The sequence below is a fragment of the Alloyangia pacifica genome (genome assembly GCF_003111685.1).
Taxonomy (GTDB): domain Bacteria; phylum Pseudomonadota; class Alphaproteobacteria; order Rhodobacterales; family Rhodobacteraceae; genus Salipiger; species Salipiger pacificus_A.
In genome coordinates, this window is record NZ_CP022189.1 from 365,242 (window position 1) to 420,687 (window position 55,446).

Sequence of the window (55,446 nt, forward strand, 5' to 3'; positions counted from 1 at the left end):
CGAAGATCTGGGCGCGGTGGCCGAGTTGCGTGGCGGCGTAGGCAACTGCGGCCCCGTGGTTGCCACCGGAGGCCGCCACAACCCCGGCGCCCGGCACCGGCAGGCTGAGCAGCGTGTTGAAGGCGCCGCGCGCCTTGAAGCTGCCGGTGTGCTGCATCTGCTCGAGCTTAAGGTCGATCGGCTGATCCCACAGCACCGCGCTGCGCATCACCGGGGTGCGCTGCACATGGGCGCTGCTGCGGTCTGCGGCGGCGGCGATCTCGGCTTTCCAGTCCATTTTCCGTTTTCCCCTGATGCTCTTGGCGCTGCGCACGCTATATTCAGAGTCTGAGCAGAACAAGGACGGCCGACATGAACGACGAACGCCATTCCATTTTCCGCGACGCGGGACGTGACCGCCGGACTGCCGAGCAGATCCCGGATACGCCGCAGACGCGCGCCCCGTCCTACCGACTCGCCTTTGCCGACGAGGCCTTCCTGTGCCGCGAGGAGCTGCGCCCGGTCCGGCTGCAGCTCGAGTTGCTGAAGCCGCAGCTCGAGCTCGACGAGCGGCAGATCGAAAGCACCATCGTGCTGTTCGGCGGGGCGCGGATTCCCGCGCCGGAACACAAGGAAGGCGCGCGGACGCAGACCTTGGCGGACCTGTCGCGCTTCTACGAGGAAGCGCGGCTCTTCGCGCAGGTGATGACTCGCAAGTCGCTGGCCACCGGCAACCGGGAATTCGTCATCACCACCGGCGGCGGGCCGGGCGTGATGGAGGCGGGGAACCGCGGCGCCGAAGAGGTGGGGGGCGTTTCCATCGGGCTCAACATTGTGCTGCCGCACGAACAGGCGCCGAATGCATATGTGACGCCGAACCTGTGTTTCAACTTCCACTATTTCGCGATCCGCAAGATGCATTTCCTGATGCGCGCGCGCGCCATCTGCGTCTTCCCGGGCGGCTTCGGCACGCTCGACGAGATGTTCGAAGCGCTGACCCTGATCCAGACCGGACGCATGGAGCGGGTGCCCTTCCTGCTCTTCGGCCGCGAGTTCTGGGAGACGATCATCAACTGGGAGGCGCTGCAGGAGGCGGGAACGATCAGCCCCGAGGATCTCGATCTCTTCCGTTTCGTCGAAAGCGCGGAAGAAGCGGCGCATCTCATCGAGGAATGGGATCCGGCCCCGGCGCGCAGCGACATCCCCGGCCGGTAAGGCGAGAGCCTCCAGAAGACACGAAGAAGGGGCGCGTGATCCGCGCCCCTTTTTGATGTCTGCCGTTTCGTGCGTCCCGTCGCAAACGCTGCCGGGGCTGCGGTCAGAGCGATTGTTTCTCTTCCGCCTTGGCCGGCACCTCCTCGCTGCGCTCGACCCAGCGCGCGATGATTTCACGGGCGAATGCCTCGTCGCGCTCGCCGATGGCCTGGCGGAGGTCCTTCATGGCAGTCGCGATCTCGAATTCCGACAGGTAGCTCTCCTGCGCGCGCAGGATCTTGTGGTGCGGCGTGGTCAGCATGTCGGTCGAGATCAGCAGTTCTTCATGCAGCTTCTCGCCCGGGCGCAGGCCGGTTACCTTGATCTCGATATCGCCGTCGGGGGTCTCGTCGTCGCGCACCGTGTAGCCGGCGCCCTCGATCATCTGGCGGGCCAGCTTGTGGATCGGCACCGGCTCGCCCATGTCGAGCACGAAGACGTCGCCGCCGCGCGAGAAGGAGCCGGCCAGCAACACCAAGCGCGCGGCTTCCGAAATGGTCATGAAGTAGCGGGTTACCCGGGTGTCGGTGAGAGTGACCGGGCCGCCGCGGGCGATCTGCTCCTCGAAGAGCGGGATCACCGAGCCGGAAGAGCCCAGCACGTTGCCGAAGCGGACCATCGAGAAGCGGGTGTCGCTGCTGCGGGTGGCGAGATCCTGCACCAGCAGTTCGGCGAGGCGCTTCGAGGCGCCCATGACGTTGGTCGGGCGCACGGCCTTGTCAGAGGAAACGAGGATGAAGCGCTCGACCCCGGCCTCGCGGGCGGCCTCCGCGATGACCTTGGTGCCCAGCACGTTGTTGCGCATGCCGGCGATGACGTTGTTCTCGACCAGAGGCAGGTGCTTGTAGGCGGCGGCGTGCAGCACCACGTCGATGCGGTATTGCTCGAGCACGCGGGCGACGAGCGTCTCGTCAAGCACCGAGCCGAGCACGGGGGTGATCTTGAGCCCGTGGCCAGAGAGGTCGCGCAGCTCCTTGTCGATGTTGTAGAGCGCCAGTTCCGAGTGATCGAGCGCGACAATGCACTCGGGCTTGCAGCCGAGCAGCTGACGGCAGAGCTCGGAGCCGATGGAGCCGCCGGCGCCGGTGATCAGAATGCGGCGCCCGGAGTAGGCGTGGCTGACGCCCGGCAGCTCGCTCTCGAGCCGGCCGCGACCAAGCAGGTCATCGAGCGACACCGGCGAGACGCGTTTGCGCAGTTCGCCATCGCCAACCAACTCGGCGAAGGAGGGCAGGGCGTGGACCTCGCAGCCGATGGCGCGAAGCCGGTGGGCGATCCGCGCCAGCTCGGGCGGGCGGATCGAGGGCATGGCGAGCACCACGCGGTCGATGTTGCGGGTCTCGATCAGGTGTTTGACCGTCGAGGGCGCATGCACGCGCAGCCCCGAGACCACCAGCGATTGCAACGTCGGATTGTCGTCGACGAAGCAAACCGGCTCGATGGCTTCGTCCTGGCGCAGCGCCGCGACCAGCTGCTGGCCGGTCTTGCCGGCGCCGTAGATCAGAACCCGCATCCGCGGCTTGGTGCGGCGGTAGGCGACGATGGTGACGTGGCGCAGCGCGATCCGCCAGAAGGCGCTGAGGACCATGAGCAGGATGCCGAAGTTGAAATAGACCGGAATCGCAAGCCCAGGCGAGAGCAGCGCGTCGATGACCAGCGCCGCCACCGCGGTCAGCACCGAGAAGAGCGCGGTGCGGGTGATCGCGCGGGTCTCGAAGGCGTTGAGCTTGATCCGCGGCAATTGCAGGTGCCAGGAGATTGCGCCGCCCGCCAGCATGATCAGGATGACCAGCGGGGTCAGCTGCGCGGCGCTTGGCAGGCCGGCGCGCACCATCGCGTGGAGCATCAGCGCAAGACCGAGCGCCGCGGCGACCATGAAGATATCGAGGCTTAGGAAGATGACCTGCTTCTGGGGGCGAGACAGCGAGATGGCGGAACGGTAGAAGCGCAGCCTTGTCTTGCTGGGGCGAGATCTCGTCTTGGCGGCACCGGTGCGGCTTTTGGAGTTCTGCTGCCTCTTAGTCGTTCGCCGCATTGTTGCTTCTGCCCAAATAGTCTTCAAATACGTTCGTGATCTACGCACTTGCCTAAACATTGGACAAGGGCGGAGATGCAGCTTGCGCACGGAAGAGCGGATTTCTTCCCTAGAATGCGATTTCAATGCCACGAAAATCGGCGGCGGAGAAGGAAAACCCCCGGCATTCCGGGGTTTTGTGGCAAAGTTTGCCGGAAGCGTGGTTATTTCGCAGCATGGGCCCGCCGGTCGCCGCGGCGCAGTGGAAAACAGCCCTTCCCGATATAGGTGGCATGCGATATGACGCGCGCCAGCCTGCATCGCGGGATCCACTCGCGCGCAGCAACCAGGAAGGAGAGCCAGAACCATGGGCTACAAGGTCGTTGTTGCCGGCGCCACGGGGAACGTGGGCCGTGAAATGCTGAACATCCTCGCCGAGCGCGAGTTCCCGGTCGATGAGATCGCCGTGCTTGCATCGCGAAAATCTCTGGGAACCGAGGTGAGCTTCGGCGACAAGACACTCAAGACCCAGGATCTTGCCACCTTCGACTTCACCGGCTGGGACATTGCACTCTTTGCCGTGGGCTCGGGTCCGACCAAGGAGTTCGCCCCCAAGGCGGCGGCCGCGGGCTGCGTGGTGATCGACAACAGCTCGCTTTACCGCTACGACCCGGACGTTCCGCTGATCGTGCCGGAAGTGAACGCCGACGCGGTGCATGGCTATTCGAAAAAGAACATCATCGCGAACCCCAACTGCTCGACCGCGCAGATGGTCGTGGCGCTGAAGCCGCTGCACGACCGCGCCAAGATCAAGCGCGTCGTCGTGTCGACCTACCAGTCGGTTTCGGGCTCGGGCAAGGAAGGCATGGACGAGCTTTGGGAGCAGACCAAGTCGGTCTACAACCCGGTCTCCGAGGTGCCGCCCAAGAAGTACCCCAAGGAAATCGCCTTCAACGTCATTCCGCACATCGACGTCTTCATGGAAGACGGCTCGACCAAGGAAGAGTGGAAGATGGTCGCCGAGACCAAGAAGATCATCGACCCGTCCATCAAGCTGACCGCGACCTGCGTGCGCGTGCCGGTTTTCGTCGGTCACTCGGAAGCGATCAACATCGAGTTCGAGGACTTCCTCGACGAGGACGAGGCGCGTGACATCCTGCGCGAGGCGCCGGGCATCATGGTGATCGATAAGCGCGAAGACGGAGGCTACATCACGCCGAAGGAATGCGTGGGAGATTTCGCCACCTTCATCAGCCGGATCCGCCAGGACAGCACGATCGAGAACGGCCTGAACCTCTGGTGCGTTTCGGACAACCTGCGCAAGGGCGCGGCACTCAATGCCGTTCAGATTGCAGAGGTGCTTGGGCAAAAAGTGCTCAAGAAGGGCTGAGGCTCTCTCAAATCACTAACAAATCGTTAACGCCCGTCCCCGAAAGGGGGCGGGTTTTTTTCGTGTTTATAAGCATTTCGCAGAAATTCGGATCGCACCCCATCCATTGGGATAGGTGGGCCTCGCCCACTGGGAGCAGCACCTACTCCGCCGTCAGGATGGGCGGGCAATGCAGCCGCTGGTAGAAAAGGTGCACCAACAGCGACGGTTTCCGCCGCACCCGCCAGAAGGCGCAGCCAGTCAAAGGAGTGCCGATATGACCATCGATCTCGCAGACGTCGCCCGTGGCCGCCGCATCGTTGCCGTTGCTGCCCGCGACATGTCGCTGCTGAGCCGGCGGAGCCGTCCTATTCCCACCCTGATGGCGCGCCTGCTGCGCGGCTTCCGCCTGCCGGCCTGAAGGGACCAAGGGATTTTTACGAGTGCCGCCTCGGCGACCTGAGGTCGCCACGTAACAAGGCGAGTTATCCCCCGGGGGTGGGGAGTTTCGAGCCCCCATCGACCCTCGTGTCGCGTTGAGTTTCGCCGGCGGCGTTGTTTTGAGTGCCGGCATGGACGCGGGGGTCTCCGAGTGTTTCGGAGTGTGTGTTGTACCAGTAATGGCGGGGCGCGTGGTCGGGTGGTCGCGGGCCCCGCTGGTTCTTTGACGCTCGGCTGACGACCGCCGATCCATTCGCCGAACGATGCCCGTCACAGTCCCCTCGTCACATGCCGTCGCCAATCGTGATCCGGTCGGGGGATGATCCGTGGTACACTCGACGTCTTTTCAGTATGGACGAGATTTGAGCAATGGATAGTTTTGATCGTTCCGGCGCCTTGCCAGCGCCACGTTTCGGCGATTATTCGCCAGTCCTGCCCCCCTCCGACCCCGAGAAACCGCGCGCGCCCGACACATTGCCGGGCGATCTCGATTCCGAGACCGCGGCGCTTCTTCGCATGGTTGTGCTGCCGCAGATCGAAGCCGCCTCCAGTTGGGGCGATCTGGTGATGCGGTTGCGGGAGAAGGGATTCGGTCTCGGCTTTCGCGCCGGGCGGATGATTCTCAACCGGCTCGACAGCGGCGCGGAGATTTGCACGGGGCGCAGCCTCGGCGCGCCCCTGCGGGGTCTGGCGGCGCGGCTCGGGCGCCCGGCGCTTCGGCTCAGCCGCGACGGGCTGAGCGCAAGGCTTCAGGGCTGAGCCGCGGGGCCACTCAGACGACGACGTAGTCGCCGGCTTTCGGGTCGTAACATTCCAGCGATCCGCTGCCGATGTCGTGCCAAAGGCCATGGATCGTCAGGTGCTGCGATTCGACCGCCTCTCGCACGAAGGGGAAGGTCATCAGGTTCTCCAGCGAGACCAGCACCGATTCCTTTTCGAGCGCGCGGGCCATGTCCTCAGGCTTGCGCTCGACCACCCGCTCGTAGCCGGGGCGCAGGATGTCCATCCAGCGGCCCACGAAGCTCGACTTCTCCTCGAGCTGGGGCGCATCGCCCGAGCACATGTCGAGGCAGCCCTTCACGCCGCCGCAGCTCGAGTGGCCCATGACGATGACATGGGCGACCTTGAGCGCGGTGACCGCGTATTCGACCGCCGCCGAGGTGCCGTGCTGTTGACCGTCGGGCTTGTAGGGCGGCACGAGGTTGGCAATGTTGCGGTGAATGAAGAACTCGCCGGTATCCGCCCCGAAAATCGAGGTGACATGCACCCGGCTGTCGCAGCACGAGATGATCATGGCGCGCGGGTGCTGGCCCTCGGAGGCGAGGCGTCGGTACCACGAGGAATTTTCTGCATAGCTGGTTGCCTTCCAGCCCTGGAACCTCTGCACCAGGTAGGCGGGTAGCGGTTTGGCGTTGTGCATCTCGATCCTCCAAGCAACTTGAAGCCTTTGACGGGATACGCGGGATTGTCGCGGAATTCGAGAGAAGAAACGCCATCATCTAACCTTTTGGGAACCGGGGTCCGCTATGACAGCGCTGCCGTGGGGGCGCAGAGATGAGGAGAGGGCGGTGACCAAATCGCTGACGTCCGGCCCGACAGGCGCCAGGGCGGTGTCCCAGATCGCTGTGCTCGCACCCTTCGAGAAGGCCGGACTCGACCCGCAGCCGCTCGAGGAGATCTTCGCCCGGCTCGGCCCCTCCGAGGCGGAAAATGCGCTCTGCCGCGCGATGGAGGAGCTGGCCTACCGTCTTGGTGAGCTTGATCGGGTGCATGCGCAGGGCCGCTGGCACGATGCCTCCCGCCATGCGCGCGAGCTTGGCGGCATCGCGAGATGTCTCGGGATGCAGTCGGTCGCGCGGATTTCCGAGGACGTGCTGACCTGTCTTGGCGATGGCGACGCCGTGGCGCTTGCAGCCACCGTGGCGCGGCTCGGCCGGGTCGGGGAGCGCTCGCTCTACGCCATCTGGGATATGGAGGACCAGGGGGGCTGACATCCGGCGTGCGCCGTCCAGCCCCGGAGCGGCCGCTGTCTCCTCACGCAAGCGTCACCGCCGAACGTCCCGGCGGCCCGCCCCCTTGCGGGTGCCGCTGGCTCCGATAGGCTCGGCGCAAACCGACCAAGGGGACCTTCATGAACCTGACTTTCGCACCCGCCGACGCCGGCGCCCTGCCGTTGCATGTGATCGAGGCCGAGGCGCTGGAGAGCTGGCTGGCAGACCAGCCCGCGCGCGTGCGCACCTGGGTGGAGGCCAGCGGCTTCGCGGGCGAGATCGGCAATGCACTGATGATTCCCGGCGAAAGCGGCGCTCCCGAGGCAGCGCTGCTCGGCTACGGAACCGCCGCGCGCCGCCGCCGTACCCGCTTTGTGCTGGCCGCAGGCGTCACCCGGCTTGCCTGCGGCACTTATCGTGTCGCCTCGGGCCTGCCGGCCGCTGCCGCCGAGGAAGAGGCGCTCGGTTGGCTGCTCGCGGGCTATCGCTTCACGCGCTACGCCGGAGAGGCGCCCGAGATGCCGCGCCTCGTCGCCCCCGAGCGGGTCGATGCGGCAAAACTCGAGGTTCTCGCAGCCGCCGAGGCGCTGACCCGCGACCTGGTGAACACCCCCGCCTCCGACATGGGGCCGGAGCAGCTCGAGGCTGCGGCGCGCAGCCTCGCCGCTGAGTTCAAGGCCGAGATTGAGGTGACCACCGGCGCGGCGCTGCTCGAGAAGAATTTCCCGATGATCCACGCCGTCGGCCGCGCCAGCCCGCGTGCACCGCGGCTGATCGACATGCGCTGGGGCACGTCCGGCCCGAGGCTGACGCTGGTCGGCAAGGGCGTCTGCTTCGACACCGGGGGTCTCAACCTCAAACCCGGCAGCTCCATGGGGCTGATGAAGAAAGACATGGGCGGCGCGGCCAACGTGCTGGGTCTTGCCCGGATGATCATGGCTCTGGGGCTGCAGTTGCAGCTGCGGGTGCTGATCCCGGCGGTGGAGAATTCGGTCAGCGGGGATGCCTTCCGTCCGCAGGACATCCTCACCTCGCGCAAGGGGCTGACGGTCGAGATCAACAACACCGATGCCGAGGGCCGGCTCGTGCTGGCCGACGCGCTGGCGCTGGCGGACGAGGAAAAGCCCGACTTCATCCTGTCGATGGCGACGCTCACCGGCGCCGCCCGGGTTGCGGTCGGCCCCGATCTCGCGCCCTTCTACACCGATGACGAAGGCTTTGCGGCCGCGCTCACCAAGGCCAGCGGCCCGGCTGCGGACCCGGTCTGGCGCCTGCCCTTCTGGGAGCCCTACGAGGACAAGATCGAGCCCGGCATCGCCGATCTCGACAACGCCCCGGCGGGCGGCATGGCGGGCTCGATCACCGCGGCGCTCTTCCTGCGCCGCTTCGTGACCGACACGCCATACGCGCATTTTGACATCTACGCCTGGAATCCCTCTCCCGCCCCGGCGCGGCCCAAGGGGGGGCTGGGGCAGGGGCCGCGCGCCATCCTCGGTGCGCTGCCGCAGGTGCTGGGCCTGTGAAGGACAGCATGCAGATGGACCGCCGCCTGACTCCCGCCAACGGCCGTGTCGCCGCCGCACACCTGCAGGGGCAGGTCGAGGCGCAGTATTTCAGCGCAGGCGAGCCTGCGTCGGTCAGCGCCGCCGTCGCCGACCTGCTCAAATCCCCGGGCGGCGCGCGCGACCGGCAGCTGACCTATGGGGCTGTCGTTACCGTCTACGAGCGCCACGAGGGCTGGGCCTTCGTGCAGGCGCAGGCCGATGGCTTCGTGGGCTACGTCTCGGAGGAGGCGCTTGGCCCGCGCACCGCGCCCACGCACCGCGTCGCCACCCGCGCCACCCACGCCTATGCCGAGGCCAACCTAAAGACGCCCGACCGTGCCTTCCTGACCCTCGGCGCGCGGCTTTGCGTCACCGGTCAATCGGGCAGCTTCCTCGAGACCGACGCAGGGTTCGTCCCCGCCGGCCACCTGCTGCCGCTGGATCGCCCGGAGCCCGACCCGGTCGCCGTCTCGGAACGACTGCTCGGCACGCCGTACCTCTGGGGCGGCAACTCGGCGATGGGCATCGACTGCTCGGGGCTGGTGCAGGCCGGCCTGCACGCCTGCGGTATCGACTGCCCTGGCGACAGCGACCTGCAAGAGCGGGCGCTTGGCGAGACCCTCGCGCCCGGCACCGCCCCGAAGCGCGGCGATCTGCTGTTCTGGAAAGGGCACGTTGCCTGGGTTGCCGATCCGCAGACCCTGCTGCACGCAAACGCCTATCACATGGCCGTCGCCCATGAGCCCATCGCCAGCGCGCTGACGCGCATCGTGACGCAGGGCGACGGCGAAGTCACCCGCCACGCCCGCCTGACCCCGACCGGAGCCTGACATGACCAGCGATCCCTTCTTCCACCCCGTCTCGGGCATGGACCTGCCGCGCTACGCGGGTATCCCCACCTTCATGCGCCTGCCGCTGGTGCAACCGGACCACGCACGTTTCAACGAGGTCGAGATCGGCCTCGTCGGCGTGCCCTGGGACAGCGGAACCACCAACCGCCCCGGCCCGCGCCACGGCCCGCGCCAGCTGCGTGACGCCTCGACGATGATCCGCGCCGAGCACGGGCATTTCGGTATCCGCCCCTTCGAGGTTGCGGCTTGCGCCGATCTCGGCGACGTCGGCCCGAACCCTGTCGACGTCCAGGACAGCATGGCGCGCATCACTGCCTTTTACGATAAGATCGTGGCCGCGGGCATCAGACCGCTCACAGGCGGCGGCGATCATCTCTGCTCGCTGCCTGTCCTGCGCGCTCTCGGCAAGGCAAAGCCGCTCGGCATGGTGCATTTCGACAGCCACACCGACCTCTGGGACAGCTATTTCGGCGGCTTCAAGTACACCCATGGCACGCCTTTCCGCCGCGCGGTGGAAGAGGGGCTGCTCGACCCCAAGCGCATCGTGCAGATCGGCATCCGCGGCCCGATGTACGACCACGAGGACCGCGACTTCGCCAAGGCGGAGGGCATCCGCATCATTCCGATCGAGGAGTTCCACGCCCGCGGCGTGGCCGACGTGATGGCCGAGGCGCGCGAGATCGTCGGCACCCTGCCCACCTATGTCAGCTACGACATCGATTTCGTCGATCCGACCTTCGCCCCCGGCACCGGCACGCCCGAGATCGGCGGGCCGAACTCCTATCAGGCACTGCAGGTCGTGCGCGAGCTGATGGGCTTGAACATCGTGGGTGCGGACCTCGTCGAGGTCTCGCCGCCCTTCGACGCCTCGGGCGGCACCGCTTTCCTCGGGGTGACGATCATGTTCGAGCTGCTCTGCGCCATGGTCGGCAAGGGAAGCTGAGGCATCCGGTCCGCGCGGTCACACCGCGCGGATCATTCCACCGCGCGGATTAGCTTGCGCTCGAGCACCCGCAGCACGGTCTTCAGATCGTGCCCGCGCTTGAGGACCTGCCCCTCCAAGGTGATCACCGCGTATTCGCCCTGCCGCTGGCGCAGCTTGGGGCGTTTCTCGATGCGGTAGAGCGGATGTTCGGCGGTACGTCGGAAGACGGAAAACACCGCCACGTCCCTGAGCGAGGAGATGCCATAGTCGCGCCATTCCCCGGCCGCCACCATGCGGCCATAGAGCGAGAGGATCACGTTCAGCTCGGTCCGGTGAAAGGCAACCACATCGCTGCCCTGTCCCGGAAAGGGTGTCAGGCTGTTCATCTCTCAAAGCTGCGCCCGATGTGGTCACAAATCAAGACCCCGCGCGTCTCTTGTGCGCATAAGCCTTTCTTTTGGACCCGATTATTCCGCGCGGCGCAAGTTGTCTTGTGTCAGCCCGCCGGCTGTCGCGGCGCGTTTCAGGTTCCCGAGAGCATCCGCGAGATGGACAGCGCGTAGCGGTCGGTCATGCCGGAGACGAAATCCGCCAGCCCGTGCAACGCCGCCTCGGGTCCATCGATGGCGCGCAGATCGAGAGAGAGCGCTCGGGCGATCTGCGCCGGATGGCCCTTGAGCGCGGTCTCATCCCATCCCGCCGCAGCCAGCGCTTCGAAGACAGGCAGCACCCCGTCCAGCACATTGCGGATCACCTGGCGGCCCGAGATCTCCAGTTCGGTCTTGCGCCCGGAGGTGAAGATCCTTTCCTGCGCGAGCGTGCCGATCTGCGCGAAGCTCGTGCCGCACTCCGAGACCTCCACCAGAGCGCCGGAAAAGCTGCCGTCCATGATCGCCGCGTAGTTTGCGCGGAAAGCGGCGACGCAGGCCTCGATCGCTCGGCCGATGGCCAGCGCGCGCAGCAGCGCGATCTCCTCGCCCCGGGTGTAGCCGGTGGTGTCGCGATTGGGCCGTCCGGCCAGTTCGGTGAGCGCGTCGCGTACCACGTCGAAGGGCAGGTCGCCCGAGGTGAAGGCGTCTTCGAGATCGACGATGTTGTAGCAGATGTCATCCGCCGCCTCGACGACGAAGACCAGCGGGTGGCGGCGCCACCAGCGGCCCGCGGCGCTTTGCTCCATTGGCAGGCCGCAGCCCTGAGCCACCTCGGCAAAGAGCGGCTCCTCGCCAGCGAAGACGCCGAATTTCTTCAGACCCACGTAGCCCTTGCGCACCGCCTCGGGCAGGTCCGCGCGAGTGGCGGCCGTGGCCGGATACTTCATGAAGGCGCCCAGCACGGCCTTTGACAGGCGCATGCCGCCGGCATTGCGGTACATCTCCAGCCGGGAGACGATGCGAAAGCCCTGCGCGTTGCCCTCGAAGGCGGTGAACTCCGGGCGGAGCGCGGGGTCGAGCGCGCCGCAGAGCCCACGTCCCGCGTCGAAGCGCTCGGCGAACCAGGTGCCGATCGAGTCCTCGCCGGAATGGCCAAAGGGCGGATTCCCGATGTCATGCGCCGCGCAGGCGGCGTGCACCACGTTTGCAAGGCTGTGATCCTCATGCGGGGCGATCTCGCCCTGTTCGATCAGCCACTGCCCGATGTGCATCGCAAGCGAGCGCCCAACGCTGCCAACCTCGACCGAATGGATCAGCCGGTGGTGGATGTGGTCGTTTTCGTAGAGCGGGTGAACCTGGGTCTTGTTGGCCAGACGGCGGAAGGGGGCCGAAAAGACGATGCGGTCATGGTCCTGCACGAAGATCGACCGGTTGCGCCCCTCGATGTAGCTCGGATCGCGCAGCCGTTCGGCGCAAAGAAGCTCGGTCCACAACATCGCTTGTTCCCCGCTTTGGTCCGCTGCACACCTAGCCGAGCCGGCGCAGAGGGGAAAGACGCGCGTTCTTCTCGTCAGAGATATGCGCGCGGAGGCTGCGCAGCTGGTGGGAGTCGAGCCCCAGAACAGAGGGCACTCATCGCTGCGCGGACACGAAAGTTTCCGATCCGCTCCACGCCGCGCAAGCAATCACCAAAAAGCGACGCAATGGGTTCATTTCACGTCTTGCTCGAATCCGCGCGCTCCCATAGATGCAGCAGCGGGACACCCTTCCCCAACGAAGGGCGACTATCTGTAAGGTTAGAGATAAATGGCTAGACCCCAACCGTCCGCGCGGCCGGCAAACCCGCGCTTTTCTTCCGGCCCCTGTGCCAAGATCCCCCATTTCTCGCTGGACATGCTGTCCGATGCTCCGCTCGGTCGTTCGCACCGCGCCAAGGTCGGCAAGGACAAGCTGAAGGCTGCCATCGAAGGCACCCGCGAGATCCTGAACATTCCCGCCGACTACAAGATCGGCATCGTCCCCGCCTCGGACACCGGTGCGGTTGAAATGGCGATGTGGTCGATGCTCGGCGCCCGCAAGGCCGAGATGCTGGCCTGGGAATCCTTCGGCGCGGGCTGGGTCACCGATGTGGTGAAACAGCTGAAGATCGACGCCGAGGTGAAGACCGCCGACTACGGCCAGATCGTCGACCTCGCGACGGTGAACTTCGACAATGACGTCGTCTTCACCTGGAACGGCACCACCTCGGGCGTGCGCGTTCCCAGCGGCGACGCGATCCCCGCAGACCGCGCCGGCCTGACCATCTGCGACGCGACCTCGGCCGCCTTCGCGCAGGACTTGCCCTGGGACAAGCTCGACGTCACCACCTTCTCCTGGCAGAAGGTGATGGGCGGCGAAGCGGCGCACGGTATCCTCGTGCTGAGCCCCCGCGCCGTCGAGCGGCTGGAAAACTACACCCCCGCCTGGCCGCTGCCGAAGATCTTCCGCCTCACAAAGGGCGGCAAGCTGATCGAGGGCATCTTCGTCGGCGAGACGATCAACACCCCGTCGATGCTGGCGGTCGAGGATTACCTCGTCGCGCTCGAGTGGGCGCGCAAGGTCGGTGGCCTCAAGGGGCTGCAGGAGCGGGCGGACACCAACGCAAAGGTTCTCTGGGACTTCTGCGATCGTCACGACTGGATCGCCAACCTCGCCGAGGATGATGCCACCCGGTCCAATACCTCGGTGTGCCTGAAGTTCGCCGACGACCGGATCAAGGATGGCGCGGCCTTTGCCAAGGCGGTGGCTAAGAAGCTCGAGACCTACCACGTCGCCTACGACATCGGTGCCTATCGCGACGCCCCGGCGGGCCTGCGCATCTGGTGCGGTGCCACCGTGGAAAGCGCCGACATCGAGGCGCTGACGCTGTGGCTCGAATGGGCCTTCGAGACCGAGATCGAGGCACAGGCCGAGACGGCCTGATCCCCAAGATTTGACGAAATCGCGGGACCGCGCGGGCGGTCCCGTCTCTCCTCGCATCCAGATTTTCCCCCGAAAGGACCGCTGTCATGGCTCCCAAGGTTCTCATCTCCGACAAGCTTTCCGACGCTGCCGTTCAGATCTTCCGCGATCGCGGTATCGAGGTCGATTTCCGCCCCGAGCTGGGCAAGGACAAGGAGGCGCTCGCCGCCGTGATTGGCGACTACGATGGTCTCGCCATCCGCTCGGCCACCAAGGTCACCCCCTCGATCCTCGAGAATGCCACTCGACTGAAGGTCGTCGGCCGCGCGGGCATCGGCACCGACAATATCGACAAGGAAGCCGCGTCGAAGAAGGGTGTCATCGTGATGAACACCCCCTTTGGCAACATGATCACCACTGCCGAGCACGCCATCGCGATGATGTTCGCCGTCGCCCGCCAGCTGCCCGAGGCCTCCGCCTCGACCCACGCAGGCAAGTGGGAAAAGTCGAAGTTCATGGGCGTCGAGCTGACCGGCAAGACCCTCGGCGTGATCGGTGCCGGCAACATCGGCGGCATCGTCTGCGACCGGGCCCGCGGCCTGAAGATGAAGGTCGTGGCCTATGATCCCTTCCTGGGCCACGAGAAGGCCGACAAGATGGGTGTGGAGAAGGTCGAGCTCGACGAACTGCTGGCACGCGCCGACTTCATCACGCTGCACGTGCCGCTGACCGACCAGACCCGCAACATCCTTGGCCGCGAGAACCTCGCGAAGACCAAGAAGGGCGTGCGGATCATCAACTGCGCCCGCGGTGGCCTTGTCGACGAGGAGGCACTGGCCGAGCTGCTGAAGTCGGGCCACGTCGCCGGCGCCGCCTTCGACGTCTTCGCCCAGGAGCCCGCCACCGAGAACCCGCTGTTCAATCTGCCCAACGTGGTCTGCACACCGCACCTTGGCGCCTCGACCACCGAAGCTCAGGAGAACGTCGCGCTGCAGGTGGCCGAACAGATGGCCGACTACCTGCTGACGGGTGCCGTGACCAACGCGCTGAACATGCCCTCGGTGACGGCCGAGGAAGCCAAGGTCATGGGGCCGTGGATCAAGCTTGCTGGCCACCTCGGCAATTTCATCGGCCAGATGACCGACGAGGCGATTACCGCGATCAACATCCTCTATGATGGCTCTGTTGCCGAGATGAACCTGCCGGCGCTGAACTGCTCGCTGATCGCAGGCATCATGAAGACCATCTCGCCCGAGGTGAACATGGTCTCGGCCCCGGTGATCGCGAAGGAGCGCGGCATCCAGATCTCGACCACCAACCAGGAACAGTCGGGCGCCTTCGACGGCTACATCAAGGTGACCGTGGTCACCGAGAAGCGCGAGCGTTCGGTCGCGGGCACCGTGTTCTCGGATGGCAAACCGCGCTTCATCCAGATCAAGGGCATCAACATCGAGGCCGAGGTGGGAGAGCACATGCTCTACACCACCAACAAGGACGTGCCGGGCATCATCGGCAAGCTGGGCTCGATGCTGGGCGACCACAAGGTCAACCTCGCGAACTTCACTCTCGGCCGCGCCGCGGCGGGGGGCGAGGCGATCGCCATTGCCTACCTCGACGAGGCGATCGACGAGGGCGTGGTGTCCGCGCTGCGCGATACCGGCCTCTTCCAGCAGGTGAAACCGTTGGAATTCGAAGTCGCCTGATAAGAAGGCCAAAGGCCGAAGGTACGACAGGGACAGAGAAGACAGGGGCGCCTCGCGGGGCGCCCCTTTTTCGTGAGGTCGCGCCCCTGCGCAGGTTTAGCGGTGCGCCCGCCCTTGCCTCCCCCGGCGCCGGGGTCCAAGTAGACCCTACGGAAAGGACCTCTCATCATGCCCATATTCGTCATCGGTGACATTCATGGCCATATCGACCGGCTACATGAAGCGCTCGAGTACATCGCAAACGACGCCCACGCCGGCGCGCCCATCGTCTTCCTGGGCGATTACGTCGACCGCGGACCCGACTCCCGCGCGGTGATCGAGTTGCTGATGCAGGGGCAGGCCGAGGGCCGGCCCTGGACCTGCCTGATGGGCAACCACGACCGCTTCCTGCTCCGCTACCTGGGCAATCCGCGCTACATGGACCCCAACGTTTCGCGTCCGCTGCTCTGGACCGATCCGCCGCTGGGCGGGGCGCGCACGCTGGCCTCTTACGGAGTGGATGTGAGCGAGGGGCGCGACCTTAACGACATCCATGCCGATGCGCTGGAGGCGGTCCCACAGGCCCACCGCGACTGGATCGCGAACCTGCCGCGTCTGCATGAGACCGAAGAGCACATCTTCGTCCACGCCGGGCTGCGACCGGGGGTGCTGCTGAACTACCAGAAGGAGGATGATCTGGTGTGGATCCGCGCGCCCTTCCTCGACTGGCAGGGCGATTGGGGGCGGCTGGTGGTGCATGGCCACACGGCGCTCGACGCGCCGCAGCTCTATTCGAACCGTCTCAACATGGATGGCGGAGCAGGCTACGGGCGTCCGCTCCGACCGGGTCTGCTACTGGGCCCCGAGGCCTTTGTGCTCGGCCCCGGAGGACGCGTCCGGCTTTAGGACACACCAGGCCTCGTATTGCGACAGGAACACCTGCCCGGAGAGTTCGTGCAGGAAGTGAGAGCGCTTGAGTCGGTCCATCACCGGGCCCTTCACCTCGGTCAGGTGCAGGGTGATACCCTGTTCCGACAGGCGCCGGTTGATCTCTTCCAGCGTCTCCAGCGCGCTCATGTCGACCTCGTTCACCGCCGGGAACATCAGCACCACGTGGCGCAGGTTCTGGCACTCGGCGACGCGGCTCAGCACGTATTCCTCGAGAAAGCGCGCGTTGACGAAATAGAGGCTCTCGTCCACCCGCAGGGTCAGCACGCCCGGCAGGGTCTCGACCTCGTGGCGCAGCACGTTGCGGAAGTGATGTGTGCCCGGCACCAGACCGACCTCGGCCACATGCGGCTTGGACGTCTTGTAGAGATGCAGCAGGATCGACAGCAGCACACCCGCCGAGACGCCGACCTCGACGCCGACAAGCAGGGTCAGCACGATGGTGGCTGAAACGGCGGTGAAGTCGACCTTGGAGTAGGTCCAGGTCTTCTTGAGGATCGAGAAATCGACGAGGCTCAGCACCGCGACGATGATCGTAGCGGCCAGCGTGGCCTTGGGCAGGAAGAACAACAGCGGCGTCAGGAGCAGCGTCGCAAGGCCGATCCCCACGGCGGTATAGGCGCCCGCGGCGGGGGTCTCGGCGCCCGCGTCGAAGTTCACCACCGAGCGCGAGAAGCCCCCCGTGACCGGGAAGCCGCCCGAGAGCGCCGAGCCGATGTTCGAGGCGCCGAGGCCAACCAGTTCCTGGTCCGGATCGATCCGCTGGCGGCGCTTTGCGGCGAGGGTCTGGGCGACCGAGACCGACTCCACGAAGCCGATGATCGAGATCAGGATCGCTGGCATCAGCAGCGTCTTCCACATGCCCAGGTCAAAGGAGGGCACCGAGAAGGGCGGCAGGCCCGTCGGCACATCTCCTACGACCTTCACACCCATCTCGTTCAGGCCGAGACCCCAGGTGAGCAGCGTGGTCACAGCAACCGCGGCGACGGGTCCGGCCTTTGCGAGGATATCGGCCATCCGCGGACCGAACCCCATCTTCCGGAGCATCGGCTTCAGCCCTTTGCGGACCCAGAACAGGAAGGCCGTGGCGGCGACCCCGATTGCCAGTGTGATGCCGTTGGTCTCGGGCAGGTGGGCAATCAGCGCGCCGACAAGATCGACCAGCGTGTGGCCCTCGGCGCTGATGCCGAAGATATGCTTGAGCTGCGAGGCGGCGATCAGCACGCCCGAGGCGGTGATGAAACCGGCGATCACCGGGTGGCTGAGGAAGTTGGCCAAAAAGCCGAGGCGCAGCACACCAATGGCCACCAGAAAGACGCCGGAGATGAAGGCCAGGGTGACCGCGGCGAGCGCGATCTGCGCGGGATCGCTGAGCCCGAGCTGCCCGATCGCCGCGGCGGTCATCAGCGACACCACGGCCACGGGGCCCACGGCCAGCGCCCGGCTGGTGCCGAAGATCGCATAGGCCACCAGCGGCAGGATCGAGGCATAAAGCCCCATCTCGGCGGGCAGCCCGGCAAGCAGGGCATAGGCCAGCGACTGCGGGATCAGCATGATTGTCACGATGACCGCGGCCACGAGGTCCGAGGTCGCAGTGTCTCGATCGTAGGTTCGCGCCCAGTCGAGGATCGGCAGGTAGCGGGTCAGGCGGGGAAGTCGCATGGGCAAGGTCCTGAATTGCGCGTTCCCCAAGAGGAGTCGGGGATGTGATACCTATATATTCAATAAAGGGAATTTGTGAAGGGCGAAACTCATGTTCCGCGGCAATTCCATCGCGAAGAACATTGTCCGCGTAAAGGTTTAATTTCCAGAAGAATATCTTGCCTAGACCCTCACGATCTGGGAACTGCCCAGCCACGTTCTCCCGCCCAGCGAGACCGTCCAGGTCACCAGCGGCAGAGGCTTCTCCTAACCAGCTTAGCCGGGCGCGCCGACTTGGGCCCGTCATTCGGCAATGTCGTTGGTGTCTTGCGAATGTCGGCGAGGTGTCTTTCCAAGCGGATCGGCAAGAAGCACAGACGTCCAAGATACCCGTGGTTGTGGCTCGGCGCAGGCTGCCCGATCACGGTGTATCAGGGGAGATCCTCGGGTCCGGAACCCGCAAAGAAAAACGCCGCCCCGAGGGACGGCGTTTTCCGAAATCCGGAAGGGATGGGATCAGAAGCCCAGGCCTTCGTATTTCTTCTTGAACTTCGACACGCGGCCGCCGGCGTCCAGCAGACGCGACGAGCCACCGGTCCAGGCCGGGTGCACGGTCGGGTCGATGTCGAGAGACATCTGGTCGCCTTCCTTGCCCCAGGTCGAACGGGTCTGGTAGATGGTGCCGTCGGTCATCTTGACGTCGATGACGTGATAGTCGGGGTGGATGCCCTTTTTCATAACGGCTCTCCTTATGCGTCGGCGCCGGCGAGCGGCTTGTAGTTGGTCTGCTCTGCGATACGGGCGGATTTGCCGCGACGCGAACGCAGGTAGTACAGCTTGGCGCGACGGACCTTGCCGCGGCGCACCACCTCGATCGAGTCGATGTTGGTGGCATAGAGCGGGAAGACGCGCTCGACGCCCTCACCGAAGGAAATCTTGCGGACGGTGAACGAGCCGGCGATGCCCTTGCCGTTCTTACGGCTGATGCAGACGCCTTCGTAGTTCTGCACGCGGGTACGCGTACCTTCGGTCACCTTGTAGCCGACGCGCACGGTGTCGCCGGGCTTGAAGTCAGGGATGGTTTTCCCCAGGGCGGCAATTTGCTCCGCCTCGAGCTGTGCGATCAGATCCATCTGACGCTCTCCTATCTGCTCACGGTTTTTCCCGTGAAGGTGTCGCGTTCTCAGAGCTCCGTGTCTTCGACCGGGTCCGCCTTGGCGCCCGCGGGAGGTAACAACATCTTTGTCTTCTGGGTGGCCAGAGGCCGCGTCCGGACCGCTCGGGCCGCGCCGAAGAAACGCGAGAGGCGGGAACGGACGAGTCCACGAGTCGCCGAGCGGCGTCGTGGATTGGCGCCATATAGGCGCGGAAGGGCGCTGGATCAAGGGAAAACTGCGGGTTTGGGCCCGCGTGAGCGCGGGCAGGGGCGAGGCGCGCTGCCCCTCGCGATCCACGGGATATTTGGGTCTAGAAGAGGGGCCGCGCGGTCAGGATTTGTCCTGTGCGGCGCGCGCCTCGTGCGCCTGCCAGAGATCGGGGCGGCGGGCGCGGGTGATCTCTTCGGATTGCGCGCGGCGCCAGGCCTCGATCGCGGCGTGGTTGCCCGACAGCAGCACGTCGGGGATGCGGTGACCCTGCCAGTCGGCCGGTCGGGTGTATTGCGGATGCTCAAGCAGCCCGTTGGAGAAACTCTCTTCCTCGGTCGAGGAGGCATTGCCGAGCACGCCGGGGATCAGCCGGATGGTCGCGTCAAGCAGCATCTGCGCGGCGATCTCGCCGCCGGTGAGGACGAAGTCGCCGAGCGAGACCTCGATGATCTGGTAATGGTCGATCACCCGCTGGTCGAGACCCTCGAAACGGCCACAGATCAGCGTGACGCCGGGCTCCTGCGCCAAGCGCTGCGCCATCTGCTGGTCGAAGCGGCGGCCGCGCGGGCTGAGGTAGATTAGCGGCGCGCGGGCGGGCATGCGGGCGCGGGCGTGTTCGATGGCCCGGCCCATCACGTCGGGGCGCAGCACCATGCCAGCGCCACCGCCGGCGGGGGTGTCGTCGACGTTACGGTGCCTGCCCTCGCCGAACTCGCGCAGCGCGACGGTGCTGAGCTGCCACAGCCCATCCTGCAAGGCGCGGCCGGTAAGCGAATGGCCCAGCACGCCGGGGAAAGCATCGGGCAGCAGGGTGATCACCTGCGCCTGAAAGGCGCGGGCGAGCTCCGGGGCCTCGGTCATCAGCTCGCGCGGCGTCAGGCTGGGTCGGATGGTCTTGCGGCCCGAGGCGCGCTGCGGTGTGTCGGTCATGTCGGGTATCCTTCGCGCCCCTCTGGATCGCGCCCCCGTCTAGCGGCGGAGCGTCCGCGGCTCAAGCCATGGAGTTCGGACCGGGACGGATAGCAGGGGCGGGCCGATGGAATCAGCCGCCGGCCGAGAGGGGCGTGTGCGCGGTGGTGGCCGCGGCATGCTGCACCGCAATCCGGCGCAGCCGGTCGTGCAGGTCGAGCACCATGTCCGGCAGCCGGAAGCACCGGGCGAGGCCCCCGGCGCGCTCGGGCGTCGCCCGCAGGAGCGTGACCAGCAGCCACAACTCGGTAACCCCGCGAGGGGTGAGCTCGGCGGCGCTGCGGGCGCGGTGGCAGGCGAGCCCGCGTTCGAGAATGCGCCGGAGCGCGTATTCGGGGCTTTCCGGTTGCGTGCCAAGGGGCGCCGGGCTGCTCAGCAGACGGGCCAGCTCGGCGCGCATCTGCCGCACGGGCGGGAGCGGCAGGGGTGGGCGGCGCAGCGCGCGGCGGGTCAGCAGGACGGGCCGCGCAGCGCGGAACCGGCGCAGCGAGGCGCGCCCCGCAAGCGCCGCCAACAGGCCAAGCAGCCAAAGCGCGGCGAAAAGAAAAAGCCGCTCATGACCCAGGGCCGGCGCAACGGCTGCAACACTCAGGCTGGCGATAAGACAAAGGAGGAGAAACGGCGCATACCGCGCCCGCAGGCCAAGACGGACCACTGAAAACACAACACCAAACCTCGGGACGAAACATTGGGTTAAGAACACTGGCGTAAGCCTAGCATAGCCCCTTGGGATTCTGGACAGAATTCACCAAAGACCCGGAATCATCACCTTTTGGGGAACAATCGGTGAGTTTCGGCCTCCTCGTTTCCGGGGCGCGGGACTTCTCGGTGTCCGGTCGCAGCCCGGTGCAGGGTTATTCCAGCAACCCCTCGGGTGGGTCTGCGATGATCCGGCCAGAGGCAAGGTCGACGGTCGGCACCACCGCGCGGGTGAAGGGCAGCAGGACCGTGGAGGAAGCGCCGGGCACGATCAGCTCGAGCAGGTCCGAGGCGCCGTGGTTGAGCACCGCCTTCACCTTGCCGATCTCGGCGCCGCCGGTGTCGAGAACGGTCAGCCCAATCAGGTCGGTATAGTAATATTCGTCGTCGGGGAGGTCAGGCAGCCGGTCGCGGGGTGCAAAAAGCTGCAGCCCCTTCAGGGCGTCAGCCTCTTCCTTGGTACGCACGTCCGAGAGTCGCGCGGCAAAGCCGCCCTTCAGCGGGCGGGTGATCTGCAGATCGAAGCTGCGGCTGCCGTCCTCGGAGGTGAGCGGGGCATAATCGGCAATCGCCTCGGGGTCGGCGGTGTAGCTCTTTAGCCGCACCTCGCCATGCACGCCGAAGGCGCCGCCCAGAACGCCGACACAGATCATCTCGTCCACTTCGATGCGCCTCCCGTCATTGCGCTTGTCCGGCCCGATGCGCGGGGCGCCGGGGCCGGTGAGGGCGGGGATAGCGCGACCTGGCCCGCTTGTGCAATCTCCGAAAGGCTCAGAACCGCAGGTTGAAGACCCGGGTCACCCCAATGCGGAAGCGCCACTGGTCATTGTCGCCGGTGTCGACGATCGGGCTGTCGGCGGCGTCGCCCTGCAGGTTGTCCCAGTTCAGCGCGCTTTCGACACCCCAGAGGTCGTTGATCTTATACCGCGCGCCGACCTGGATGCCAGCGCTGATCAGCCCTCCCTCAGGATCGTAGGCCGGTAGATCGGCGGTGGCCTCGTCGGGGTCGACGCCTGAGTAAGTGTCGATGAACGCGTCGTTGGCCCAGATGAAGCGCGGGCCGACAGTCAGCCGCCAGCGGTCGTCGGGGCGGGCGACATAGTCGAGCCCGACCGAGCCGACGTAGCCCTCGTGACCGCCGAATCCGCGGCGGATGTCGGCAAATGCCTCGTAGTTCGGTCCGGCAAAGCCGATGCCGAAGCCGAGTTCATAGCTCGGATCGATGTCGTGCAGGCTCTCGAGGTCCGGGTCATTGCTTGCGTCGCGTTCGCCGAGGTAGCGGAACGAGCCGTGAAAGTCCCAGCCGTAATCTTCGGCCCAGGGGTCGGTGTCGCCGACCTCGGGCAGGCCGCGCAGGCGCAGGTGGCGGAAGCGGAAGCCGATGTCGGGACCGACGTCGTATTCGTCCGAGCCGAAGAACTTCGGCTGGGTGGCCACGCCGGCGCGCAGGGTGAAGGTGAAGCTGTTGCCCGGGGACTGGGTCGAGGTGACCGGCTGGGTCACCGGGGCGCCGTCGCCGATCGTCTCGGGTGTCACGAAGTCCTGCGCCAGCGCCGGGCCTGCGAGCAACAGGGTCACGAGCGTCAGCGCGGCGGTCTTGGCAGCAAGGGGGCGGAGCAGCGGCATGGCAGATATCCCGGTGTTCGCAAGGCAGTACCGGACTGATGGTAGGCCGCTGATGCAAGTTATCCAAGCGTCAACCAAAAAGGGTGCGCAGGATTTCTCCTGCGCACCCCTTATTGTGGCATTGATGCCGCGGAGAATTACTCTGCGGACTCTTCTGCCGGTGCTGCTGCGGCCTCGGCTGCTGCTTCCGCTTTTGCTGCCTTGGCTTCGGCGCGCTCGGTGGCTGCCTTGCCCGGGACGGCTTTCTTGGGGTTGCTGCGCTCTTTCTTCTCGACGACGCCTGCCGCTTCGAGGAAGCGTGCAACACGGTCGGTCGGCTGGGCGCCCTGGCCGAGCCAGTACTGGATGCGCTCGACGTTCATGACCACGCGGCGCTCATCGTCCTTGCCGAGCAGCGGGTTGTAGGTGCCCAGCTTCTCGAGGAAGCGGCCGTCACGCGGCATGCGCGAGTCGGAGGCGACGATTGCGTAGTGGGGGCGCTTTTTCGAGCCACCGCGGGCAAGACGGATTTTCATGGCCATGGGGGTATCTCCTTGAGTATGGCGTTTCGTGACGGGCAAAGCCCTGTCAGGATTGGTGTTTTTCGTGGTGCTTGATGACTTCCTGAATGATGAAGTTCAGGAATTTCTCGGCGAAGGCCGGATCGAGATCCGCTTTCTCCGCCAGGTCCTTGAGCCGCGCGATCTGCTGCTCTTCACGCGCGGGGTCGGAGGGGGGCAGCTCGTGGGTGGCCTTGAGGACCCCCACGGACTGCGTGTGCTTGAACCGCTCGGCGAGCGTGAACACGAGGATCGCGTCCAGTCGGTCGATGCTTTCGCGGTGTTCTTTCAGAAGGTCTGCGGCGCGGGCGGCGGGATCACTCATGCTCGGCTCCTTTGAACAAGAAAGAGGGGGCACACTCCGTGCACATCCCATGCACGACGCGTGCATCGGAGGCGGCAGGAACCGCGCGCCGGGACTTGGGGGAAAACGCGTCAGTCAACGGCCCATCCCTTCGGCTTGAAGAGCGGATCGATGTAGTTGGCGATCTCCATGTCGATGCCATGCGCGAGCTGGCTGCCGCGCAGCGCCGCGGGCGCCGGGTGGCGGTAGACGGCGTCGCTGCCATCGACGGTTGCGGCCGCGGGATCCTTGCGGGCCCCGAGCCGTTCGGCAAGACGGATGGAATCGAGGTTCTTGGGGTCGATGTAGCTGACCGCCCCGTCCCATCCGGCCTCGTCGTAGAAATACTGTCGCACGCGCTGCGTGGCCTCGAGCGCGTAGCCCTTGCCGCCACGGTCCGGCCAGATGATCCAGGCGATCTCGCGCTCGGGCCATTTGGCCGGGAACCAGCCGCCGGCCATGCCCACGGTCTCGCCGGTCTCACGCAGGTGGATCATCCACATGCCGAAGCCGCGGATCTGCCAGTGGCCGATCTCGGCGGCGTAGAGCATCCAGGTCTCGTAGGCATTGAGCGGCCCGCCCATGAAGCGCGAGCGGTAGGAGGCGAAGGTGGCCTTGAAGTCCGGGTAATCCTCGGACTTCGGCGCGCGCAGCACCAGCCGGGCCGTCTCCAGCTCGGGAATTCCCTGCAGCACGGCTGCGGGCACCGCCGGAGCGGTCTGGGGCTGCATCGCGAGGCTCATCCGGCGATCTCCGGGTGGCGATAGATGTGGGCGACGTGGCCCAGTACCATTTCTTCGCGCTCGAAGCTGGCGCCAAGGCGCAGGGCCAACGCGCGCGAGCGGTCGTTCCCGGGGTCGACGAGGCTGATCAGCCGGGTCAGTCCGAAGTGCGTCGCGGCGGCGGCGCGGGCGGCGGAGGCCGCCTCATAGGCGTAGCCACGGCCTTCGAACTCCGAGAAGATCGAGTAGGCGAGCTCGGGTTCGGGCCATTCGATGTGGTTGAGCGGCCCGGTAAAGCCGGCCATCCTGCCGCTCTCGCGGTCGGTGACGTGCCAGATGCCGTAGCCGCGGATCTGCCAGTGGCCAGCCGAGCGCAGCAGCGTGCGCCAGACGTGGCCGCGGTCGACCGGGCCGCCAACGAAATGCGAGCGCGGCTCGGCATAAAAGGCGCACATCGCCTCGAGATCATCCAACTGCGGAGCGCGCAGGACCAGGCGTTCGGTTTCGATGGTGGGGATCACGACGCTCATGCCAGCACCTCCTCGGCGGGAGGGTGGCGATAGAGCATGTCCTCGCCCATGTGGTAGTTCTTGTAGGTGCGCTCGTAGATCGCGCCCAGACGTTCGGCCAGCGCGACAGAGCGCGTATTGCCCGGCACGATATTCGACGTCAGCGTCTTGAGGCCGAGGTCCTCGTAGGCATAGCGGCGCACGCGCAGCGCCGCCTCGCTTGCAATGCCGCGACCTTCGTAGCCCTCGAACACGACCCAGCCAATCTCGGGTTCGGGCCAGCCCTCGGGGTTCCAGATGCCGCAGATGCCGGCGGGCTTGCCGGTCGCCTTTTCTTCGATCGTGAAATAGCCGTATCCGCGCAGGTGCCAGTGGCCGACGTTCAGCGCGAACCAGCGCCAGGCATCGCCGCGATGGTCGTAGCCGCCGAATCCCTCCGAGCGCTCGCGGTCGAGCAGGAAGGCGATCATCGCTTCCGCGTCACCGGCTTCGGGGCCGCGCAGGATCAGGCGTTCGGTTTCGAGGCGGGGGGCGGTGACAAGGCTCATGCGTAGGCCTCCACGCTGCCATCCGAATCGTCTTCGGGCGCGCCATAGAGCGCGAAGGGATTGCCCGCGAGGGCCTTGGCGGCGCGCACGCCCTCCGTGCCGGCTGCCTGAGCGGCGGTCGGGGTCGTCACTTCTCGCGAGGGAAGGGGGAGGGGGTGCAGTTCGCTCATTTTTTCTTGCCGAAGCCGCCGAGGCCCGGCGGCAGCGCGCCGCCGCCCATGCCGGGCATGCCGCCGAGACCGCCGGGCATCTTGCCGCCCATCGCCTTGGCCGCGGCCTCGATCTGCTTGGGGTCCATCTGCGAGGGGTCCATGCCCTCGGGCATGCCGCCGGGACCTTTTGCGCCGAACATGCCTTTCATGGCCTGCTTCAGCATGCCGCCTTTGCCCATCTTGCCCATCTTCTTCATCATGTCGGACATCTGGCGCTGCATTTTCAGCAGCTTGTTGAGATCCGCCACTTCCATGCCCGCGCCCGCCGCGATGCGCTTCTTGCGAGAGGCCTGCAGGAGCTGCGGGTTGGCGCGCTCCTTCTTGGTCATGGAGTTGATGAGCGCGATCTGCTGGCGCAGGATCTTGTCGTCGAGACCGGCCTCGTCCATCTGCTTGGCCATCTTCGCGGCGCCGGGCATCATCTGCATCATCGCGCCGAGGCCGCCCATCTTCATCATCTGCTCGAGCTGCATCTTCAGGTCGTTCATGTTGAACTGACCCTTCTGGAAGCGCTTCATCATGCGCTCGGCCTGCTCGGCCTCGAGCGTTTGCTGCGCCCTTTCCACCAGCGCGACGATGTCGCCCATGCCGAGGATGCGGCCGGCGACGCGCTCGGGTTCGAAGGTCTCAAGCGCGTCCATCTTCTCGCCGAGGCCGACGAACTTGATCGGCTTGCCGGTGATCGCACGCATCGACAGCGCGGCGCCGCCGCGGCCGTCGCCGTCCATCCGGGTCAGCACCACGCCCGAGACGCCGATCTTGTCGTCGAACTCGGTGGCGACGTTGACGGCGTCCTGACCGGTGAGACCGTCGACCACCAGCAGCGTCTCGCGCGGACTCACCACGTCGCGCACGTCGGCGGCCTGCTGGATCAGCTCGGCGTCAATGTGCAGGCGGCCCGCGGTGTCGAGCATGTAGACGTCATAGCCGCCAAGGCTGGCCTGGGTCTTGGCGCGCTTGGCGATGGCGACCGGGTCCTCGCCCTTGACGATCGGCAGCGTGTCGACGCCGATCTGCTGGCCGAGAATCTGCAGCTGCTCCATGGCCGCCGGGCGGTTCACGTCGAGCGAGGCCATCAGCACCTTCTTGCGGTCGCGCTCTTTCAGGCGCTTGGCAAGCTTGGCGGTGGTGGTGGTCTTGCCCGAGCCCTGTAGGCCGACCATCAGAATCGGCGCGGGCGCGTTGTCGATGCGCAGCGCGCCGGGCTCGCCTTCACCGGCGAGTGTGGCGATCAGCTCGTCATGGACGATCTTCACCACCTGCTGGCCGGGGGTCACCGACTTGGTGACCGCGGCGCCGGTGGCTTTTTTCTCGACGGCCTTGATGAACTGGCGCGCCACGGGCAGCGAGACGTCGGCCTCGAGCAGGGCGACGCGCACTTCGCGCAGGGCGGTGCGGACGTCATCCTCGGAGAGGGCGCCCTGCTTGGTGAGGCGGTCGAAGACGCCGCCGAGGCGTTCGGAAAGAGATTCGAACATGGGCCGTCTGGCTCCTTCTTCTCTGGTCCGTATCTGGTGTGCAGACCCGAGATGGGGGCCGCGCGGCGTAGAATCAAATGTGACGCCGGGAGCGCCGTCTTGTCGGGCCCGTGCGCCAATGCGAAAACGCCTCCGTGGGCGCAACGCGCTGACGGAGGGCGATCCCGGGCATAGGCCCAAGGGACCGGAAGCGATGGGACTCCCGGTGGATTGCGCGCGATGTACGCCTCCAGGCGCGGCGAGTCAAGCAAAGCAGGGGTGCCGTGCGGGAGCGGGCGAGAAGCGGGCAAAAACCGCAAGATGAGTTGCCCTTGCGGCAGTGCAACGCGGCGGAGCGTTTGCAAAATGGGCACACTTCGTGCCGATGCCCGCCTATCAAGCATATTTTCCTATTTATTTCTGGCCCAGTGCACCGAATGACGCTATGTCAAAGTCTGAAGACGCTCAATTGATAGGTGCGAATATGAAACTCAAAGAACTGTTTGCTTCCGCAGCCGTCATCTCCATGATCGGCGCTTCCGCAGCTCTGGCCGGCTCGCCGGCACCGGTCGTCGTGGAAGACGAGCCCTATGCTGTGGTTCCGGTTGCTGCTCCGTCGAGCGGTGCAGCTCTGGCCGTGGCCGGTGGCCTGGCAGCCATCGCACTGATCGCTGCTGCCTCGGACGGCGACGACAGCTCGGACACCTCGGGTACCGACTGATCCAATCGGACAGATGTTGCGCTTCGGCGTGGCTTGAGAACGCCCGGCCTCGGCCGGGCGTTTGTCGTTTCGGATCCGCGCGTTCGTGGCGTTTGCCGCGCTGGTGCCTTGCATTCCCGCACCGCTTCGCGCTTTCTAGCGCCACAGCGTGAGCGGGTGCACAGGAGAGACCGATGGACAACTGGGACGAGATTCGCACCGCCTACCATGTGGCGCGGCTGGGCACCGTCAGCGGCGCCGCCGAGGTTCTTGGGGTGCACCACGCCACGGTGATCCGGCATATCGATGCGCTCGAGGCGCGGCTTGGGGTGAAGTTGTTTCAGCGGCACGCCCGCGGCTACACGCCGACCGAGGCGGGCAGCGACCTATCGCGGGTCGCGCAATGCACTGACGACCAGTTCCAGCAGCTTGTCGGCCGAATCAAGGGTCGGGGCGAGGCGGTCTCGGGAGAGCTACTGGTCACCTCGCTGGTCAACTTCTCGACGCTGATGATCGGTGCGCTGACCTCCTTCCGCGAGGCCTACCCGGATGTCACGGTGCGCTACCTGACCGGCTCGCGCCTGTTCCGGCTCGAGTACGGCGAAGCGCATGTGGCGCTGCGCGCCGGGGCCGCGCCGCAAGAGCCGGACAACGTCGTCCAACCTTTCGACCGCCAGTCGGTCGCGCTCTACGCCGCGAAATCCTACATCGCGCGCAAGGGCAAGCCCGAGGGCGCGGCGGACTTGGCCGCGCATGACTTTGTCGGATTCGATGATCTCGATTCCCGGGCGCCCTCCAACCGCTGGATGAAGGGGCATGTGCCGCAGGAGCGCATCGTCTTCCGGACCTCTGACGACCGGGTGCAGTTGCAGGCGATCCGCGCCGGGGCGGGCATGGGGTTCATGTCGGTGACCGAGGGCGAGACGGACCCCGAACTGGTGCAGGTGCTGCCGCCGCAGGAGGACTGGTCGTCGCCTCTTTGGCTGGTGACCCACGTCGATCTGCACCGCACGCCCAAGGTCCAAGCCTTTCTCAAGCACCTGAAGGCCTATGCCGCGGAGCAGGACGCGGCGTGACCCTTACTGAAAGTGGACGTGGCCATCTCGCGATGCTGGCCTTCTCGGCGCTTGTCGCCGGGTCGTTTTCGCTCGGCTCCATGGCGGCGCCGCATATCGCCCCGGCGGCGTTGAACGCGACACGCTTCCTCATGGCGACCGCGCTGCTTTTCCTTGTCGTACAGGCACGCGGCGGCGTGCGGCGCGCAGCGCTTACGGCGCCTTGGCGATACCTGCTGATTGGCGGGCTTATGGCCGTCTACTTCGTGCTGATGTTCGAAGGCCTGAAGACCGCCGAGGCGGTGAGCATGTCGGCGGTCTTCACGCTGACCCCGGTCATGGCGGCAGGCTTTGGCTGGCTGCTGCTGCGCCAGCGGATGAGCCGGCGCATCGCGCTGGCGCTGGCCATCGGCGGGGCGGGCGCGCTCTGGGTGATCTTCCGCGCTGACCTTGAGGCGCTGCTGCGTTTCGCGCCGGGACGCGGTGAGATGATCTTCTTCGTCGGCTGCGCCGCCCATGCAGTCTATGCACCGCTGGTGCCGCGCCTGAACCGGGGCGAGCCGGGGCTGGTCTTTGCGCTCGGTACGATGGTGGCCGGCACGCTTGTGCTGATCCTCTGGGGCTGGCGTGACATCCTGGCCACCGACTGGAGCGCGCTGCCGCGCATCGTCTGGGTGACGATCCTCTACACAACGGTCGCAGCGACCGCGCTGAGCACTGCGCTGCTGCAATTCGCCGCGATGCGCCTGCCGAGCGCCAAGGTCATGGCCTATACCTACCTTATCCCGAGCTGGGTGATCCTGTGGGAGATCGGCCTGGGCCGTGGCGCGCCGCCGGCGCTGATCCTCGTCGGAGTCGGCCTGTCTGTCGTGGCGCTGCTGTTGCTGCTGCGGGACGGATAGGGGGCAAATCCGTTCGACGGTCTCGGACGTTATGGAATGTCGTCTAGGGTCAAGTCGTCACGCGCGGGATCATCCGGTCTCAGCTCGACCCGCAGGAAGCGTTCGAAGGCGTCGAGATTGATCGCCTCGAACTGCCCGAACCCCTGCATCCAAACCGAGGCCTCTCGCAGGGCATCTGGCTCGAGTTTGCACCATTTCACCCGGCCGCGTTTCTCCTGGCTGATCAGCCCGGCTGTGGCGAGGATCGCCAGGTGCTTGGAGATCGCCGCCAATGACATCTCGAAGGGCTCGGCCACATCGGTCACCGCCATGTCGTCCTCGAGCAGCATGGCGAGGATGCGTCGCCGCGTGGGATCGGCCAGGGCGGCGAAGACGATGTCGAGATCGGGTTGCATGCGCTCATAAGCGCCGGAGCGGGGCAGGGCGTCAAGCCGCGCCGTGGCGGTGGTTTCACCATACTCAACCCCGGGGTTGAATATGGTTTCGCGTCGGTGTTGGCGCTAGCGCGCGGTTGCTGTGCTGGGGCTTCCCCAGCAGGTTGATAGAAATCAATGACTTGAGGCCATATTTCAGCCGTTCACGGCGGGTTGACTTAGAGCCCCCCTCCGCATAGCAACTCCCTCGAACGTCCGAATGGAGCGAAATGGTGGGCGATCCCGATCCGAAGCGGCAACTCGACGCGCTGGAGGCGAAGATCGCGGCGGCCAAGGCTGCCCGGGAGACCCGGAAGTCGCACCAGGAGGAGCACTATTCTCAGGCCAATGTCGCCTGGCGGATGGTGACGGAAATGGTGGCCGGTCTCGGGATCGGCTTCGGCATCGGCTACGGCTTGGACATCCTCTTGGGGACCATGCCGTGGCTCATGGTGCTCTTCACATTGCTAGGCCTCGTGGCGGGCATCCGCGTGATGCTGCGGACCGCCGCCGAGATCCAGGCAAAACAAACTTCCGGCAGCGCCGGAGAGGGACAATCCTCCGGCACGCCCGGAGATGACGAGAAGAGGGATCGCGGCGATGGCGACTGAAGCGGCTCACGGTGCTGATATGGCAGAACACGCGGTAGAAGGCGGCCTGTCCTTCCACCCGATGGACCAGTTCATGATCAAACCGCTCTTCGGAGCGGGTGACGTGGGCATGTTCACCATCACCAACGCGACGCTGTGGATGTTCCTTTGCATCCTCGCGATCATCGGCGTCATGGTGCTGGGCACCTCGCGCCGCGCGATCATCCCCTCGCGCAGCCAGTCGGTCGCCGAACTGGCCTACGGCTTCATCTACAAGATGGTCGAGGACGTTACCGGCAAGGATGGCCTGAAGTACTTCCCGTACATCATGACACTGTTCATGTTCATCGTTTTCTCGAACTTCCTCGGTCTCATCCCGATGAGCTTCACCACCACCTCGCACATCGCGGTGACCTGGGTGCTGGCGCTCTGCGTGTTCCTCGGTGTGACCATCCTCGGCTTCGTCAAGAACGGCGTGCACTTCCTCGGCCTGTTCTGGGTGACCTCGGCGCCGCTGGCGCTGCGCCCGATCCTCGCCGTGATCGAGATCATTTCCTACTTCGTCCGCCCGGTCAGCCACTCGATCCGTCTTGCTGGCAACGTGATGGCCGGTCACGCCGTGATGAAGGTCTTCGCAGGCTTCGCCGCGCTGGCCGTCGTCTCGCCGGTGTCGATCGTCGCGATCACCGCGATCTACGGGCTCGAAGTTCTGGTGGCCTTCATCCAGGCCTATGTGTTCACCATCCTGACCTGCGTCTACCTCAAGGACGCGCTGCACCCTGCCCACTAAGAGCAGGCCGGTCCGGACAACCTCTATCCATCCAATTCCATCGTAAGGAGAGACTCAAATGGAAGGCGATATCGCAAACCTCGGTCAGTTCATCGGCGCCGGCCTCGCAGGCCTGGGTTCGGGCCTCGCAGCCCTCGGCGTGGGTAACGTTGCTGCAAACTTCCTGGGCGGCGCCCTGCGCAACCCGTCGGCAGCTGCATCGCAGACCGCCACACTCTTCATCGGCATCGCATTCGCAGAAGCACTGGGGATCTTCTCGTTCCTCGTCGCTCTGCTGCTGATGTTCGCCGTCTAATCCTTCGGGACCTTATCCTTACGCGGGGGCGGCGCCGTCATTGACGGGCCGCCCCAAGTAGAGACAACGTTCCGACGGAGGACGACATGGCGGTCGAACCCATTCAGGAAGAAATGGCCGGTGTCTGCGTCGACGCCCATGGCTCCGCCATCGGGATGCCGCAGCTTTGCGGCGAGTGGATTCCGAACCAGATCTTCTGGCTCATCATCACTCTGGTGGTGATCTTCTTCGTGCTGTCGCGCATCGCTCTGCCGCGGATCGCATCCGTCCTGGCCGAGCGTCAGGGCACCATCACGAACGACATCTCCGCCGCGGAAGAACTGAAGCGCCAGGCGAAGGACGCGGAAGCGGCCTACGAGAAGGCGCTTGCCGATGCCCGTACCGAGGCACAGGCCATCGCGCAGAAGACCCGCGACGAGATCAAGGCAAAGCTCGACGCCGCAACGGTCGAGGCAGACGCCAAGATCGCCGAGAAGTCGGCCGAGTCCGAAAAGGTCCTCGCCGGGATCCGCGCCTCTGCCGTGGAAAGCGTCGAGGCCGTTGCAAAGGAAACCGCGGAAGCCATCGTGGCGGCCCTGGGAACCTCTGCCGACCAGGCCGCGATCGACGCGGCCGTGGCCAACCGGATGAAAGGCTGATCCCATGCGCAAACTCATGACCCTGAGCGCGCTCGGCACCTTGATGGCCAGCCCCGCGCTGGCCGCCTCCGGCCCGTTCTTCTCGCTGCGCAACACCGACTTCGTGGTGCTGCTCGGCTTCCTGCTGTTCCTTGCCGTCCTCGTGTACTTCAAAGTGCCGAAGATGCTGGGCAGCCAGCTCGATCGCCGTGCCGAAGGCATTCGCAACGAGCTTGAAGAAGCCCGCGCGCTGCGCGAAGAAGCACAAACCCTGCTGGCCTCCTACGAGCGCAAGCAGCGGGAAGTGCAAGAGCAGGCGGAGAAGATCGTGGCTCAGGCCAAGGTCGACGCCGAAAGCGCTGCTGAGCAGGCCCGCAAGGACCTCGACGACTCCATCGCCCGCCGCATCGCGGCTGCCGAGGAGCAGATCAAGTCCGCCGAGAACTCGGCTGTCCGGGAAGTGCGCGACCGCGCGATTGCCGTGGCCGTGGACGCTGCCCGCGACGTGATCGCGACGCAGCTCGGCGCCAAGGACAAGGCGGCCCTTGTGGACGCGTCGATCAAGGAAATTGGTGCCAAGCTGCACTGATCTTTCCGACCCCAAGATGCTTGCAGAGCCCGGCCTATGGCCGGGCTTTTGCTTTTGGGGTGCGCGGCAGGGCCGCAACGCCCCAAAAGGTTGGGACGCGGGACCCTCAGAAGTCTTTTCCTTGAAGTTGACCCCATATAGTGTGTGCATACCGCAAGCACAGCCAAACATGTGGGCGGCAGCACGAGGGGACAGCGTGGCACATATCATCGTCGTAGGAAACGAGAAGGGCGGGGCGGGGAAGTCCACCGTCTCGATGCACGTGGCAACCGCTCTGGCGCGCATGGGGCACCGCACCGGCGCGCTGGATCTCGACCTGCGGCAGCGCTCGGTGGGCCGCTACATCGAGAACCGCCGCGCCTTCTGCAAGCGCGAGGGGCTCGAACTGCCGATCCCCCTCTACCTTGACCTGCCCGAGGTCGCGCCCGAGGCGCTGGCGCCCGGCGAGAACGCCTTTGATCACCGGCTGTCCAAGGCGGTCGCGCAGCTGGAGACCGACTGCGACTTCGTGCTGATCGACTGCCCCGGCTCGCACACTCGCCTGAGCCAGGTTGCGCATTCGCTGGCCGACACGCTGATCACCCCGCTCAACGACAGCTTCATCGACTTCGACCTGCTCGCCCATGTCGATAGTGATGGCGACAAGATCCTTGGCCCTTCGGTCTATTCCGAGATGGTCTGGAACGCCCGCCAGCTGCGGGCCCAGGCCGGGCTGCAGCCAATCGACTGGGTGGTGCTGCGCAACCGTCTCGGGGCGCAGAACATGGTCAACAAGATGAAGATGGAAAAGGCACTGACCAAGCTGTCGAAGCGCATCGGCTTCCGCATCGCGCCCGGCTTCAACGAGAGGGTAATCTTCCGCGAGCTGTTCCCGCGCGGGCTGACGCTGCTCGACCTCAAGGATATCGGGGTCGGCAACCTCAACATCTCGAATGTCGCCGCGCGCCAGGAGCTGCGCGAGCTGGTCTCGGCGCTGGACCTGCCCGGCGTCGAGGTGAATTTCTGAGGCCGCGGGCCGCTAATGGGTGCGCATGTGCAGCGCGATGAGCGTTGCGCCGATGCCGGAGCTCAGCAGGTCGATGCCGAGAAAGAAGCCCAGGAGACCCATCGCCGAGTCTGGGAGCGTGGCCATGATCAGGACCCCGAGGACCACCGAGACTAGACCGGCGAAGACCAACCAAATCCATCCCGAGCGCTGACGAAGCGTGAAGCCGATGGCGATGCGCACGACGCCGAGGGCGAGGAAGAATAGCGCGATCAGCCAGGTCAGCGAGACGAGCCCGCGCTCCGGGTTGGCCAGCAGGAAGACCCCGAAAGCCAGCACGAGCAGCCCAAGAATGGCCTCGGCGAGCCGCGCGCCGGTGCTGGCCTGCGCGTTGAAGGCGATCCAGAGCTGCAAGGCCCCCGCCGCGACAAAAGCGATCGCCGAAATCGTCAGCACGGTGAGCGAGGCGGCAAAGGGATGCACCAAGGCTCCAATGCCGCCGAGGATCAGGATGATCCCCAGAACGAGCATCCAGCCCCATTTCTTGCGTGGATCGGAGGGCAGGGGGCCATGGGACATGGCGAGGCTCCATTAGGGCACAGGGCACGAGCGCTGCGCGAACCGGGCCAATTCTGAGCGCAGGACGGGTTTCTGGCAACCGCGCCGCGGCGAAGGTAGCGAGAATTTCATAAAGTTGCACAAGACTTTGCGCATGAACTTGCCATGCAGGGAGCGCTTTTCCGCGGGCGCACCGGCCTGCCTTTGTCTCGCATTGCTGGCTGCGGGGTCGGTTGGCGCCACGCTTGGGCCCGGGCGAGTGATTTGCCGCGGTGCGCCGCTCAGAGCGCCTTTTCGTAGAACAGGCTTGAGCTGTTCTCGACGTAGCCGCCGAAAGGTCCGCGCGGGACGAAGCCGGTCTGCTCGTAGAGCGCGACGGCCGCAGGGAGCTTGTCCCCGGTCTCCAGCCGCAGCAGCGGGATGGCCTCGTCGCGGGCAATGCGCTCGAGGTGATCGAGCAGCCTGCGCGCCAGGCCCAGGCCGCGCGCTTCGGGGCTGACGAACATCGATTTCACCTCGGCGTAGCCGTCCTTGCGGGCGATGGCGGCGCAGCCCAGCAACACGCCGTTCTCCTCGGCGCCGAAAAGTGTGATCTCGGGGGCGCAGAGCGCGTCGATGTCGAGAAAGTAGTTCTCTTCCGGCGGGAACAGCGACTCCATCAGCGCATGGCTGGCTATCAGCAGCGCCTCGGCGCGCGGATCGCGGGGCGAAACTGGACGAATGGTCACCGACATCAAAGCTTTCCTCTGGGCATCGCTTGGGATATTGGCCGGGCCTGCGCCACGGTCAACCCACAAATATGGCGGAGGTTCCGCAATATCTTGTGGACAACTGGCAAGCGCCCGCCACATCCGGTGCAAACCGTTTGACTTGGATCGCGGCAGGGCGGCAAATTCGGGGCTAACTTCGGAATCAGGACACGGCAGTGCAGTTCACACGGCTTCGACTGACGGGCTTCAAGAGCTTCGTTGATCCCACGGATCTCGTCATTGCCGACGGCCTGACGGGGGTTGTCGGCCCGAACGGCTGCGGCAAGTCCAACCTGCTCGAGGCGCTGCGCTGGGTGATGGGCGAGAACCGCGCCAAGGCGATGCGCGGCGCGGGCATGGAAGACGTGATCTTCGCAGGCGCCCACTCGCGCCCCGCCCGGAACTTCGCCGAGGTGGCGCTGACCATCGACAACGGCGACCGGCTCGCCCCGGCGGGTTTCAACGATCAGGACCAGCTCGAGATCGTCCGGCGGATCACCCGCGACGTTGGCTCGGCTTACAAGGTGAACGCCAAGGACGTGCGCGCGCGCGATGTGCAGATGCTCTTCGCAGACGCCTCGACCGGGGCGCATTCGCCCGCGCTGGTGCGGCAGGGGCAGATCTCCGAGCTGATCAACGCCAAGCCGAAGAACCGCCGCCGGATCCTCGAGGAAGCCGCGGGCATCTCGGGCCTTTACCAGCGCCGCCACGAGGCGGAGCTGAAGCTTAACAACACCGAGGCGAACCTGCTGCGCGTCGACGACGTGATCGAGCAGCTTGCGGCACAGCTCGGAACGCTCGACCGGCAGGCCAAGCAGGCGCAGCGCTACCGCGCCATCGGCGCGGAGCTTCGGCAGGCCGAGGGCCTGCTGCTCTACCGCCGCTGGATGGAGGCCGAGGAGGCGCGTCAGGCGGCGGAAAACGTTCTCCGGGGCCTCGTCACTGCCGCCGCTCAGGCCGAGAACGCCGCCCGGGCGGCCGAACGCGCGCGCGCCGAGCGCGACGAGGCGCTGCCCCCCCTTCGCGAGGAAGAGGCCATTGCCGCCGCCATCCTGCAGCGCCTCGCGGTGCAGCGCGACGCGCTGTCCGAACAGGAGGCCCGTGCGCAGGACACCATCGAGACGCTGACCCGCCGGATCGAGCAGATCGCCCTCGACATCGAGCGGGAAGGCGCGCTCAACCGCGACGCCGGCGAGACGATCGCGCAGCTTGAATGGGAAGCCCGCGAGTTGGCCAAGGCCGCCGAGGGCCACGACGAGCGGCTGGCAGAGGCCGCCGACGCGGCTTCCGAGGCATCTGCCGTGCTGCAGGACCGCGAGTTGGCGCTGACCCAGCAGACCGAGGACGTGGCGCGGCTCGCCGCTCGCCACCAGTCGGCGCACCGCTATCTTGCCGACCTGCGCAAGGCGCTGCTTCGCCACGAGGGCGAGGCCGGAAAGGCGCGAGACGCCGTGGCCGAGGCGCGCGGCAAGCTGGCCGAGGCGACCGGCGCCATGGAAGACGCGCAGGCGCGCTCCGAGGATGCGCAGACCATGGCCGCCCGCGCCGAGGAACTCCTGGCGCAGGCCGACGAAGCGCGAACCGACTGTCAGTCGCGCGAGGCCGAGGCCCGGGCCGAGCGCTCCGAGGCCGAGGGCGAGGCGAGCGCTCTGCGCGCCGAGGTTGGCGCGCTCACCCGGCTGCTCGACCGCGATACCTCCGAGGGCGGACAGGTGCTCGACCAGTTGCTGGTGGCGCAGGGTTTCGAAAAGGCGCTTGGCGCCGCGCTCGCCGACGACCTGCGCGCGCCCGAAGTGGGTGCGGGCGCGGCCTCGGGCTGGGTGGAACTGCCGCGCTATGAAAGTCAGCAGCTGCTGCCCGAGGGGGTGAGCGCGCTGTCGCAGCATGTCACCGTGCCGGGCGTGCTGATGCGCCGGATGAGCCAGATCGGTCTCGTTGAGCGCGCCGAGGGCACCCGCCTGCAGCCGCGTCTGAAGCCCGGCCAGCGTCTCGTCAGCCGCGAGGGTGACCTGTGGCGCTGGGATGGCTTCCGTGCCGGGGCCGAGGATGCGCCCTCTGCCGCCGCCCTGCGGCTCGAGCAGCTCAACCGGCGCGAGGTGCTGAAAACCGAGATGGCCCGCGCCGAGGCACAGGTCGAGGCCATGCGTGTGGCGCATGATGCTCTGGTCGCCCGGCTCGCGGATCTCACCCGCGCCGACAAGGTGGCGCGCGAGACCCGGCGCGAGGCCGACCGCGAAGTGAACGAGGCCATGCGTGCCTTCAACCGGGCCGAAAGCGACCGCAGCATGGCCGAAAGCAGGCTGGAGAGCCTCGGGCTGGCGGTGAGCCGCCACGAGGGTGAGGCCGAGGCGGCGCGCAAGCAGGTGCTCGAGGCCGAGCGCGCCCTGTCGGAGCTGGGCGATCTGGAAAGCGCCCGGGCGCTGGCCGAGGACGTGCGGATGACCGTCGAGGCGGCCCGCATGACCATGATGACCCGCCGCTCGGCGCATGACGAGTTGCGCCGCGAGGGAGAGGCCCGCAAAGGCCGCCAGCAAACCGTGACCAAGGAGCTTTCGGGCTGGCGCCACCGGCTGGAGACGGCCGAGAAACGCAGCGCCGAGCTCTCGGAACGCAAGGCCACCCACGAGCGCGAACTGGCCGAGGCGCGCGCGGTGCCGAACGCGCTCGCCGGCAAGCGCGACGAACTCGCTCGCTCGATCGAGGAGGCCGAGGAGCGTCGCAGCGCCGCCGCCGATCTGCTGTCCGCCGCCGAGAGCGCCATGCGCGCCGCCATTGCCGCCGAGCGCGACGCGGAACGCGCAGCCTCCGAGGCGCGGGAGGCCCGTGCTGGCGCCGAGGCGCGCGTCGAGGCCGCGCGCGAGACCGTCGCCGCCGCCGCCGAGCGCATTGAGGACGAGCAGGAGACCACCCCAGAGAAGCTGCTCGCTCGGCTCGACGTGGCGCCCTCCGACATGCCGAGTTCCGAGGCGGTCGAGGCCGACGTGAACCGCCTCAAGCGCCAGCGCGACGCCCTCGGCGCGGTGAACCTGCGTGCCGAGGAGGACGCCCGAGAGGTGCGCAGCGAGCACGACACGCTGGCGCAGGAAAAGACCGATCTCGAGGAAGCCGTGCGCACGCTGCGCGCGGGCATCTCCTCGCTGAATCGCGAGGGCCGCGAGCGGCTGCTGACCGCCTTCGAGCAGGTGAATGCCAACTTCCGCCTGCTGTTCACCCACCTCTTCAATGGCGGCGAGGCGAACCTCGTCATGGTCGAGAGCGACGACCCGCTCGAGGCCGGGCTCGAGATCATGTGCCAGCCACCGGGCAAGAAGCTCTCGACGCTCTCGCTGCTCTCGGGTGGCGAGCAGACGCTGACCGCGCTGGCGCTGATCTTCGCGGTGTTCCTTGCGAACCCGGCACCGATCTGCGTGCTCGACGAGGTCGACGCGCCGCTCGACGACGCCAACGTCACGCGCTTCTGCGACCTGCTCGACGAGATGTGCCGCCGTACTGAAACCCGCTTCTTGATTATCACTCACCACGCGGTGACGATGAGCCGGATGGACCGGCTCTTTGGCGTGACCATGCAGGAGCAGGGCGTCAGCCAGCTCGTTTCGGTGGACCTGAAAAAAGCCGAGCGTCTGGTCGCCTGACGAGGCGGGCTGCGCGCTGGCCGCGCCGGGTGCCTCCGGCGGGGCCATTTCGAGTTTGCGGCACGCCGAAGCGCGCCCCTGCCTCTTTCGAGGTCAAACATCCCGGGGGTCCGCGAGCAGCGTCCCCGGTCCGGCCTCAGCCTACCGCGATATTGTCGATCAGCCGCACCCCGCCCAGCCAGGCGGCGGCGAGCAGGCGGGCCGGCCGCGAGGGATGCTCCAGCGGAGCGAGCCCGTCCGCGCTGCGCAGCTCGATGTATTCGACCTCTGAAAACCCCGCCTCGCGCAGCGCTGCCTCGGCCTGGAAGCGCACCGGGCCGAGGCTCTCGCCCTCGACCAGCCGCTCGGCCACCTGCCGCAGCACCCGGTGCAGCGCGGGAGCGGCCGCGCGGGTCTCGAGGGGCAGAAGCACGTTGCGGGAGGAGAGCGCCAGCCCGTCCTTTTCGCGCACGGTCGGGCAGCCGATGACCTCGGTCAGCAGGTCGAGATCACGCGCCATGCGGGTGACCACCTGCAGCTGCTGGAAGTCCTTCTCGCCGAAATAGGCACGGTCGGCGAGGGTCTGCAGGAAGAGCTTCGCGCAGACCGTGGTAACCCCGTCGAAGTGTCCGGGTCGATGCGAGCCGCAGAGACCGTCGGTCAGCCCAGAGACGAGCACCGAGGTGGCAAAGCCCTCTGGGTAGATCTCCTCCGGACCCGGCACATAGATCGCATCGACCGCATGGGGCGCCAGCTTTTCGGCATCGGCCTCTTCCGTGCGCGGGTACTTGTCGAGGTCAGAGGCCGTGTTGAACTGCTTGGGATTGACGAAGATCGTCACGATCACCCGGTCGCAGCCGGTTTTCGCGGCCTCCACGAGGCTCAGGTGCCCGGCATGCAGCGCGCCCATGGTGGGCACCACGCCGATGCTCTCGCCAGCGGCTTTCCAGCCCAGCACGGCGTCGCGCAGCGCGGCCTTTGTTCGCAGGATGGGCGCGGTCATCTCGTCTTCTCCGGTGCGTCTTCGGCAAAGACATGCTCGGCCCCGGGAAACTCCCGGGCGCGCACCTCGGCCGCGTATTCCTCGATCGCCGCCTCGGCCTGGTGGCCGAGCGCCGCGTAGCGTTTCACGAATTTCGGCTTGAAGGCTGTGAAGGCCCCCAGCATGTCGTCGACGACAAGGATCTGCCCGTCGCAGCCCGCCGAGGCGCCGATGCCGATCGTGGGAATCGGCAGCTCGGCGGTGAGCCGGTCGGCAAGCGCCGCGGGGACCTTCTCCAGCACCACGGCAAAGGCGCCGGCCTCGGCCACGGCGTGTGCCCCCGCCACAAGCGCCTCTGCCGCCGCGCCGCGTCCCTGCACCTTGTAGCCGCCCAGCGTGTGGATCGACTGCGGCGTCAGCCCGACATGCCCCATCACCGGGATGCCGCGCTGCACCAGAAAGCGGACGGTCTCGGCCATATGCACCCCGCCCTCGAGTTTCACCGCCGCTGCGCCGGTCTCGGCCATGATCCGCGAAGCCGCGCGAAAGGCCTGCTGCGGGCTCTCCTCGTAGCTGCCGAAGGGCATGTCGACGACCATCATCGCCTTGTCGAGCCCGCGCCTCACCGCCTGCCCGTGCAGGATCATCATCTCTAGGGTGACGCCAAGGGTCGAGGGCAGCCCGTGCAGCACCATGCCGACGGAATCCCCCACCAGCACGAAATCGCAATGGGCGTCCATCGCCTGCGCCATCGGGGTCGTATAGGCGGTAAGGCTGACCAGCGGCACGCCGCCCTTGCGGGCACGGATGTCCTCGGGCAGCGGGGCGCTCCTGCGGGCCGTGGCGCTCATGGACGTCTCCTCTCGTCTGCGGATCCTCGCGCGGGATGGGGCCCTTTAGCAGCCCGAGGGGTTCCGATCCAGACCGCAAACCGTGTCGCCGCTTGCACAAACGGGGCAATTGCGCGCAGTCTTGCCGGAGTTCCGCCCGCCCGGCCCCGACACAGGAGTTGCCTTGCCGATGACCCGACCGATCGCCCGTTTCAGCCTCTCCCTCGCCGCGCTGCTGCTCGGCTCCGCTGCCGCCCTTGCCCAGCAGGACGATCTGATCATCGCGCTGCAGCTCGAGCCGCCGCATCTCGACCCGACCTCCGCCGCCGCCGGGGCGATCGATTCCGTGCTCTACAGCAACGTCTTCGAAGGGCTGACGAAATTCGCCGAGGACGGCTCCATCCACCCGGGCCTCGCGGAGAGCTGGGATATCTCCGAGGACGGCACCAGCTACACCTTCCACCTGCATGAGGGCGTCACCTTCCACGACGGAACCACGATGGACGCCGAGGATGTGAAGTTCAGCCTCGACCGCGCCCGCGCCGAGGACAGCCAGAACGCCCAGAAGGCACTCTTTGCCGGGATCGACGAGGTTACCGTGCTGGACCCGCTGACCGTGCAGATCACGCTCAAGGCACCCGACGGCGGCTTCCTGTTCAACATGGCCTGGGGAGACGCGGTGGTCGTCGCGCCCGAGAGCATCGAGGGGATCAAATCAAACCCGGTCGGCACCGGCCCCTTCACCTTCACCAGTTGGACGCAGGGCGACAGCATCAGTCTTACCCGGAACGAGAGCTACTGGGGCGAGGCGCCGGCGCTGAGCCGCGCCACCTTCCGTTTCATCTCGGACCCAACCGCCGCCTTTGCCGCGATGATGGCGCAGGACATCGACGCCTATGCCGGCTTCCCGGCGCCGGAGAACCTGCCGCAGTTCGAGGCCGATCCGCGCTTCCAAGTCCTTGTCGGCTCGACCGAGGGCGAGACGATCCTGGCGATGAACAACGGGCTCGAGCCCTTCGACGATCCGCTGGTGCGCGAGGCGGTGGCCCACGCCATCGACCGGCAGGCGATCATCGACGGGGCAATGTTCGGGCTCGGCACGCCGATCGGCACGCATTTCGCGCCGCATAACCCAGACTACGTCGACCTGACCGACCTGTCGAATTACGATCCCGAGGCATCCAAGACCCTGCTCGCCGACGCGGGCTATCCCGATGGCTTCACCACCACGCTGAAACTGCCGCCGCCCTCCTACGCCCGCCGCGGCGGCGAGATCATCGCGGCGCAGCTCCGCGCGGTTGGCATCCAGACCGAGATCACCAACCTCGAATGGGCGCAATGGCTCGAGGAGGTGTTCCGCGGCAAGGACTTCGGCCTGACCATCGTCAGCCATACCGAGCCCATGGACATCAATATTTACGCGCGGCCCGACTATTACTTCCAGTATGACAACCCGGAGTTCCGGGACCTCATGGCGAAGCTGACCGCGACCACCGATCCGGCGGCCCGCTCGGAAATGTTGAAGCAGGCGCAGCAGATCATCGCCGAGGATCACGTCAACGCCTTCCTCTTCCAGCTCGCCTTCCCGACAGTGGCGGATGCCAAGCTGCACGGATTGTGGAAGAACCAGCCGACGCAGGCCACCGATCTCACCGGGGTTTATTGGGAAAAGTGATCAGCAGGGAAGAGTGTGGGGCGATCCGCCCCCCTCACGCCCGGGATACTCCAGCTCATAAGAACGGATGGCGCGACGCTCTGATCCTTCAGGCATTGCATTCTTCTAGGCAGAAACATTTCCGCGGGAGGCATTCCTGCGCTTGACCAGACGCGCGGCGCTCAGCGCAGAAGAAGCCGCTCAAGGCTGCGGGCCATGACCCGGGCGCTGTCGAGCATGTCGGTGACGCCAATCCACTCGTCGGGCTTATGCGCCAGCTCCAGCACGCCCGGACCGTAGGCGATGCAGTTCTTCAGCTTGCCGATGCGATCAATGTGCTTTTGGTCGTAGCTGCCGGGCGAGGCGACATAGGTCGCGTCCTGGCCCAGAACCTCGCGGATCGCCTCGGCCACGGTGGTGACCACAGGGGCGCTCTTCTCGGTCATCGAGGGGATGACGCGGTTCAGTTCGCGGATCTCGTATTCGAAGTTCGGGCGGCGGGATTTGAGGTCTTCGAGCAGGCACACGACCTCCTCCTGAACGCCCTCGACGGTCTCTTCCATCAAGAAACGCCGGTCGATCACGATGCGGCAGCTGTCGGGCACGCAATGGGCCGGCAGGCCGTCATGCTCTTCGGCCTGGCCACCGTGGATCGAGTTGATGTTCATCGTCGAGTTTCGCGCGCCCTCGGGGACCACGGGCATCTCGGTGACGCGCGCGGCCATGGCCGGGAAAAGTGTTTCCTCGAAGGCGTCGAGCACGGCGCCCATGTGCCGGATGGCGCAATCGCCGAGGAAGGGCATGGAGCCATGGGCGATCTCGCCCTTGGTTTTGATCTCGGCCCACCAGCCGCCGCGGTGGCCAAGGCAGATGCGGTGCTTGTCGAGCGGTTCGGGGATGATCACATGCTGCACCCGCTCGGGCGAGAACCAGCCCTCTTTCGCGAGGTGGGCCACGCCGCCGTAGCCGCCGGATTCCTCGTCCGCCGTGGCGCTGATCTCCACCGCGCCGGCGAAATCGGGGTGCTGCTCGAGAAAGGCCTCGGCGGCGATGATCGAGGCGGCGAGCCCACCTTTCATGTCGCAGGTGCCGCGGCCGTAGATGCGGTCGCCCTCGAGCGCGCCGCCAAAGGGATCGCGGGTCCAGCCGGCGCCGACCTCGACCACGTCGTGATGCGAGTTGAAATGCACGCACTCGCCGGGGTGGGCGCCCTCGCGGCGGGCGACGATGTTCCAGCGTGGGTAGGTTTCGCTGTCACCTGGGGCGCCCTCGGCGCGGACCAGCGTGCAGGCGAAGCCGCGCGCCGAGAGTCGGCGTTCAAGGTAGTCGCAGATATCGCGGTAATATTGCCCGGGCGGGTTCAGCGTCGGGATGCGGACGAGATCCTGCGTCAGCGCGATCAGATCGTCGCGCTTGTCGTCGATGCGGCGCGCGAGGGCATCCATTGGGCGGGTGGCGAGTGCGTCGGTCATGCCAGCACTCTTCCCGGCTTTGCCGCGCCGCGCAAGCGTGGCGGCGCGGCGGGGGTGCCTGTTCAGGGGAAGCGCAGCCGGGGTGCCTCGCCGAGCGGGATCGGTCCGAGCCGGGCGACGCCCCGGTCAAGGGTCAGCGGCAGATCGAGCGTGGTGCGGTTGCCGGAGAGGCCGGCGACGAGGCCGAGCCCGTCCTCCAGCGCCGCGGCCATCCCTTCGGGCAGCTGGCCGCTCTGCCGCGCCATGTCGATCATCTCGCGCCAGTTCACCGCCTTGACGGTGACCTGCCCGTCGAGCCGGCCATTATCATCCACGTCGACATCGCCTGCCACCTTGAGCTGCAGGTCGTCGACCTTATATTCGGCCAGCCTGAGGTCCACGCGCATCGGCTGCGGGTGCGGGCCGGCCTGCTTGCCGACGCGCAGCGGCAAGTCCGTGTCGAACCCCGCGTCGAGGCGGATGGCATCGGCCACGCGCCCGCCCGAGCCGGCGATTGCATCGGCGCCGACGGCAATGCGGTAGCTGGTCTCTTCCCCCTCGTCGCGGGTGAGCGCGGCCGTCAGCCCGGCCAGCGCCGCGGTGGCGGCACCGGTGAGGTTGAGCGTCTTGCTCTCGAAATTGGCGCGCACCACGATGTCACCCTCGTGGATGAAGCTGGCGCGCATTCCGTCCGAGGTGATCTCGGTTTCGCCAAGTTCGGTGGTCAGACTCATCTGCGGCGGGAAGGCGACGATCTCGTGCCCGAAGTTGTAGACGAGCCGGTAGATGTCGACGAAGGGCGTCTCCCAGCGCAGCCCCTCGGGACTTTGCAGCACCAGTCCGCTCAGCCGCGCATCGACGCGGTTGGGAAAGCCCTGAAATGAGATGTCCTCGTAGGTGGCGGTCCAGCCCTCGGCCCGGCGCGCCTCCATCCAGCTATCGATGGCCTTGCGCTCGAAATGCACTGAGACGAACCAGAAGCCGGACCAGGCCAGTGCGGCCACGATCACCGCGAACAACAGTTTCTTCACCACGCGCCCCTTTTCTGATGGACAGGATTGGTGTTTACAGCCGCCATGCGGAAAGGACCAGAATGATGGCGCTTTGGGTCTTCGGCTACGGCTCACTTCTTTGGAATCCCGGCTTCCCCGTGGCCGAGAGCGTGCATGCGACGTTGCCCGGGTACCGGCGGTCCTTCTGCATGCGCTCGATCCACCACCGCGGCACGCCCGAGGCGCCGGGGCTGGTGCTGGCGCTGGACGAGGAGCACGAGGCCGCCTGCGACGGGCTGGCGCTGCGCGCGCAGCCCGGCACCGAAGAGGCGACCCTGGCCTACCTGCGCGAGCGCGAACTTGTCTCGGCGGCCTACTACGAGGCCCGGCTGCCGCTCACGCTGCAGGACGGGCGCGAGGTCGAGGCGGTGACCTACATCATCGACCCCGACCACGTGCAATATTGCGGCGGGCTCGACCTCGAAGAGCAGGCGCGGATCATCGCGCAGGCCATCGGCGGGCGCGGGCCGAACAGCGAATATCTTTACAACACCGCCTCGCATCTCGAACATCTGGGCATTCCTGATGCCGAGCTGCACTGGTTGGCGGACCGCGTGCGCGGTCTGACGGATAACAGCTTGGCTTGATTGGGGCGAGGGCATACGCTGCCCCGCAGAATTGTGCTAATTTAGGTGCCTAGAATGGACCGACGCGACCTCGAGGCAGAGGCCCATTTCAGTCAGCCGGTCCGCCAGATCCTCCTGATGCTGGCGGTCCTCGGGCTGTGCGGTGCTGGCGCGGTGCTGGTGCTGCCGCGGGTGCTGCCGGTTTTCGAGTCCAACCCCTACCTCAACGGCTTCATCCTCTTCGTCTTCGTGCTCGGCGTGCTCGCCTGCTTCTTGCAGGTCGCGCAGCTGATCACCTCGGTGCGCTGGATCGAGGGCTTTGCCTCGGGCCGCGAGGCCGCAGCACGGCCGCCACGTCTGCTGGCGCCACTGGCGGCGCTGCTGCGGCGGCATGACAAGCGGCTGCAGATCACCACGACCTCGACCCGCTCGATCCTCGACTCCGTCGCGACGCGGATCGACGAGGCGCGCGAGATCACCCGCTATATTACCTCACTGCTGATCTTCCTGGGTCTGCTGGGCACCTTCTACGGGCTCGCGACCACCGTGCCGGCGCTGGTCGACACCATCCGCAGCCTCGTGCCCGCAGAGGGCGAGAGCGGGGTGCAGACCTTCTCGCGCCTGATGAGCGGGCTCGAGGGGCAACTTGGCGGCATGGGCGTGGCCTTTGCCTCCTCGCTGCTGGGGCTTGCCGGATCGCTGATCGTCGGCCTGCTTGAGCTTTTCGCGGGGCATGGCCAGAACCGCTTTTACCGTGAGCTCGAGGAATGGCTCAGCTCGATCACCAAGCTCAGCTTCAGCTCGGGCGAGGGTGAAGGCAGCGGGGACGAGGCGCTGATCGGCATGGTGCTCGACCAGATGAACGAACAGATGGAGCGGATGACCGCGCTCTATTCCGAGAGTGAGCAGGGCCGGATGGAGATCGAGGGGCGGCTCGGGCAGCTCGCCGATTCCATCGAGCGGATGACCGAGCGGCTTGAGGCCACGGCGCCCTCGAACAACTCGTTGGCGCGCATCGCCGAGGGTCAGGAGCGTCTGATAGAGGTTCTGGAGACCCGCGAGACCGCCGAGGGCCTTGATGCCGAAAGCCGGATGCGGCTGCGTTCGATCGACGTGCAGATGCTGCGACTTCTCGAAGAGGTCGCTGCCGGACGTCAAGAAAGCATGGCCGAGCTGCGCACCGATCTTGCGACGCTGACCCGCGTGCTTGGGCAGATCGCCCGCCCGCAGCCGCCGCAGGTGCGCGCCGTTCGCCCCAATCCCGCCCGCTCCGGCGGCTCCGAGGGCTGATCGATGGCTCTTTCGCGCCGCACCGGAGCCCGCCTTCAGGCCAATATCTGGCCCGGGTTCGTCGATGCGATGACCGGGCTTCTGCTGGTGCTGATGTTCGTGCTCACCATCTTCATGGTGATCCAGTTCGTCCTGCGCGAGACCATCACCGGTCAGGAAACCGAACTCAGCAGCCTCTCGGGCGAACTGGCGGCGCTGGCGCAGGCACTGGGCGTTCAGGAGCGCAAGAACACCGCGCTGACCAACCAGCTTGGCGAGCTGGAGGCGACGCTGTCGGACAATGCCACGCAACTTGCCGAGCAGCAGTCGATCATTGCTGCGCTCACCGCGCAGCGCGACGAGCAACAGGGCCGGATCGCGTCTTTCGAGGAACAGGTCGCCTCGCTGATCGCGCAGCGGGACGGAGCGCAGCAGACCGTTGCCGAGCTCACTGCCGAGAAGGACGCTCTGACCTCGGATCGCGATGCGCTGCAGACGGCGCTGACCTCGGCCCGGTCCGAGATGGATGCGCAAACCGAGGCGGCCCGGCTCGCCGCGGCGCAGCGCGAGGCGATGGACGCGCTGATCGCCGACCTTCGGGCAAAGGCTGCCGAACGGGACGTGCAGATGGGCGGGCTCTCGGCGCAGGTCGAGGCCCTGCAGCAGGATCTCACCGACGAGGAACAGCGCCGACTTGCAGAGTCCGAGGCCGCTGCGGCGCTGCGCAAGCGGCTCGAGGGCGCACAGGCCGAGCTGACCGCCATGTCGCTCGCGCTCGAGCAGCAGCGCAAGAAGGCCGAGGACACGCTCACGCTGCTCGCCGCTGCCCGCGAGGGCGAGTCGGAGCTGAATGCCCGGCTTGCGGCGGCGCTGGCAGCCGACAACAGCAACGAGCTTGAGGCACAGATCGCCGAGCTGGAAAGCCAGCTCTCGGAGGCGCAGCAGAGCGGAGAGGCTCAGTCGGGGCAGCTGACCGACCTGCGCGCCGAGCTTGCGGCGGCACGCGCGGAGCGCGACGCGGCGCAGGTGAAGCTGGCCGAGGCGCTGGCCGCCCAGAGCGACGTCGAGCTTGACGCACAGCAGGTGCGCGACCGTCTGGCTGCGGCGCTGGCAGCCAAGGCCGCGGCCGAAGCGCAACTGGCCGAAGGGCTGAGCGATGACGAGCGCCAGCAGGCGCTTCTGGCGCAGGCCCGCAAGGAGCTGGAGGCCAGCGATCAGCGGGCCAGCGCCGCGCAGAAACAGTCGGAGCTTCTGAACCAGCAGGTCGCTGCCTTGCGCACGCAGCTCTCGCAGCTGCAGGGCCTGCTCGACAACAGCCGCGAGAAGGATGCCGAGGCGCAGGTGCAGATCCAGAACCTCGGCTCCGACCTCAATGCCGCGCTGGCGCGGGTCGCCGCCGAAGAGCGCAAGCGCCGGCAGCTCGAGGAAGCCGAGCGTCAGCGGCTCGAGGCGCAGGCGCAGGACCTCGAACGCTATCGCTCTGAGTTCTTCGGTCGGCTGCGCGAGGTTGTGGGCCAGCAGGAAGGCGTGCGGATCGAGGGCGACCGCTTCGTCTTCTCCTCCGAGGTGCTCTTCCCGCCGGGCGGCGCGACGCTTTCCTCTGCGGGCGAGCGTGAGATCGACAAGATCTCCGGCCTGATCCGTACCATCGCGCAGGACATCCCGCCGGGCATCAATTGGATCTTGCGGGTCGACGGGCACACGGATGACACGCCGCTGCGGCCGGGCGCGCCCTTTGCCGACAACTGGGAGCTCAGCCAGGCGCGCGCGCTGTCGGTGGTGCGCTACATGGTCGAGGAGGAGGGCATCCCGCCGCAGCGGCTCTCGGCCAACGGCTTTGGTCAGTTCCAGCCGATCAACACCGACGGCACCGCCGAGGCGAAGGCGCAGAACCGCCGGATCGAGCTGAAGCTGACCGAGAAGTAGCGGAGAGCGCCCGGGGCGCGGGGCAGGCCTGCCGGCATCCACACAGAACCTGCGACACTCAGAAAAGAAAACCTCCCCGCCAGGGCCCTGGCGGGGAGGTTTCGTTTGATCAGGCCGCCGTTTCAGTCGGCGGTCAGCAGAGGCGGCTTGCGCGAGGAGAGCCGCAGCTTGTCCGGGCCTTCGGTCTTCAGCACGAGCTTGTCGTCCTTGACCGTGACCTTGACCACGCCGCCCTTGACCAGCTTGCCGAAGAGCAGCTCCTCGGCCAGCGGCTTCTTGATGTTCTCCTGGATCACGCGGCCCAGCGGGCGGGCGCCCATCTTGTCGTCGTAGCCCTTTTCAGCCAGCCATTCGGCTGCCGGCTTGGTGAGCTCGATGGCCACGTTGCGATCCATGAGCTGTGCCTCGAGTTGCAACACGAACTTCTCGACCACCGAGAGGATGACCTCTTTCGGCAGCGGCTGGAAGCTGATGACCGCGTCCAGACGGTTGCGGAATTCCGGCGTGAAGGTCCGCTCGATGGCGGCGGTGTCCTCGCCCTCGCGGCGGTCACGGTTGAAGCCGATGGCCGCCTTGGCCTGCTCCGCCGCACCGGCGTTGGAGGTCATGATGAGGATCACGTTGCGGAAGTCCACGGTCCGGCCGTTGTGGTCGGTCAGCGCGCCGTGGTCCATCACCTGCAGCAGGATGTTGTAGACATCCGGGTGCGCCTTCTCGATCTCGTCGAGCAGGAGCACGCAGTGCGGGTGCTGGTCCACGCCGTCGGTGAGCTGGCCGCCCTGGTCGAAGCCGACATAGCCCGGCGGGGCGCCGATCAAGCGGCTGACCGCGTGTTTCTCCATGTACTCGGACATGTCGAAGCGCAGCAGTTCCACCCCGAGCGAGCTTGCCAGCTGCTTGGCCACCTCGGTCTTGCCGACGCCTGTGGGACCGGCGAAGAGATAGTTGCCGATCGGCTTTTCGGGCTCGCGCAGGCCGGCGCGTGCCAGCTTGATCGCCGAGGACAGCGCCTCGATGGCATTGTCCTGACCGAAGACCACCCGCTTGAGCGTCGCCTCGAGGTCCTTGAGCACCTCGGCGTCGTTCTTCGACACGTTCTTCGGCGGGATGCGGGCGATCTTGGCGACCACATCCTCGATCTCCTTGGTGCCGATGGTCTTGCGGCGCTTGCTCTCGGCCACCAGGTGCTGCGCGGCGCCGGCCTCGTCGATGACGTCGATGGCCTTGTCGGGCAGCTTGCGGTCGTTGATGTAGCGAGCCGACAGTTCGACCGCGGTCTTGATCGCGTCCTGGGTGTATTTGACCGAGTGGTGCTCCTCGAAATAGGGCTTGAGGCCCTTGAGGATTTTCACCGCATCCTCGACCGAGGGCTCGCTCACGTCGATCTTCTGGAACCGGCGGCTGAGCGCGCGGTCCTTCTCGAAGTGCTGGCGGAACTCCTTGTAGGTGGTCGAACCCATGGTGCGCAGCTTGCCGCCCTGAAGCGCGGGCTTCAGGAGGTTCGAGGCATCCATGGCACCGCCGGAAGTCGCGCCAGCGCCGATCACCGTGTGGATCTCGTCGATAAAGAGCACCGCGTCCGGGTGTTCCTCGAGTTCGGTCACCACGGCCTTGAGGCGCTCCTCGAAGTCGCCGCGGTAGCGGGTGCCTGCGAGCAGCGCGCCCATGTCGAGCGAGTAGATGGTGGTGTTCGAGAGCACCTCGGGGGTGTCGCCGCTGACGATCTTGCGCGCCAGGCCTTCGGCGATGGCGGTCTTGCCGACGCCGGGGTCACCCACCAGCAGCGGATTGTTCTTGCGGCGGCGGCAGAGCACCTGGATGCAGCGCTCCACTTCGTGCTCGCGGCCGATCAGCGGGTCCACGTCGCCCTTGCGGGACTTGGCGTTGAGATCCACGCAGTACTTGGCCAGTGCCGACTCCTTGTTGTCGGAGGCCTGTGCGCTCTCGGTTTTCGTTTCTTCCTCCGACTCCTGCGCGCCGGTGACCGGGCGGCTCTCGCCGTAGGCGGGGTTTTTCGCCACGCCGTGAGCGATGAAGTTGACTGCGTCGTAACGGGTCATGTCCTGCTCTTGCAGGAAGTAGGCGGCGTTGCTCTCGCGCTCGGCGAAGATCGCGACGAGCACGTTGGCCCCGGTCACCTCGGTGCGGCCAGAGCTCTGGACGTGGATCGCGGCGCGCTGAATCACGCGCTGGAACGCGGCCGTCGGCACGGCCTCCGATCCCTCGATGTCGGTGACCAGGTTGGAAAGGTCTTCGTCGATGAATTCAACAAGCGTGGTGCGCAGCTCCTCGGTGTCGACCGAGCAGGCTTTCATCACGCGGGCGGCGTCGGGTTCGTCGATGAGGGCCAGGAGAAGGTGCTCAAGAGTCGCAAATTCGTGGCTGCGGGAGTTCGCCAGCGCCAGGGCCGAGTGAATTGCCTGCTCAAGAGAGTTCGAGAATGAAGGCACGGCGTGCTCCTTCCTGTCTGCGTCGGGCACTGGGCCCAACATTGCCTCTTACCGTTAAAGTTTGGTCGATCAGGACCATCCTTCAAGTGTTTTCTAGGCTTGCGGCGCTCACATTTGCCATGGGGGGTGCAACGTGGCGTGAAAAGCGGCGGCCTAGAAGCGGTCTTTCCTGGCGCGGATTTCGGCAAAGACAACGGCGTCCGTCGCCTCGGTCAAGCCGAGCCGCTCGCGGATCTCGGGGGAGTCCGGTCGCAGGAAAGGGTTGGTGGCCAGTTCCTCGGACAGCGCGCAGGAGGCGGTAGCTCGCCCCTCTGTCCGGGCTTTGGCGATGGCGTCACTCCGAGATTTAAGCTCGGCGTTCTGAGGTTCAATAGTAAGCGCAAATCTTGCGTTGGCGGAAGTGTATTCGTGGCCCGAGCAAATCATCGTGTCCGCCGGCAGCGCCATCAGCCGCTGCATCGACGCCCACATCATCGCGGCATCGCCTTCGAACAGTCGTCCGCAGCCCAATGCCATGAGGCTGTCGGCGGTGAAGGCGGCCTGCGCCTGCGGCATATAGAAGGCGATGTGGCCCAACGTGTGGCCGGGCACGTCGATCACATGCACGCCGACGCCCGCGATCGAGAACTCGTCGCCGCCGCCGACCAGCTGGTCGAGCCCGTCGATCCTTGCCGCCTCGGCGCGCGGGCCGATCACGGTGCAGCCGTAGCGCGCACGCAGCGCCGCGATTCCCCCGACGTGGTCATGGTGGTGATGGGTGATGAGAATCGCGTCCAGCGTCCAGCCCCGCGCATCGAGGGCCGCCTCGATCGGTGCCGCCTCGGGGGCATCGATCAGGATCGCGCCCTCGGGCCCCTTCACCAGATAGGCGTAGTTGTCGCTCAGGCAGGGGATGGTGACGATCTCGAGGGGCATGGCTTTTCCTTCAAGGCTTTGACAGAGTGACTCGCGAGAGTGACCCAGAGTGACGCAAGGGACGACGGCCCGCAATGCATCCGGACGTGCAGGCGCTTCGCGACTTCTACTATCGCAGCGCGCTTGGCCGCGCGGCGCGCGGCGCGCTGCGCGACCAGGTGCTGCGATTCTGGCCCGAGGCGCAGGGGCTCAACGTGGCGGGCTACGGATTTGCGGTGCCGGTGCTGCGCCCCTATCTCGCGCAGGCGCGCCGGGTCATGGCGCTGATGCCCGCGCCGCAGGGGGTGATGCGCTGGCCGGCGGGGATGCCGAACGTCTCGGTGCTGGCCGAAGAGATGCTTTGGCCGGTGGAAACCGGGCATCTCGACCGGCTGGTGGTCATGCATGGTCTCGAGACCTGCACAAATGTAGCCGCGCTGCTCGACGAGTGTTACCGCACGCTGGGGCCGGGGGGAGAGGTGCTGTTCATCGTCCCCAACCGCTCGGGCCTCTGGGCGCGCTCCGAAACCACGCCCTTCGGTCAGGGCCGCCCCTATTCGCTCAGCCAGCTCGACACGCAACTCCGGGCGCATGACTTCCTGCGGGTCTCGAACGCCTCGGTGCTTTACCAGCCGCCCTCGACCCGCCGCTTCTGGATGAAGACTGCCCCGGTCTGGGAGCGGATCGGCCGCACGGTGCCGGCGGTGATGGCCGGAGGCGTCCTTATGGTGCGCGCCTCGAAGCGCTACCCGCCGCAGCGCAAGGGGATCGGCGAGAAGGTCCGCGTGCCGAACCCGCTGGAGGTCCTGAGCCCGGTGCCAAGCAAGGAGCCGAAGCCGGTCTGAAGGCGATTTGCGGCGAAAAAGATTCGCTCAGAAGCGCTCAATGGTGCATATCTCCCTCAGATTGTGACTTGGTTGATACGTTTGCGCTAGCGTGACGCGGGATCAAAACCTGCGCCCTCGTGCCGCATTATTTCCGTTGCTCACGAAAAAGCGAGACATTCCATAGCTCTGTCTGCCGCAGTGCCGCGCGGGACCGATCAGAAGCCGGAAAACCCACGCTCAGCAGACGGTTAAATGGCCGTTAGCATGTTGCGAGGTCCCCATGGCTCTGATAGATCGTCGGCGATTTCGACGCCCTGAGGGCATCAGGGCAGGGACAACGCCTCCGGACGCCGGATCACTTCCGTGCGTCGCGGGGGCCTCATATCGGAAGGGTGGACGTGTCTGAACCAGCTTCGATCTCCAGCGGCATCGCGGCGCGCTATGCCACGGCGGTCTTTGGGATCGCCAAAGAGGAAAAGGCGCTCGACAAGCTCGAGAGCGGTATCGACGATCTGTCCGCCGCACTCGACGAGAGCGCCGAGCTGAAGGATCTGATCTCTTCGCCGGTCTACACCCGCGAAGCGCAGGGCAAGGCAATCATGGCTGTCGCCGCGAAGATGGGCCTCGCGCCCGTGCTGACGAATACGCTGGGCCTGATGGCCTCCAAGCGTCGTCTCTTCGCGCTGCCGCAGCTGATCGCTCACCTGCGCGAGATGATCGCGGCAGAGAAGGGCGAGGTGACCGCCGAGGTGACCTCCGCCATCGAGCTGACCCCGGCTCAGGCCTCCGAGCTTGCCGCGACGCTGAAGTCGCAGATCGGCTCGGATGTGAAGATCAAATCGACCGTGGATGAGAGCCTCATCGGCGGTCTCGTTGTTAAGGTGGGCTCGAAGATGGTCGACACGTCGATCCGCGCGAAGCTCAACTCCCTCCAGAATGCAATGAAAGAGGTCGGATAAATGGGTATCCAAGCAGCCGAGATTTCTGCGATCCTAAAGGAGCAGATCAAGAACTTCGGTCAGGAGGCCGAAGTCGCAGAAGTGGGTCGCGTGCTCTCCGTCGGTGACGGCATCGCGCGTGTCCACGGTCTCGACAGCGTGAAAGCCGGCGAGATGGTCGAATTCCCGGGCGGCATCATGGGCATGGCGCTGAACCTGGAATCGGACAACGTCGGTGTGGTGATCTTCGGCTCCGACCGGGACATCAAGGAAGGCGACATCGTCAAGCGCACCAACTCGATCGTGGACGTGCCGGCGGGCGAAGCCCTGCTTGGCCGCGTGGTCGATGGCCTTGGCAACCCGCTTGACGGCAAGGGCCCGATCGCCGCTTCCGAGCGCCGCGTCGCAGACGTGAAGGCACCGGGCATCATCCCGCGTAAGTCGGTGCACGAGCCGATGGCAACCGGCCTCAAGTCGGTCGACGCGATGATCCCGATCGGCCGCGGTCAGCGCGAGCTGATCATCGGCGACCGCCAGACCGGCAAGACCGCGATCGCGCTCGACACCATCCTGAACCAGAAGTCGTACAACGACGCTGCCGGCGATGACGACAGCAAGAAGCTGTACTGCGTCTACGTGGCTATCGGCCAGAAGCGCTCGACCGTTGCGCAGCTGGTGAAGCGTCTGGAAGCCACCGGCGCGATCGATTACTCGATCGTCGTGGCCGCAACCGCGTCCGACCCGGCTCCGATGCAGTACCTCGCGCCCTACACCGCGACCGCGATGGCCGAGTACTTCCGCGACAACGGCAAGCACGCGCTCATCATCTACGATGACCTGTCCAAGCAGGCCGTGTCCTACCGCCAGATGTCGCTGCTGCTGCGTCGTCCGCCGGGCCGTGAAGCGTATCCGGGCGACGTGTTCTATCTCCACTCGCGCCTGCTCGAGCGTTCGGCAAAGCTGAACGAAGATCACGGGTCCGGCTCGCTGACCGCGCTGCCGATCATCGAGACCCAGGGCGGCGACGTGTCGGCCTTCATCCCGACCAACGTGATCTCGATCACCGACGGCCAGATCTTCCTCGAGACCGAACTGTTCTTCCAAGGCATCCGCCCCGCCGTGAACACCGGTCTGTCGGTGTCGCGCGTCGGCTCCTCGGCTCAGACCAAGGCGATGTCCTCGGTTGCTGGCCCGGTGAAACTGTCGCTCGCGCAGTATCGCGAGATGGCGGCCTTCGCCCAGTTCGGCTCGGACCTCGATGCCTCGACCCAGAAGCTGCTGAACCGCGGCGCACGTCTGACCGAGCTGATGAAGCAGCCGCAGTACTCGCCGCTGACCAACGCCGAGATCGTCTGCATCATCTTCGCAGGCACCAACGGCTATCTGGACAGCGTTCCGGTCAAGGAAGTCGGCAAGTACGAAGCTGCCCTGCTCGCGTTCCTGCGCGGCCAGCGCAAGGACATCCTCGAATGGATCGAAAACGACGATCCGAAGATCAAGGGTGAACCCGCGGACAAGCTGAAGGCAGTGCTCGACGAATTCGCCGCGACCTACGCCTGAGCGCCCTGAAAGGACAGGATTATGCCTAGCCTCAAGGACCTCAAAAACCGCATCTCCTCGGTCAAATCGACCCGGAAGATCACCAAGGCCATGCAAATGGTGGCCGCCGCAAAACTGCGGCGGGCACAGGATGCAGCCGAGATGTCGCGGCCCTATACCGAGCGCTTCAACGCGCTGCTCGGTAGCCTGGCCGCGTCGGTGGGCGGTAGCGCAACGGCGCCGAAACTGCTCTCGGGCACCGGGAAGGACGAC

57 protein-coding genes (2 of these 57 cut by a window edge) are annotated in these 55,446 nt (G+C 66.3%); 29 read left to right on the top strand and 28 right to left on the bottom strand.

The features are described 5' to 3' along the window. Positions 1-277, bottom strand: partial view of a threonine/serine dehydratase gene (locus tag CEW88_RS01730; RefSeq protein ID WP_108964415.1) — the beginning only. It extends 641 nt beyond the left edge of the window; 277 of the gene's 918 nt are visible here — the first part of the coding sequence; its start codon is at positions 275-277; its stop codon lies off the left edge, out of view. A gap of 74 nt (positions 278-351) precedes the next feature. On the opposite strand from CEW88_RS01730, the gene CEW88_RS01735 reads away from it, so the two are divergent. Beyond that, on the top strand, positions 352-1,194 hold the full coding sequence (locus CEW88_RS01735) for an LOG family protein (protein WP_108964416.1): 843 nt from the start codon (positions 352-354) through the stop codon (positions 1,192-1,194). 103 nt (positions 1,195-1,297) lie between these two features. On the opposite strand, the gene CEW88_RS01740 is transcribed toward CEW88_RS01735, so the two are convergent. Beyond that, positions 1,298-3,268, bottom strand: coding sequence for a nucleoside-diphosphate sugar epimerase/dehydratase (locus CEW88_RS01740; RefSeq protein WP_108964417.1), 1,971 nt, complete (start codon positions 3,266-3,268; stop codon positions 1,298-1,300). A 346-nt stretch (positions 3,269-3,614) separates the two neighbouring features. Here CEW88_RS01740 and CEW88_RS01745 point away from each other — a divergent pair, with 346 nt between their 5' ends. From CEW88_RS01745 to CEW88_RS01750, 3 genes are all read left to right on the top strand, one after another. Beyond that, positions 3,615-4,637, top strand: coding sequence for an aspartate-semialdehyde dehydrogenase (locus CEW88_RS01745; protein ID WP_108964418.1), 1,023 nt, complete (start codon positions 3,615-3,617; stop codon positions 4,635-4,637). A gap of 256 nt (positions 4,638-4,893) precedes the next feature. Continuing rightward, on the top strand, positions 4,894-5,037 hold the full coding sequence (locus CEW88_RS24410) for a hypothetical protein (RefSeq protein ID WP_159099528.1): 144 nt from the start codon (positions 4,894-4,896) through the stop codon (positions 5,035-5,037). A gap of 389 nt (positions 5,038-5,426) precedes the next feature. After that, positions 5,427-5,816 (top strand): hypothetical protein, encoded by a 390-nt coding sequence (locus CEW88_RS01750; RefSeq protein ID WP_254694422.1) that lies wholly within the window; start codon positions 5,427-5,429, stop codon positions 5,814-5,816. A gap of 13 nt (positions 5,817-5,829) precedes the next feature. On the opposite strand, the gene CEW88_RS01755 is transcribed toward CEW88_RS01750, so the two are convergent. Continuing rightward, positions 5,830-6,477, bottom strand: coding sequence for a carbonic anhydrase (locus tag CEW88_RS01755; protein WP_108964419.1), 648 nt, complete (start codon positions 6,475-6,477; stop codon positions 5,830-5,832). Between the two features lie 148 nt (positions 6,478-6,625). On the opposite strand from CEW88_RS01755, the gene CEW88_RS01760 reads away from it, so the two are divergent. From CEW88_RS01760 to speB, 4 genes are all read left to right on the top strand, one after another. Next, a complete protein-coding gene (locus CEW88_RS01760) occupies positions 6,626-7,048 on the top strand; it encodes a hypothetical protein (protein WP_254694423.1) in 423 nt (140 codons plus the stop codon). Between the two features lie 140 nt (positions 7,049-7,188). Continuing rightward, a complete protein-coding gene (locus CEW88_RS01765) occupies positions 7,189-8,571 on the top strand; it encodes a leucyl aminopeptidase family protein (protein WP_108964420.1) in 1,383 nt (460 codons plus the stop codon). A gap of 14 nt (positions 8,572-8,585) precedes the next feature. Further along, positions 8,586-9,422, top strand: coding sequence for a C40 family peptidase (locus tag CEW88_RS01770; RefSeq protein WP_108967485.1), 837 nt, complete (start codon positions 8,586-8,588; stop codon positions 9,420-9,422). A 1-nt stretch (position 9,423) separates the two neighbouring features. Continuing rightward, the gene (gene speB / locus CEW88_RS01775) at positions 9,424-10,386 is read left to right on the top strand and encodes an agmatinase (RefSeq protein ID WP_108964421.1); all 963 of its coding nucleotides are present in this window, start codon (positions 9,424-9,426) and stop codon (positions 10,384-10,386) included. Positions 10,387-10,418: 32 nt separating this feature from the next. Here the strand turns inward: speB and CEW88_RS01780 are convergent, their stop codons facing one another. After that, the gene (locus tag CEW88_RS01780; protein ID WP_108964422.1) at positions 10,419-10,754 is read right to left on the bottom strand and encodes a DUF2794 domain-containing protein; all 336 of its coding nucleotides are present in this window, start codon (positions 10,752-10,754) and stop codon (positions 10,419-10,421) included. A 137-nt stretch (positions 10,755-10,891) separates the two neighbouring features. Next, positions 10,892-12,235, bottom strand: a complete 1,344-nt coding sequence (gene dgt / locus CEW88_RS01785; protein ID WP_108964423.1) for a dGTP triphosphohydrolase — start codon at positions 12,233-12,235, stop codon at positions 10,892-10,894. A gap of 310 nt (positions 12,236-12,545) precedes the next feature. On the opposite strand from dgt, the gene CEW88_RS01790 reads away from it, so the two are divergent. The 3 genes from CEW88_RS01790 (at position 12,546) to CEW88_RS01800 (ending at position 16,267) form a co-directional block, all read left to right on the top strand. Continuing rightward, a complete protein-coding gene (locus CEW88_RS01790) occupies positions 12,546-13,700 on the top strand; it encodes a phosphoserine transaminase (protein ID WP_108964424.1) in 1,155 nt (384 codons plus the stop codon). A gap of 86 nt (positions 13,701-13,786) precedes the next feature. Next, positions 13,787-15,382 carry a phosphoglycerate dehydrogenase gene (gene serA / locus CEW88_RS01795; RefSeq protein ID WP_108964425.1) on the top strand — a complete coding sequence of 532 codons (1,596 nt, stop codon included), beginning with the start codon at positions 13,787-13,789 and terminating at the stop codon, positions 15,380-15,382. Positions 15,383-15,550: 168 nt separating this feature from the next. Continuing rightward, on the top strand, positions 15,551-16,267 hold the full coding sequence (locus CEW88_RS01800; protein ID WP_368074599.1) for a metallophosphoesterase: 717 nt from the start codon (positions 15,551-15,553) through the stop codon (positions 16,265-16,267). Here CEW88_RS01800 and CEW88_RS01805 read toward each other — a convergent pair. From CEW88_RS01805 to ffh, 14 genes are all read right to left on the bottom strand, one after another. Further along, the gene (locus CEW88_RS01805) at positions 16,214-17,971 is read right to left on the bottom strand and encodes a SulP family inorganic anion transporter (RefSeq protein WP_108964427.1); all 1,758 of its coding nucleotides are present in this window, start codon (positions 17,969-17,971) and stop codon (positions 16,214-16,216) included. The two genes, CEW88_RS01800 and CEW88_RS01805, sit on opposite strands and share 54 nt — an antisense overlap. A 495-nt stretch (positions 17,972-18,466) precedes the next feature. Continuing rightward, on the bottom strand, positions 18,467-18,688 hold the full coding sequence (rpmE, locus tag CEW88_RS01810) for a 50S ribosomal protein L31 (protein ID WP_095883017.1): 222 nt from the start codon (positions 18,686-18,688) through the stop codon (positions 18,467-18,469). 11 nt (positions 18,689-18,699) lie between these two features. Next, on the bottom strand, positions 18,700-19,083 hold the full coding sequence (rplS, locus tag CEW88_RS01815; protein ID WP_095883016.1) for a 50S ribosomal protein L19: 384 nt from the start codon (positions 19,081-19,083) through the stop codon (positions 18,700-18,702). A gap of 354 nt (positions 19,084-19,437) precedes the next feature. Beyond that, the gene (trmD, locus tag CEW88_RS01820) at positions 19,438-20,247 is read right to left on the bottom strand and encodes a tRNA (guanosine(37)-N1)-methyltransferase TrmD (RefSeq protein WP_108964428.1); all 810 of its coding nucleotides are present in this window, start codon (positions 20,245-20,247) and stop codon (positions 19,438-19,440) included. Positions 20,248-20,359: 112 nt separating this feature from the next. Further along, on the bottom strand, positions 20,360-20,800 hold the full coding sequence (locus CEW88_RS01825; RefSeq protein ID WP_159099529.1) for a hypothetical protein: 441 nt from the start codon (positions 20,798-20,800) through the stop codon (positions 20,360-20,362). Between the two features lie 340 nt (positions 20,801-21,140). Next, positions 21,141-21,647 carry a ribosome maturation factor RimM gene (gene rimM / locus CEW88_RS01830; RefSeq protein WP_193989048.1) on the bottom strand — a complete coding sequence of 169 codons (507 nt, stop codon included), beginning with the start codon at positions 21,645-21,647 and terminating at the stop codon, positions 21,141-21,143. 109 nt (positions 21,648-21,756) lie between these two features. Then, positions 21,757-22,611, bottom strand: a complete 855-nt coding sequence (locus CEW88_RS01835) for a MipA/OmpV family protein (protein ID WP_108964430.1) — start codon at positions 22,609-22,611, stop codon at positions 21,757-21,759. A gap of 137 nt (positions 22,612-22,748) precedes the next feature. Then, complete coding sequence (gene rpsP, locus CEW88_RS01840) at positions 22,749-23,132, bottom strand: 30S ribosomal protein S16 (protein WP_108964431.1); 384 nt, start codon at positions 23,130-23,132, stop codon at positions 22,749-22,751. A gap of 46 nt (positions 23,133-23,178) precedes the next feature. After that, the gene (locus tag CEW88_RS01845; RefSeq protein WP_092427867.1) at positions 23,179-23,475 is read right to left on the bottom strand and encodes a chorismate mutase; all 297 of its coding nucleotides are present in this window, start codon (positions 23,473-23,475) and stop codon (positions 23,179-23,181) included. 110 nt (positions 23,476-23,585) lie between these two features. Continuing rightward, positions 23,586-24,236: a GNAT family N-acetyltransferase gene (locus CEW88_RS01850; RefSeq protein WP_235940304.1), complete on the bottom strand. Its 651-nt coding sequence runs from the start codon at positions 24,234-24,236 to the stop codon at positions 23,586-23,588. After that, positions 24,233-24,745, bottom strand: a complete 513-nt coding sequence (locus tag CEW88_RS01855; RefSeq protein WP_108964432.1) for a GNAT family N-acetyltransferase — start codon at positions 24,743-24,745, stop codon at positions 24,233-24,235. Before CEW88_RS01855 ends, CEW88_RS01850 begins: the two co-directional genes overlap by 4 nt. Further along, complete coding sequence (locus CEW88_RS01860; protein ID WP_108964433.1) at positions 24,742-25,272, bottom strand: GNAT family N-acetyltransferase; 531 nt, start codon at positions 25,270-25,272, stop codon at positions 24,742-24,744. Before CEW88_RS01860 ends, CEW88_RS01855 begins: the two co-directional genes overlap by 4 nt. Further along, positions 25,269-25,442, bottom strand: a complete 174-nt coding sequence (locus CEW88_RS24415) for a hypothetical protein (RefSeq protein ID WP_159099530.1) — start codon at positions 25,440-25,442, stop codon at positions 25,269-25,271. Before CEW88_RS24415 ends, CEW88_RS01860 begins: the two co-directional genes overlap by 4 nt. After that, positions 25,439-26,962: a signal recognition particle protein gene (gene ffh, locus CEW88_RS01865; RefSeq protein WP_108964434.1), complete on the bottom strand. Its 1,524-nt coding sequence runs from the start codon at positions 26,960-26,962 to the stop codon at positions 25,439-25,441. Before ffh ends, CEW88_RS24415 begins: the two co-directional genes overlap by 4 nt. Positions 26,963-27,425: 463 nt before the next feature. Here ffh and CEW88_RS01870 point away from each other — a divergent pair, with 463 nt between their 5' ends. The 3 genes from CEW88_RS01870 to CEW88_RS01880 all read left to right on the top strand — a co-directional run bounded on the left by CEW88_RS01870 (position 27,426) and on the right by CEW88_RS01880 (position 29,598). After that, on the top strand, positions 27,426-27,662 hold the full coding sequence (locus CEW88_RS01870) for a hypothetical protein (RefSeq protein WP_108964435.1): 237 nt from the start codon (positions 27,426-27,428) through the stop codon (positions 27,660-27,662). A 173-nt stretch (positions 27,663-27,835) separates the two neighbouring features. Continuing rightward, positions 27,836-28,717: a LysR family transcriptional regulator gene (locus CEW88_RS01875; RefSeq protein WP_108964436.1), complete on the top strand. Its 882-nt coding sequence runs from the start codon at positions 27,836-27,838 to the stop codon at positions 28,715-28,717. Then, a complete protein-coding gene (locus CEW88_RS01880) occupies positions 28,714-29,598 on the top strand; it encodes a DMT family transporter (RefSeq protein WP_302664667.1) in 885 nt (294 codons plus the stop codon). The genes CEW88_RS01875 and CEW88_RS01880 overlap by 4 nt, the downstream gene beginning before the upstream one ends. A gap of 29 nt (positions 29,599-29,627) precedes the next feature. Here CEW88_RS01880 and CEW88_RS01885 read toward each other — a convergent pair whose 3' ends face one another. Then, positions 29,628-29,993 carry a metalloregulator ArsR/SmtB family transcription factor gene (locus tag CEW88_RS01885; protein ID WP_108964438.1) on the bottom strand — a complete coding sequence of 122 codons (366 nt, stop codon included), beginning with the start codon at positions 29,991-29,993 and terminating at the stop codon, positions 29,628-29,630. A gap of 251 nt (positions 29,994-30,244) precedes the next feature. Here CEW88_RS01885 and CEW88_RS01890 point away from each other — a divergent pair, with 251 nt between their 5' ends. The 6 genes from CEW88_RS01890 (at position 30,245) to CEW88_RS01915 (ending at position 33,898) form a co-directional block, all read left to right on the top strand. Next, positions 30,245-30,622 (top strand): AtpZ/AtpI family protein, encoded by a 378-nt coding sequence (locus CEW88_RS01890; protein ID WP_108967490.1) that lies wholly within the window; start codon positions 30,245-30,247, stop codon positions 30,620-30,622. Continuing rightward, positions 30,612-31,391, top strand: coding sequence for a F0F1 ATP synthase subunit A (locus CEW88_RS01895; protein WP_108964439.1), 780 nt, complete (start codon positions 30,612-30,614; stop codon positions 31,389-31,391). Before CEW88_RS01890 ends, CEW88_RS01895 begins: the two co-directional genes overlap by 11 nt. A gap of 58 nt (positions 31,392-31,449) precedes the next feature. Further along, positions 31,450-31,686, top strand: a complete 237-nt coding sequence (locus tag CEW88_RS01900) for a F0F1 ATP synthase subunit C (protein ID WP_092427884.1) — start codon at positions 31,450-31,452, stop codon at positions 31,684-31,686. An 86-nt stretch (positions 31,687-31,772) separates the two neighbouring features. Then, a complete protein-coding gene (locus CEW88_RS01905) occupies positions 31,773-32,324 on the top strand; it encodes a F0F1 ATP synthase subunit B' (protein WP_108964440.1) in 552 nt (183 codons plus the stop codon). Positions 32,325-32,328: 4 nt separating this feature from the next. Next, positions 32,329-32,892 (top strand): F0F1 ATP synthase subunit B, encoded by a 564-nt coding sequence (locus CEW88_RS01910; protein ID WP_108964441.1) that lies wholly within the window; start codon positions 32,329-32,331, stop codon positions 32,890-32,892. Between the two features lie 196 nt (positions 32,893-33,088). Next, positions 33,089-33,898, top strand: coding sequence for a division plane positioning ATPase MipZ (locus CEW88_RS01915; RefSeq protein ID WP_108964442.1), 810 nt, complete (start codon positions 33,089-33,091; stop codon positions 33,896-33,898). A 12-nt stretch (positions 33,899-33,910) separates the two neighbouring features. Here CEW88_RS01915 and CEW88_RS01920 read toward each other — a convergent pair whose 3' ends face one another. Further along, the gene (locus CEW88_RS01920) at positions 33,911-34,456 is read right to left on the bottom strand and encodes an HdeD family acid-resistance protein (protein WP_108964443.1); all 546 of its coding nucleotides are present in this window, start codon (positions 34,454-34,456) and stop codon (positions 33,911-33,913) included. A 260-nt stretch (positions 34,457-34,716) separates the two neighbouring features. Continuing rightward, a complete protein-coding gene (locus tag CEW88_RS01925) occupies positions 34,717-35,169 on the bottom strand; it encodes a GNAT family N-acetyltransferase (RefSeq protein WP_108964444.1) in 453 nt (150 codons plus the stop codon). A 191-nt stretch (positions 35,170-35,360) separates the two neighbouring features. Here CEW88_RS01925 and smc point away from each other — a divergent pair, with 191 nt between their 5' ends. Then, positions 35,361-38,816, top strand: a complete 3,456-nt coding sequence (gene smc, locus CEW88_RS01930) for a chromosome segregation protein SMC (protein WP_108964445.1) — start codon at positions 35,361-35,363, stop codon at positions 38,814-38,816. A 136-nt stretch (positions 38,817-38,952) separates the two neighbouring features. Here smc and panC read toward each other — a convergent pair whose 3' ends face one another. Both panC and panB read right to left on the bottom strand, forming a co-directional pair. Then, a complete protein-coding gene (gene panC / locus CEW88_RS01935; protein ID WP_108964446.1) occupies positions 38,953-39,798 on the bottom strand; it encodes a pantoate--beta-alanine ligase in 846 nt (281 codons plus the stop codon). Next, positions 39,795-40,628, bottom strand: a complete 834-nt coding sequence (panB, locus tag CEW88_RS01940; protein ID WP_108964447.1) for a 3-methyl-2-oxobutanoate hydroxymethyltransferase — start codon at positions 40,626-40,628, stop codon at positions 39,795-39,797. Before panB ends, panC begins: the two co-directional genes overlap by 4 nt. A gap of 169 nt (positions 40,629-40,797) precedes the next feature. On the opposite strand from panB, the gene CEW88_RS01945 reads away from it, so the two are divergent. Further along, positions 40,798-42,282 carry an ABC transporter substrate-binding protein gene (locus tag CEW88_RS01945; RefSeq protein ID WP_108964448.1) on the top strand — a complete coding sequence of 495 codons (1,485 nt, stop codon included), beginning with the start codon at positions 40,798-40,800 and terminating at the stop codon, positions 42,280-42,282. A 161-nt stretch (positions 42,283-42,443) separates the two neighbouring features. On the opposite strand, the gene CEW88_RS01950 is transcribed toward CEW88_RS01945, so the two are convergent. Further along, entirely contained in the window at positions 42,444-43,733 is a 1,290-nt protein-coding gene (locus tag CEW88_RS01950) for an acetylornithine deacetylase/succinyl-diaminopimelate desuccinylase family protein (protein WP_193989050.1), read from the bottom strand. 62 nt (positions 43,734-43,795) lie between these two features. Beyond that, positions 43,796-44,743 carry a DUF2125 domain-containing protein gene (locus tag CEW88_RS01955; RefSeq protein ID WP_108964449.1) on the bottom strand — a complete coding sequence of 316 codons (948 nt, stop codon included), beginning with the start codon at positions 44,741-44,743 and terminating at the stop codon, positions 43,796-43,798. A 65-nt stretch (positions 44,744-44,808) separates the two neighbouring features. Here CEW88_RS01955 and CEW88_RS01960 point away from each other — a divergent pair, with 65 nt between their 5' ends. Genes CEW88_RS01960 through CEW88_RS01970 form a run of 3 tightly spaced genes read left to right on the top strand, consistent with a single transcriptional unit; the run spans position 44,809 to position 48,525 of the window. Next, a complete protein-coding gene (locus CEW88_RS01960; RefSeq protein ID WP_108967493.1) occupies positions 44,809-45,351 on the top strand; it encodes a gamma-glutamylcyclotransferase in 543 nt (180 codons plus the stop codon). Positions 45,352-45,405: 54 nt separating this feature from the next. After that, on the top strand, positions 45,406-46,620 hold the full coding sequence (locus CEW88_RS01965; RefSeq protein ID WP_108964450.1) for a biopolymer transporter ExbB: 1,215 nt from the start codon (positions 45,406-45,408) through the stop codon (positions 46,618-46,620). Positions 46,621-46,623: 3 nt separating this feature from the next. Further along, positions 46,624-48,525: a peptidoglycan -binding protein gene (locus CEW88_RS01970; RefSeq protein ID WP_108964451.1), complete on the top strand. Its 1,902-nt coding sequence runs from the start codon at positions 46,624-46,626 to the stop codon at positions 48,523-48,525. 122 nt (positions 48,526-48,647) lie between these two features. Here the strand turns inward: CEW88_RS01970 and clpA are convergent, their stop codons facing one another. Together clpA and gloB are read right to left on the bottom strand one after the other, a co-directional pair. After that, positions 48,648-50,975: an ATP-dependent Clp protease ATP-binding subunit ClpA gene (clpA, locus tag CEW88_RS01975; protein WP_108964452.1), complete on the bottom strand. Its 2,328-nt coding sequence runs from the start codon at positions 50,973-50,975 to the stop codon at positions 48,648-48,650. Between the two features lie 153 nt (positions 50,976-51,128). Next, on the bottom strand, positions 51,129-51,890 hold the full coding sequence (gene gloB / locus CEW88_RS01980) for a hydroxyacylglutathione hydrolase (protein WP_108964453.1): 762 nt from the start codon (positions 51,888-51,890) through the stop codon (positions 51,129-51,131). A gap of 74 nt (positions 51,891-51,964) precedes the next feature. On the opposite strand from gloB, the gene CEW88_RS01985 reads away from it, so the two are divergent. The 4 genes from CEW88_RS01985 to CEW88_RS02000 form a co-directional block, all read left to right on the top strand. After that, positions 51,965-52,714: a methyltransferase domain-containing protein gene (locus CEW88_RS01985; protein WP_108964454.1), complete on the top strand. Its 750-nt coding sequence runs from the start codon at positions 51,965-51,967 to the stop codon at positions 52,712-52,714. Between the two features lie 374 nt (positions 52,715-53,088). Further along, entirely contained in the window at positions 53,089-53,655 is a 567-nt protein-coding gene (locus CEW88_RS01990; protein ID WP_164197567.1) for a F0F1 ATP synthase subunit delta, read from the top strand. Then, positions 53,656-55,194, top strand: coding sequence for a F0F1 ATP synthase subunit alpha (atpA, locus tag CEW88_RS01995; RefSeq protein WP_108964456.1), 1,539 nt, complete (start codon positions 53,656-53,658; stop codon positions 55,192-55,194). It abuts the gene before it with no gap. A 21-nt stretch (positions 55,195-55,215) separates the two neighbouring features. Further along, positions 55,216-55,446, top strand: the 5' portion of a protein-coding gene (locus CEW88_RS02000; RefSeq protein ID WP_108964457.1) for a F0F1 ATP synthase subunit gamma. Its footprint extends 648 nt past the window's final position; the window shows 231 of its 879 coding nt (coding positions 1-231); the start codon lies at positions 55,216-55,218; its stop codon lies beyond the right edge, outside the window.

Coding starts and splice junctions, on each gene's coding strand:
- CEW88_RS01770 (WP_108967485.1), top strand. CDS start 8,586: ATGGACCGCCGCCTGACTCCCGCCAACGGCCGTGTCGCCGCCGCACAC.
- CEW88_RS01905 (WP_108964440.1), top strand. CDS start 31,773: ATGGCGGTCGAACCCATTCAGGAAGAAATGGCCGGTGTCTGCGTCGAC.
- CEW88_RS01900 (WP_092427884.1), top strand. CDS start 31,450: ATGGAAGGCGATATCGCAAACCTCGGTCAGTTCATCGGCGCCGGCCTC.
- CEW88_RS01985 (WP_108964454.1), top strand. CDS start 51,965: ATGCATCCGGACGTGCAGGCGCTTCGCGACTTCTACTATCGCAGCGCG.
- CEW88_RS01925 (WP_108964444.1), bottom strand. CDS start 35,169: ATGTCGGTGACCATTCGTCCAGTTTCGCCCCGCGATCCGCGCGCCGAG.
- CEW88_RS01885 (WP_108964438.1), bottom strand. CDS start 29,993: ATGCAACCCGATCTCGACATCGTCTTCGCCGCCCTGGCCGATCCCACG.
- CEW88_RS01800 (WP_368074599.1), top strand. CDS start 15,551: ATGCCCATATTCGTCATCGGTGACATTCATGGCCATATCGACCGGCTA.
- dgt (WP_108964423.1), bottom strand. CDS start 12,235: ATGTTGTGGACCGAGCTTCTTTGCGCCGAACGGCTGCGCGATCCGAGC.
- CEW88_RS01895 (WP_108964439.1), top strand. CDS start 30,612: ATGGCGACTGAAGCGGCTCACGGTGCTGATATGGCAGAACACGCGGTA.
- speB (WP_108964421.1), top strand. CDS start 9,424: ATGACCAGCGATCCCTTCTTCCACCCCGTCTCGGGCATGGACCTGCCG.
- panC (WP_108964446.1), bottom strand. CDS start 39,798: ATGACCGCGCCCATCCTGCGAACAAAGGCCGCGCTGCGCGACGCCGTG.
- gloB (WP_108964453.1), bottom strand. CDS start 51,890: ATGCCCCTCGAGATCGTCACCATCCCCTGCCTGAGCGACAACTACGCC.
- CEW88_RS01970 (WP_108964451.1), top strand. CDS start 46,624: ATGGCTCTTTCGCGCCGCACCGGAGCCCGCCTTCAGGCCAATATCTGG.
- CEW88_RS01960 (WP_108967493.1), top strand. CDS start 44,809: ATGGCGCTTTGGGTCTTCGGCTACGGCTCACTTCTTTGGAATCCCGGC.
- CEW88_RS24410 (WP_159099528.1), top strand. CDS start 4,894: ATGACCATCGATCTCGCAGACGTCGCCCGTGGCCGCCGCATCGTTGCC.
- rpmE (WP_095883017.1), bottom strand. CDS start 18,688: ATGAAAAAGGGCATCCACCCCGACTATCACGTCATCGACGTCAAGATG.
- CEW88_RS01870 (WP_108964435.1), top strand. CDS start 27,426: ATGAAACTCAAAGAACTGTTTGCTTCCGCAGCCGTCATCTCCATGATC.
- CEW88_RS01950 (WP_193989050.1), bottom strand. CDS start 43,733: ATGACCGACGCACTCGCCACCCGCCCAATGGATGCCCTCGCGCGCCGC.
- CEW88_RS01850 (WP_235940304.1), bottom strand. CDS start 24,236: ATGAGCCTCGCGATGCAGCCCCAGACCGCTCCGGCGGTGCCCGCAGCC.
- serA (WP_108964425.1), top strand. CDS start 13,787: ATGGCTCCCAAGGTTCTCATCTCCGACAAGCTTTCCGACGCTGCCGTT.
- CEW88_RS01735 (WP_108964416.1), top strand. CDS start 352: ATGAACGACGAACGCCATTCCATTTTCCGCGACGCGGGACGTGACCGC.
- CEW88_RS01790 (WP_108964424.1), top strand. CDS start 12,546: ATGGCTAGACCCCAACCGTCCGCGCGGCCGGCAAACCCGCGCTTTTCT.
- CEW88_RS01805 (WP_108964427.1), bottom strand. CDS start 17,971: ATGCGACTTCCCCGCCTGACCCGCTACCTGCCGATCCTCGACTGGGCG.
- CEW88_RS01745 (WP_108964418.1), top strand. CDS start 3,615: ATGGGCTACAAGGTCGTTGTTGCCGGCGCCACGGGGAACGTGGGCCGT.
- CEW88_RS01920 (WP_108964443.1), bottom strand. CDS start 34,456: ATGTCCCATGGCCCCCTGCCCTCCGATCCACGCAAGAAATGGGGCTGG.
- panB (WP_108964447.1), bottom strand. CDS start 40,628: ATGAGCGCCACGGCCCGCAGGAGCGCCCCGCTGCCCGAGGACATCCGT.
- atpA (WP_108964456.1), top strand. CDS start 53,656: ATGGGTATCCAAGCAGCCGAGATTTCTGCGATCCTAAAGGAGCAGATC.
- CEW88_RS01855 (WP_108964432.1), bottom strand. CDS start 24,745: ATGAGCGTCGTGATCCCCACCATCGAAACCGAACGCCTGGTCCTGCGC.
- trmD (WP_108964428.1), bottom strand. CDS start 20,247: ATGACCGACACACCGCAGCGCGCCTCGGGCCGCAAGACCATCCGACCC.
- CEW88_RS01755 (WP_108964419.1), bottom strand. CDS start 6,477: ATGCACAACGCCAAACCGCTACCCGCCTACCTGGTGCAGAGGTTCCAG.
- CEW88_RS01750 (WP_254694422.1), top strand. CDS start 5,427: ATGGATAGTTTTGATCGTTCCGGCGCCTTGCCAGCGCCACGTTTCGGC.
- CEW88_RS01765 (WP_108964420.1), top strand. CDS start 7,189: ATGAACCTGACTTTCGCACCCGCCGACGCCGGCGCCCTGCCGTTGCAT.
- rpsP (WP_108964431.1), bottom strand. CDS start 23,132: ATGGCCATGAAAATCCGTCTTGCCCGCGGTGGCTCGAAAAAGCGCCCC.
- rplS (WP_095883016.1), bottom strand. CDS start 19,083: ATGGATCTGATCGCACAGCTCGAGGCGGAGCAAATTGCCGCCCTGGGG.
- CEW88_RS01910 (WP_108964441.1), top strand. CDS start 32,329: ATGCGCAAACTCATGACCCTGAGCGCGCTCGGCACCTTGATGGCCAGC.
- CEW88_RS01740 (WP_108964417.1), bottom strand. CDS start 3,268: ATGCGGCGAACGACTAAGAGGCAGCAGAACTCCAAAAGCCGCACCGGT.
- CEW88_RS01780 (WP_108964422.1), bottom strand. CDS start 10,754: ATGAACAGCCTGACACCCTTTCCGGGACAGGGCAGCGATGTGGTTGCC.
- ffh (WP_108964434.1), bottom strand. CDS start 26,962: ATGTTCGAATCTCTTTCCGAACGCCTCGGCGGCGTCTTCGACCGCCTC.
- CEW88_RS01860 (WP_108964433.1), bottom strand. CDS start 25,272: ATGAGCCTTGTCACCGCCCCCCGCCTCGAAACCGAACGCCTGATCCTG.
- CEW88_RS01845 (WP_092427867.1), bottom strand. CDS start 23,475: ATGAGTGATCCCGCCGCCCGCGCCGCAGACCTTCTGAAAGAACACCGC.
- CEW88_RS01965 (WP_108964450.1), top strand. CDS start 45,406: ATGGACCGACGCGACCTCGAGGCAGAGGCCCATTTCAGTCAGCCGGTC.
- CEW88_RS01945 (WP_108964448.1), top strand. CDS start 40,798: ATGACCCGACCGATCGCCCGTTTCAGCCTCTCCCTCGCCGCGCTGCTG.
- CEW88_RS24415 (WP_159099530.1), bottom strand. CDS start 25,442: ATGAGCGAACTGCACCCCCTCCCCCTTCCCTCGCGAGAAGTGACGACC.
- CEW88_RS01875 (WP_108964436.1), top strand. CDS start 27,836: ATGGACAACTGGGACGAGATTCGCACCGCCTACCATGTGGCGCGGCTG.
- CEW88_RS01835 (WP_108964430.1), bottom strand. CDS start 22,611: ATGCCGCTGCTCCGCCCCCTTGCTGCCAAGACCGCCGCGCTGACGCTC.